We start from the raw sequence: 57,671 nt of genomic DNA, 5'->3' as shown, positions 1-57,671 counted from the left end.
GAAACCGAAGGCAGCGGAAGTGAAAAGAAATTCGATCATCTCTGCTCGGGTCGGGTTTAATTTTTCTTTCACGGCAAATAATGTACCGGGAACAACGCCTGCCGAACCGGCAGTCGGAGTGGCACAAATCATTCCCATTGCTGCATTCACTTCGTTCGTCGCAACAGCTTTACTGACGGCATCCAATAATAAATTGCCTGCAAGCGCCTTGCCCGACTTGATATAATTTTGCAAAAGAACGGCATCCCCGCCCGTTAGGCCTGTAACGGATTGCACACCTTTCAGACCTCTCTCCACCGCTTGTTCCATTACTGTCAAATTCCTGTCCATCTTTTCAATGATCTGTTCTCTCGACAGGCTTGAGAACTCCATTTCTTGTAAAATCATGATTTCCGAGATTTTTACATTTTTACTTTCAGCAAGTTCAACCAACTCTGCTACATTTCGGAACATGTTTTTACCTCCATATCTATGCCAACACTTTTACTGATTATCATTCAACCATCCTTATGACTTGCGACACGTTTTCCAATCCTTCAATTCCCTTCATGACATCGCTCTTGATTTTCTGATCGACTTCAATCACCATGAGGGCCATTTGACCTTTTTCTTTCCGTGAAACTTCCATATGTCCAATGTTAATTTCATGATTCGCCAATACTGTCGAAACGGAAGATATGATTCCAAACACATCGTTATGCACGACTAAAATGGCTGGGTTTTCACCCGACAATTTAAGCTTGAACGTATTCAATTCCGTTATTTCTATCGTTCCGCCGCCAATCGAGATCCCAACAAGTTCCAATTCTTTATCTTCGTCGAACAGTCTGATCTTGACTGTATTAGGATGATCCATCACAGTATCCTCGATTGTAAAGGTAACTTCCATGCCGGCTTCTTCCGCTATCGTTAAAGAGGCAGGGATTCGTTCATCATCCGTATCGAAATCCAATATCCCGCCTACCACAGCGACATCTGTACCGTGTCCCCTGAATGTTTTTGCAAAAGAACCATATAAAGAAATAATGGCTTTCTTCGGTTGCTTTCCGAATAATGTCCGTGCTACTCTGCCAATTCTGGCAGCTCCTGCTGTATGTGAGCTTGAAGGTCCAATCATGACGGGACCGATTATATCGAATGCAGATCTGTATTTCATCGTGATATGCCCCTTTTCTGGGAAAAGATTTGTTTAACCGTCTTCATTATGCCGCTTTTTGTTCTTCTTTCGCCCTTATTCGTGAAAGAGCCTAATCTTTTAATTTTGAACACGATTAAGCCAAGGAAACCTACCGAATCTCTCACAACTTGCACATAACTCAGCTGTGATAAGTCACCTTTACAGGATCATTGAAATCGTACAAAACTCCATACACTGCGATTGGTGTGGCCGTCCCGGTTACATTACGGGTCAGAAGCAGGGAAAAAGCTTTACAAGACGAGAACGGCCGTTGAGTGCGTCAATGCTTAAAAAAGAGTTTATTCAACTAATAATAATTTCAGTTATCGAACAGGCGAAAAAGGTAAAGTACATTTCGAACTTACAATGCTTGTTTATATTTATAATCCTCCGAAATTAGCAGTGAATCGGCTCAATCAACAAATGTACAAAATGAATCAAGCTGTTATTCGTTTAGGTAAACGAAGGCAAACCCTTTTATGGAATTAATTCAATTATAATAGAGATTGAAATGTGGCATTAATATAGGAATAAATAGTAATGATGTCCCTTTTGAGATATGACAAAATACTCATAAGGTCGAGGATTTTGTCTGCTCTAATAGAATTAGTAGAGAAAAATCTCTAAAAATAGTGTAAAGTTTATCTCCTATCTTTGAAGCATCATAATATTGTATTCACTCAAACACGATTGTTTTATTACCATGAATAATAACTCTATCTTCAATATGCCAAGAAACAGCTTGGGCAAGAACCTGTCTTTCCACATGACTTCCGGTAACCTTTAATTCTTCGATTGTATGTCTATGATTAACCCGCTTTACATCTTGCTGAATAATGGGTCCTTCATCAAGATCATTCGTAACATAATGAGCAGTTGCCCCAATTAACTTTACACCACGGTTATAGGCCCTCGCATAAGGGTTTGCACCGACAAACGCCGGTAAGAAAGAATGATGAATGTTAATAATTTGATTTGGGAACTCCGATACAAAGGTTGGGGAAAGAATTTGCATATATCTAGCCAAGGCAATAAAGTCTACTTTCCCTTTCAATAGATCTATTGCTTTCTGTTCTGCTTGTTGCTTCGTTTCATGAGCTAAAGGAATATGATAATAAGGTATGCCATAACTTTCTACTATTTTTTTTAAATCAGGATGATTACTGATCACCATCGGAATTTCCACTGGAAGTTCATTCGATTTCCAACGCCATATAAGCTCCATAAGACAGTGATCCATTTTGGATACAAAGATGGCCATTCGTTTTCTTTTATTATTGCCGCTTAAGCTCCATTCCATCGCATAAGCCTGGGCCAGCACATGTAAGTCCTCTTCAAGTTTTGCATAGGAAGCATCAAAGTCGTTTAAATCAAATTCGATTCTCATAAAAAACATACCAGCTTGTGGATCCGTCGTATGTTGGTCAAAATGAACAACATTTGCTCTGTTTTCTAATAAAAGGTTAGATACGGCCGAGATAATACCTGGTTTCTCTGGACAAGATATTAATAATTTAGCACGATTAACATTCACTACTTGATACAATGGACTCTCACCATCCTTTAAATTTGTAATAAAAATATGTAAAAACTTTCGAATTCAGAATGATGGCTAAACTCAACCGCTATAGGTGTCCGAACAATACCGTTACTACAATTTCATTTCTAGCAATCTTGAACTACGGTGAGGGAGGGCGATGGACCTTAAAATTTTTTTACTGACTGACGCTTTTCCTTCCATGATTTCACATCACCAGTTTTTATAGTGATACTACTTGATACCTTGCTTCTCCCACCTATCAAATGGTTCGCCTTCCCCCATGAAGGAAGAAGTATTCAACTCTTCTTTTACTATCCTTTATATCTATGAGTGTATTTCCTTACCATATACAGCTAGGGCAGCTTCCCCAATTGCTTCCGCTAATGTAGGGTGAGGGTGTATCGTATGCGCAATATCCATAGCTGTTGCATTTAATACTCGTGCAAGACCAGCTTCCGAAATCATATCGGTTACATGTGGCCCAACCATATGCGCTCCTAACAACTTACTAGATTCTTCTTCAACAACGAGTTTGACAAAACCGTCTGATTCACCAAAAACAAGAGCCTTTCCAATCGCACGGAAGGAGAACTTCCCTGTTTTTACTTGATACCCTTTCTCCTTCGCATCTTCTTCTGTTAACCCAACACTAGCTACCTCCGGGTTACTATATATGCATTTGGAAACAAGAGATTGATCAAGTGGCACTGGTTTTTCTCCTGCCATATGTTCAATGGCGATGATCCCTTCATGTGAAGCAACATGGGCAAGCTGTAATCCTCCAATCACATCTCCAATTGCATAAATGCTAGGCTCATTCGTTTGATAAAACTCATTTGTTTGAATCACACGTTCGACTTCAACTTTGGTATTTTCAAGGTGAATGCCTTCTATGTTTGCTAATCTTCCGACAGATACTAATAATTTTTCTGCTGAAAATGACGTGTCTTTTCCTTTATATTCCGCCTTTATAGAGACACCGTCACCTTTTTCTAACGATTCTGGAAGCACCTTTGCCCCTGTTACGATTTTCACACCTTTTTTCTTCATTAGTCGCTGTACTTCCTTTGAAATATCTTTATCTTCCGTCGGTAAAATGCGCTCGGCATACTCAATCACAGTCACTTCTAATCCAAAGTCAATAAGCATCGAAGCCCATTCTATTCCAATAACACCGCCGCCGACAATAATGATGGAATTTGGGAGCTCTTTCATTTGTAGCGCTTCATCCGATGTCATCACATATTCGCCATCTGCTTCTAGGCCGGGTAATGTCCTTGGACGAGATCCTGTAGCTATTAAAATATTTCGAGAGCTTAATATTGTTTCCCGTTCATCATTATTAAATCTCACTAAAACATCTCTTGACTGTAAAATACTCCCTTTCCCTTCAAACACATCTATTTTCCCTTTTTTCATTAAATGTTGTACACCTTTAAATAAGCGTTCAGTAATTTCTTCTTTCCTGGCCTGTACTTTTGAGAAGTCCAGTCCAACTTCCGGTGCAATAACACCATATTTATCTGCATTTTTTGCATTCGAATATATCTCTGCACTTCTTAATAATGCTTTACTTGGAATACAACCTGCATGAAGGCATGTTCCACCAAGTTTACCTTGTTCAACTACCGCCGTTTTTAATCCTAATTGAGACGCACGAATGGCCGCAACATATCCACCGGTGCCCCCACCGATGATAACAACGTCATATTTTTGATTCACCTAATACTACCCCCTTTTGTTTTCATAACCATAGAGATATATCGATAGTCTAAGATAACAACTAACTTATTAAACACGATCTATTCTATTAATAGGTAAACGATCATGATACTTTAAATTATTTCAATGGCACATGCATTGGATGCAAAGCTTTCTCCAACAATAAAGCCACTATCTTCTATATAATCAATTTGTGTTTCTTCATCTAAATAACGTTTTGTAAAATGATCTAATCTAAGCTGAACTCCCTCATATTCAATAATTACATCGTTTCTGCGGGGCTCGTCCAATAAGAGGGAGAACTTCACCGACACCCCGCAGCCGCCGGCAATATCAGCGTCAATGCGAGGAACTTGCGCACCCTTACATGTCATTTCCTGCAGTTTATTCATAGCTGCCTCTGTTATCTTTATTTTGACTATCATCTGATTCTCCCCTTTCTTAATGGATTATTGAAAAATGATTACGCATTAGCCTTAGTTGCACGGACTTGTTCATCTGCATGATAGGAGGAGCGAACAAGCGGACCGGCTTCGCAATGACTAAACCCTTTTGACATGGCAATGTTTTTCAGTTCTTCAAACTCTTCTGGACTCCAATATTTTTCGACCTTCAAATGTCGTTTAGTCGGCTGCAAATATTGACCAATAGTCATGATGTCTACATCGTTAGCACGAAGATCATCCATTGTTTCCATAATTTCTTCTTTTGTTTCTCCTAGACCAATCATAATGCTTGATTTCGTAGGGATAGTGGAATTCATTTGCTTTGCCCGCCTTAAAAACTCTAATGAACGTTCGTATGTTGCACGTGCACGAACTTTTTGGGATAAGCGTTTTACTGTTTCAATGTTGTGATTCAAAATGTCTGGCCTTGTATCCATTAATGTTTTTAAGCTGTCATATTCCCCATTCAGATCTGAGGGGAGAACTTCAATGCTGCAAAATGGATTTTGCCGCCTCACTGCCTTTACAGTTTCTGCAAATACCTTTGCTCCGCCGTCTTTTAAATCATCACGAGCAACAGCGGTAATCACCACATGTTTTAGGTTCATTTGCTTTACTGATTCTGCGACACGTTCGGGCTCTTCCCAATCAAGTTCTGATGGTAGCCCTGTTTGAACTGCACAGAACCTGCAAGCTCGGGTACAAACACTTCCTAAAATCATGAAAGTTGCCGTTTTTCGTACCGCCCAGCATTCATGAATATTAGGACATCTTGCTTCTTCACAAACAGTATGAAGTTTTTTTTCACGCATCATTTTCTTTAAGCCTGTATATTGTTCATTCGTATTTAATTTAATTTTAAGCCATTCTGGTTTACGAAGATTACTGATGGACATTTTATTTCTCACTCCTATGAGCAGATGTAATTTTAGCTTTAAAGAGGTTGTTCAATAGTCCTATAAAAAGACTGATTGAGTTTCTCCGCTCCTCTGACTTTTTGGTTCTCAAGGCTATTTCTCCTTGCACTTCTTGGCTCTTTTTGTCATCCTTTTTACACGCGCTTATATGAAACCACCATGAATGAAATAATGAGATTCTTCTCTTTATTTTCATCCTTGGTGGTCATGTTCAAGCATTTATTTATGACTTTACCGTTTCTTCCTCTACTACTTCCTCTTTGGAATAACGCAAGATTGGTTGTCTAGCTGCTTGGACCTCATCCAATCGCCCAATCACTGTAGTATGTGGTGCTTCTAAAACAACCCCTGGGTTTTCTTCCACTTCTTTGGCAATTGTAATCATTACCTCCGCAAATGCATCGAGTGTTTCTTTCGACTCTGTTTCTGTCGGTTCAATCATCAAACATTCCTCAACATTTAACGGGAAATAGATGGTCGGCGGATGGTAGCCGAAATCTAGCAGGCGTTTTGCTATATCAAGCGTTCTTACACCTAGCTTTTTCTGTCTGGATCCGGATAGGACAAATTCATGCTTGCAAATTTGTAAATATGGCGCTTCAAAGTATGGCTCCAATCTTTTACGAAGGTAATTAGCATGAAGCACAGCACTTTCTGATACTTGGCGAAGCCCAACAGGCCCCATCGTGCGAATATAAGTATACGCCCGCAGGAGAATTCCGAAGTTTCCATAATACCCTTTTACCCTTCCGATAGAGTGCGGATAATTAGCGTTCAGCACATATTTATCACCTTCTTTTTCTATGCGCGGCACTGGCAAGTAAGGAGTAAGTTTCTCTTTCACACCGACAGGGCCTGCCCCTGGACCGCCACCTCCATGAGGCGTCGTAAATGTTTTGTGAAGATTTAAGTGCACGATGTCAAAGCCCATTTGACCTGGTGTTGTTTTACCTAAAATGGCATTGGCATTCGCTCCGTCATAATATAATAGGCCCCCTGCTTCATGGACAACCTGGGCGATTTCCACAATTTCTTTTTCAAAAAGTCCAAGGGTATTCGGATTCGTCAACATTAGCGCAGCTGTATCAGGTCCCACATGTTTCTTTAATTCTTCTAGATCAACTAATCCATTTTTATCGGATGGGATCGTGATCGTTTGAAAACCAGCAACACTTGCACTTGCAGGATTTGTACCGTGCGCGGAGTCTGGAACAAGTACTTTCGTTCTGGTTTCACCTTTTTGAGAATGATACGCCTTAACCATCATTAAACCTGTCCATTCCCCTTGAGCCCCTGCAGATGGCTGTAAAGTTACAGCATCCATTCCTGTAATGACAGCTAGCTCTTCTTGTAATTCATATAAAACTTCTAATGCACCCTGTACTGTTTCAACGGGCTGATATGGATGAATGCGGCTAAAGCCTTCCAGACGTGCCACATCTTCATTTATTTTCGGATTGTACTTCATCGTACAAGAACCCAGTGGATAGAATCCATTATCGATCCCATGGTTTTTATTAGAAAGCGCTGTGTAATGGCGGACAAGCTGCAACTCTGATACTTCTGGGAGCTCCGCCGGTTCGTCACGAATTAAATGCTTTGGAAATTTGTCATTTATATCAACATAGTCAACGTCACTATCCGGAATACTTGAACCTACACGTCCTGGACGACTTATTTCAAAAATCAACTCATTATATTCAACCATTTACAATCGCCTCCAAAGCATCAACAAATTGGTCAATTTCTTCTTTTGTTCGCTGCTCAGTCACAGCTAGCAGCATTTGATTTCCAAAGCCGTAATCACTTTCTAAATCAAATCCACCGATAATACCCGCCTTAAGAAGTTTTGCATTGACTTCCTTTACCGGTCGAGGAAGCCCGACTATAAACTCATTGAAGAATGGTGCTTCATTGATTATGGTAAAGCCCTTCTGTTCTAAAGTTTTCGCCATGTAATCAGCTTTCTCAATGTTTAGCTGTGCCATTTGACGAATCCCTTGCTTTCCAAGTGATGTCATACAAATAGAGGAGGCAAGAGCATTTAATGCCTGGTTGGAACAAATATTAGATGAGGCTTTATCACGGCGAATATGCTGTTCACGTGCTTGCAGTGTTAACACAAACCCACGTTGTCCTTTTTCATCTGCTGTTTGCCCTACAATACGTCCTGGGATTTTGCGCATGAGTTTCTTACTTACCGCAAAATAGCCGCAGTGTGGACCACCAAAGGACATCGGGATTCCTAATGGCTGCATATCACCGATCACAATATCTGCCCCAAGTTTCCCAGGAGCCTGCAAGAGTGCTAGTGCAAGAGGATTGGCGCTTACGATTAAAAGGGCACCTTTTTCTTCCGCAATTTTCTTAATTGCTTTTAAATCCTCAATGGAACCGAAGAAATTTGGATATTGAACAATTACCGCAGCAGTGTCCTTATCGATTTGTTCTTGCAGCTTCCCTAAATCTGTAACCTCATCAGCAAGATTTACTTCCTCAGCTGTGTATCCCGGACCGCCAGCTACTGTATGTAAAATAGCACGGGATTCAGGATGTACCGCTTTGGATACAAGTACTTTTGAACGTCTTGTAGATGCAACGGCTAGTGATGCAGCTTCTGCAAGCGCTGTAAAACCATCGTACATGGAAGAGTTAGCCACATCCATTCCTGTCAACTCACAAACCATCGTTTGAAATTCAAAAATCGCTTGTAATTCACCTTGACTGATTTCCGGTTGGTAGGGTGTATAAGCTGTGTAAAATTCGGAACGTGAAATCATATGATTTACCACACTTGGAATATAGTGATCATATGTACCCGCACCTAGGAAAGTTGGGTAATGATTTGCATTTTTGTTTTTTGTAGCAAGCTGGTTCATTTTTTTCAAAAGAAGCGGTTCAGGAACCGCCTCTGGAATGTATAGCTCATCCTGCAGGCTAATTTCAGCTGGAATATCTTCAAATAACTCATCTATAGAAGAAATATTTAAAAATTTGAGCATTTCCTCTTGGTCCTGTTTCGTATCAGGAAGGTATCTATAAGTGGCTGTCATATTATTCCTCTCCTTCATTAGTAAATGCTTGATATTCATCTTCGTTTAGAAGTGAATCTAATTCTTCTGGATTGGACATTTCTACTTCGACTAACCACCCTGCTTCAAATGGATGCTCGTTAATCGTCTCTGGAGCGCCTTCTAACTCTTCGTTTACAGTAACTACCGTACCTGAAACAGGTGAGTAAAGTTCGGAAACGGCTTTAACTGACTCGATCGTTCCCATCGATTCATTGACAGTTACTTCATCATCAATCGCTGGATTTTCAACAAAGACGATATCACCTAACGCCTTTTGTGCATAATCAGAGATTCCAATACGTACACGATTTCCTTCTAATTGTTGCACCCACTCATGTTCTTTGCTATATCGTAAACTTGATAATAATTTCGTCATTGTATTTTCCCCTTTTCTTTTCTTTTTTTATTTTTCAACTATTCCCATAATTCAGAATGTAATTAGGTGATTTTGCTCTTAGGTAGTCGATTTTAGGCTGCATGCAAGGTAACGGATATCGACTCATGAAAACTACACGATAACTCTATTAAAATATTTCCGCTTACCTTTTGTAGAATGGTGCATTAACAATAACGGCTTCAATCTGTTTATTTCGGATTTCCACTTTTATCGGTGTCCCCACTTCAGCTTGATCGGCTGATACCAAGGCAAGACCTAAGCTTTTCTTCAAAGATGGTGATTGTGTTCCTGATGTAACAATACCTATTTCCTCTCCATCTTTAGAAATTACCTTGTAACCATGACGCGGAATCCCCCGGCCTGTTACTTCAATCCCTACTAATTTTCGTTTTAATCCCGTTTCTTTTTGTTCTGTAAGAGCAGATTTTCCGATAAAGTCACTTTCTTTGTTCGTCTTTACGACAAAGCCGATTCCTGCTTCAAGCGGGCTGATATCGTTACTTAGTTCTTGGCCATAGAGTGCAAGACGTGCTTCCAGCCGAAGCGTGTCCCGTGCACCAAGTCCGCATGGTTTTAATCCACTCGTGGCTCCTGTTTCTAAGATCTTTTCCCAAAGTGCTACTGCTTTGTCTGCAGATAAATAAAGCTCATATCCATTTTCTCCTGTGTAACCTGTACGGGATACAAGTACGTCGGAAATCCCCGAGATGTTGACATGTTGGGCAAATTTAAAAGAGCCAATTTCTGATAAATCTATTTCCGTTAACTTTTGCAAAATGCTTTCTGCCTTTGGACCTTGGATGGCAAGCTGAGCGATGTCTTCCGAAATATTTTGGAGCTCCATCTCTCCTTTTACATGCTGCTTCATCCATTCGTAATCTTTCTCAATGTTTGCAGCATTAATGACAAGTAAATATTTTTCATTTCCTAATTTATAAACTAATAAATCATCGACCGTTCCACCGTCTGGATAACACATTGCGGTATACTGTGCTTGATTGATGCCAAGCTTTGTTACATCGTTTGTAACAAGGTAATTAATATAACTCTCGGCATCTTTCCCTTCCACAAGTACTTCTCCCATATGAGAAACATCAAAAAGTCCTGCTTCAGTTCGAACAGCTTCATGCTCTTCTAAAATGCTAGTAAATTGAACTGGCAGAGCCCAGCCACCAAAATCAATAACTTTTGCTCCGTATTTTTTATATACTTCAAAAAGCGGTGTTTGCTTTAATGCTGTTTCAGTACCCATGATTTACCCCCAATTATGATTTTTTGCAAAATAGTTCAACTGTTACAGGTTTCTTTATTGCTAGTAGTATCTCGCTGCCATGGCAGTTGCTCAGGTTTCTGCAAAGGAATAATTCCATTGAGCTACCCCTTTCTTACACAGTAATGGGCTGTTGAAATAACGGATAACCATCACAAATCCCTTTGGTTGTTTCTCTTGCTTTCTGAAGAACGTCTTTATTCCCTTTACTCTTTAGAACAGTTGCAATCACTTCACCAATTTTCACCATTTCTTCTTTCTTCATGCCTCGAGTCGTTAAAGCTGCTGTTCCCATTCGGATACCGCTCGTAACAAATGGCTTTTCTGGATCATAGGGAATCGTATTTTTATTAACGGTAATGCCCGCTTCTTCTAATAGTTTCTCTGCTTCTTTCCCTGTTAAATTCCAAGGACGCAAATCTAAAAGGACAATATGATTATCTGTTCCACCAGAAACAAGGGCTGCACCCTCATTTTTTAATGTTTCGCCAAGTGTTGCAGCATTTTCAATGACTTGTTTCGCATAATCCTTAAAGCTTGGTTGTAAAGCCTCGTTGAAAGCAACCGCTTTTGCTGCAATGATATGCATGAGTGGGCCGCCTTGAATTCCTGGGAACACAGATTTATTAATCGCTTTGATAATTTCTTCATCGTTCGTTAAAATGATCCCCCCCCGCGGACCTCTCAATGTTTTATGAGTTGTACTTGTCACAACATCTGCATATGGGATTGGGGATGGGTGAAGACCAGTTGCTACCAGCCCGGCTATATGAGCCATATCCACCATAAGTTTTGCACCAACTTGATCGGCAATTTCTCTAAATCGTGCAAAATTAATCGTTCTTGGATAGGCACTTGTCCCAGCAATAATCAATTTAGGTTTTTCTTTCTTTGCGATAGCTTCCAACTCATCATAATCAATTAACTGAGTATCTTCTCTAACTCCATAAGACACAACTTCAAACCATTTTCCTGAAACGCTGACTGGACTTCCATGAGTTAAGTGGCCACCATGTGAAAGGTTCATTCCCATCACTTTATCACCAGGCTGCAGCAGTGCGAAAAAAACTGCGAAATTGGCTTGTGCACCTGAGTGAGGCTGAACATTTGCATATTTTGCACCAAAAAGCTTTGTTAAGCGCTCAATAGCTGCTTGTTCTGCCACATCGACAAATTCACATCCACCATAATAGCGCTTTCCTGGATAACCTTCTGCATATTTATTTGTCATCACGCTTCCCATTGCCTCTAATACATCTGGGCTAACGAAGTTTTCTGATGCAATTAATTCCAGGGTTTGATGTTGACGTTGTCCTTCCTTCTCAATCGCTGCAAAAATGGTTAAATCATTTTGTTTTAAACTCATTTTATTTTCCTCCTAGACATTTTTTAATTATTCTGAATTTTAATGTGGTTCGAGACACTAAAATCTCTTTCCCGCTACAGCTACTTTTCTATGAAGACTGTTAAAAACAGTGTGATTTACTACCTTTTTTGCACGCAAAAAAGGACAGAAAAGGGTAACGTAGCGTTCACGTTCTCTACCCTTCTCTGTCCTTTTACCTGAGAGTTTAGCTCCATTTTTTAATAGAGCCTTTCCCCTTTGGTGGCGTACATGTTTATACGCGCTCTCCAGAGGTGCGTCCAGTTGTGGTTCCATCTACCTGAGAGATTTATTCCAAGGGTCTTTTTGGAACTTGCTCCTTCGGTGGCTTGTGTCGCATTGCACTCTCCCACAACTGTCATCCGCTTATTCAATTTGGTACATTTAGAATAGTAGTTGCGATTAATTATGTCAAGCATTTTTGAAAGCGCTAACAATACTATTCTAAAATATTTATTTCGAATTATCATAGAATCAACCAGATATCTTTGGCTTTTTAAAACGGGCAGATTTTTTACTCACCGAGTTGGAAAAAATGGAGCGGCAACTATCTGGACAAACACAGCAAATAGAATCAAAGGATTTCTTGCCTCTTAATTCCCCGCTACCTCTCTCTGATTCTCCTGATCCACCTTCGTTATGCGCATCTTATAAATCGCAATCAGCATAATGAACCAAACAGGAGTAACGAATAAGGCAACACGAGTGTCGTCCGCAAGTGCAAGAACAACAAGGACGAACGCTAGGAAAACAAGGATCAAGTAATTGGAAATTGGATAAAGTGGTAATTTAAATTTGTTCTTTTTCACTAGATCTGGTCTTGTTTTACGGTATTTCAAATGACTGATGACTGTAATTCCCCAAATAAAGATGAAACATACGGTAGAAATACTTGTAATCAAGGTAAATACTCCTTCAGGCATTAAATAATTCAAAACAACAGAAATTAAAATGACAACAGTTGAAAAGAACAATGCATTGGAAGGTACTTTACGGTCATTAAGTTTTGCAAACGGTACAGGTGCATTTTTATCTTTGGCAAGTGAGTATACCATCCGGCTTGTACTGAAGATTGCGCTGTTACATGCCGAAGCAGCCGATGTTAGGACTACAAAATTAACGATACCAGCAGCTCCAGCAATACCTACAGCCACAAATACTTGAACGAATGGGCTTTCCGTTGGGATGATTGCGTTCCACGGATAAACACTCATAATGACAATAAGTGCGCCAATGTAGAAAATTATAATCCGAATAGGAATATTATTGATCGCCTTGGGGATAACTTTTTCTGGATCTTCTGTTTCACCTGCTGTAAGTCCTACAAGTTCAATGCCCACAAACGCAAACACTACCATCTGGAATGAGAGGACAAAACCATTTATTCCATTTGGGAACATACCTTCGTGACTCCACAGATTCGTGAAACTTGCTGCGCCTGAATCAGTGGAAAAGCCTTTAATAATCATGAAAATACCGATAACAATTAATGCTAGAATAGCTATGACCTTAATTAATGCGAACCAGAATTCCATTTCGCCAAAAAGTTTTACGGTTGCAAGATTCATAAATAGCAGAATGACTAGTGCAATTAATCCAGGCATCCACTGCGGTACGGAGGGAAACCAATACTGAGTATAAAGTCCAACTGCTGTTAAGTCGGCCATTGCGATTGAAATCCAGCAGAACCAGTATGTCCAGCCGGTTACAAATGCTGCCATATTACCTAAATAGTCTCTTACAAAGTCAACAAAGGAATGATAGTTCAAATTAGATAAGAGTAGTTCTCCAAGTGCGCGCATGATTAAAAAACAAATGATGCCTGTAATCATGTAAGCAAATAGAATTGATGGCCCAGCTAAATGAATAGATTTTCCTGCCCCAAGAAATAATCCCGTTCCGATTGCACCACCAATAGCTATGAGTTGTACGTGCCTGTTTTTTAACCCTCTATCCAACTTTTGTTCCTGCATACGATTCCCCACTTTCTACTTTTATAGGCTACTTGGAATTTTTTCCTTATAAAGGTTCAGTCCTTCAATGAGTGTGAATTATTAGCATACTGGGAGACTGACCTATCACTGTAAGCGCTTTCTTGGTGGGTACTAGATATAGTTTTTTGAAATAGATCTACCAACCTTTTTTGAAAATATACCATTAGTTGCACAAATCAAAGGATAGACTCATTTATCTACATATCTCCATGCACTCTCCTCTCTTTTTATCTTTCCAAGTACAAAAAAAGGCAGAGGAAAGATAGGGATTTTCCTAACTTCCTCTGTCCTTTTACCTGAGAGTTTAGCTCCTTCGGTGGCCTATGGCTCTCTTCAGAGACGCGTCCAATTGTAGTCCTTTTACCTGAGAGATTAGTCCCCTGCTTTTTAGGGTTTGCTCCTTCGGTGCTAAACAATGTTTAGTCTCTCCCACAATCTTCATCCGCTGATATAGAGTTGTACTACTAGTTGTATATTATCGGGTTTTAATGGATATTTCAATTATTATCTGAAAAAGCTCTATTTTCTGATAATTAAATATGGACAAGTTTGAACTTTATGAACAGTGTATAATTTGAAGTTATTAGCTACGAAAAAACAAGCTTATAGCAGCTTTTCTATGTCGCAAGGAATCCCAAACAAGCTTATGTATAAGCGAAACATTTTTACATTTTTCCGATTGACAATACGGGTAAATTTTAAAGTTGGGAAAGGGCATAGAGTCTATAGTTTTAACATAATTAATGTATGGAAAAAGAGAAAATTCGAGACTCGCGAAAATCCTTGCAGCAGTAAAGATTGTCTAGGAGCTTCCTCCCTAAGTTCAGCAGTATCAGAAGCCTTCTCTTCTTTATCAACTTCCTCTTCAGCCCCACTACCTGCTATATTAGCAATGATGACTATTGCTAGAACCCATACCCACCACTTCTTTGGCTTCTTTAGCTTGATTTTTTTTTCCTTAACCATTAAGCCTTATACCCCCTTTACAGTTTTTCAGACGGACTGTTGTAAACAAAAATAGAATAACATAATTTGGATCAATAAGGTTTATATTTATCATCAAGCATTCATTTTCACAATGCTTGACGTGTTAACGAAACCATCTCCCATTTCACTTTACCAGCGTCAAACCAGGCCTCTAATTTGGTTAGCCTCTTCTTTTAAAACATATCCATAAAGTATGATCAATTCTATACCTTACCTTGATAAAATGACATATTTTAAGGGCGTGTTTAGGATGATCCAAACACACCCTTATAAAAATTCAATTGATTCATTCTATAAAAAGGGTTGATTTATTTGCATTCCCTATTTACAGATAGGTGAAAATTCGAAGTTATCGTTGCCTTTTCCATAGTAATAGGGTGGTTAGATTTTTTATTTATAGAATCAATCAGCCCCTACCTCGCACCGTGCATGAAAGTTTCCCTTCACACGGAGAATCCGTCTATCAGGTACTGCCATTAGCCTTTCTCCGCAATCGTTTTACTTTTTACTAATAAAAATATCTAATTCAGCAAATCCTGTGGTAATCTGAACCACACCTTACAAATGATTCTAATCTTTTCCTTAATCTAACTCATAATAACCACAAACAACATACCCTACTGCTTTTGCTGCCACGAGAAGGGCATCTTCATCGATATCAAATTTAGGATTATGATTAAAATAAGGTTTTTCTACTCCTTTAGGTGTACAAGCAATGTAAAAGAAACAGGAAGGGATTTTTTCAGCATAGTAAGCAAAGTCTTCAGATGGCGGCATTGCTGGAAATTCCATTACTTCTTTAATATCTTTATCCTTTGCATTCTTAAGAAACTCAGCAACTTTTCCTGTTAGTTCGGGATCATTATATAAAGGTGGATAGTCATTCGTATATGTAAGATCACATGTTACACCAAACTCTTCTTCATGTCCTTTTACAAGGCGTTTAACTTCCTTTTCAATTTTTTCTTTTGTTTCAACAGTCATATAACGGATATCGCCTTCAAGCTCTACGCTGTCTTTAATTATATTAAATGTTCCTTTTCCATCAAAAGATCCAATAGTAATCACACCAATATCAAATGGACTTAATCGACGGCTAATAATCGTTTGAGCAGCTGTAACAAAATGAGCACCAGCCACAATGGCATCATTTGCTAGATGTGGTGAGGAACCATGTCCACCTCTGCCTTGAATTTTTAATTTCAAATAAGCCCTGCCGTTAAAGGAATATCCAGCATGATAACCAACAACTCCTGCTGAATCCATTGGCAGCAGATGGATGCCAAATATATTATCTAAATCGTCAAGTACCCCGGATTCTACAATACTCTTTGCCCCGCCTGGCGGAACTTCTTCCGCATGCTGATGAATAATTTTGATTGTACCGGGAATTTCATCTTTTAATTGAATGAGGCAATCCGCTAAGACTAACAAGTAGGCTGTATGGCCATCATGACCACACGCATGCATAACGCCTTCATTTTTTGATTTAAAGGGTATATCCGTTTCTTCAACAATTGGAAGCGCATCAAAATCAGCTCGAAGACCGATGTTTTTTCCAGGCTTTCCACCTTTAATGGTCACGATAATTCCGTATCCATTACCTACATTAGATTGAACTTCTACGTCCTTTTCTTTATAAAAATCGATAATATATTGAGCTGTCTTTTCTTCTTTAAAAGAAAGCTCAGGATTTTCATGTAGGTATCTACGAATTTCAATCATTTCATCCGTACGGGATTGTAGCATTTCCATTAATTCACTTCTCATAATCTCTTCATCCCTTCATTATTTTTCGAAAACGCCGTTAAATGTGGCATTTTACATTTCCAACAGCTAATTATTCTGCAATAGGGTTCCGGTTGCTACCAGCCGGTGATTTTTTAGGAGCATTAGATGTTTTAGCGGTATCTTTTGCACCAAAAAGATAATAGATGATATTGAAAGCACAGCGAATATAACGTTTACGAAAATCCCTATTGAAGCCGCTGTTTCAAGCTTTCAATTTGCTGCTATTCCACCGTAAACAGCAGCTGAAGAAATCGCGGCGCCGAATGCACTGCCAAGTGAACTTGCCACCTGTATATGGCTTATTTTGAAATACAGCAAAGTCAATCAGAACGATATCTTTGCTATTTTCAACGATTAAATAATAATGCCTATGATTGTGGCAACGAGTAGGACGATTGAAATCGGACTTGTCCATCCTAATCTGCTCCGTAATTAATAAATACATTCAAGGCAATCATTATAATGGTAAAAATGATCAAGCCAGTGTAATCGAATTTATAGGCACCGTTTCCTTTCTGGTTTATCTTTCAGCAGAAACATACCAATTATTGCAAAGAATGAAAATCCACCTCCGCCACATGGAAGTTGCGATTGCACCTTCGCAAAAGATATTACGTCTTTTCCCATTTACCTTTCTCCTGCTTCTTCATAGCCATCTAACTGATTCCTCTAAATTAATTATAAGAATACTATTCAAATATAATGAATCATTATTGCGTATATTGCCTACAGGGACACTGTTGGATAGTTCTTATCGTCATCCAGGTGTTCATAAAGGCAGCGAAATTCATAATCATGAACTATTACGCCTGCAGCTCTGGATTTATGCTAATGAGCTTTCCTTTTTCGTATATCGTGTAAAAATATTTTCATATTGACTTCGAAAATAAAAACCCATATCCAGAAATAGAAGTGCTTGTTGGGGAAATAGCACCAGACCCATTAAACTAAAAAAGACGGAGCTTTTTGCTCCGCCTTAATGCTAGAATATTTTTTTCTCATTCAACTCGAGAGCTAATTCTTTAAAGAACTGTAGCGATTCTGGATTTCCCATGGAGTCTGCATTCACTACCTTATCAAACTCGAACCCTAATAACACTTTACGAATCGGGACTTCCATTTTCTTTCCGTTCAATGTTTTTGGAATTTGTTCAACGACATGGATTTGGTCAGGAATAAAGCGAGGGGACACATGCCCTCTGATTTGTTCCTTGATTTTTGCCGTCAATGAAGTATCCAGGGCTTTACCGGGCTTAAGAACAACGAACAGTAACAGTGAGGAACCCCGGCCAAGCACTTCCCTATCAATGACAAGGCTTTCCATCACCTCGTCTATCGCTTCGACGACCCGGTAGATATCGCTAGTTCCCATCCGTACACCAGAACGGTTGATGGTCGAGTCGGAACGTCCATAAATGATACAGCTGCCCTTGTCGTCGATTTTTATCCAATCACCATGTTTCCATATGCCAGGATACGTATCGAAATAACTCTCGTAGTATCTTGACCCGTTTTGATCATTCCAGAAGTATAGCGGCATGGACGGCATCGGTTTGGTAATGACCAATTCACCGACTTCATTAATCAATGTTTGACCATGCTCATCAAAGGCTTCCGCACAAACCCCTAATGCCCTTCCTTGTATTTCTCCGATTCTCACGGGCAATGTTGGGACACCGCCAACAAAACCGGCACAAACATCGGTTCCGCCACTGGATGAACTGAGCCAGATATCCTTCTTGACATTCTCATACACCCATTTATAACCGTCGCCAGACAATGGAGCTCCAGTGGAAAAAAGAGCCTTCAATTTGGATAAATCATATTTTCCCATGGGTTTATTTCCCAACTTCATGGAATTGGTAAGGAAAGGTGCACTTGTTCCAAAGAAAGTCATGCCTGTATCTTCCGCCAATTCCCAAAGGGCATTCATATTCGGAAAAGAAGGACTGCCGTCATAAAGGACGATGGTCCCTTCATTAAGTAGACCGCCCATAAGGAGATTCCACATCATCCAGCCTGTCGTCGTAAACCAGAATACAGTATCCTCGGAAGCCATGCCTTGATGGATTCTTGTTGATTTAAAATGCTCCAATAATATACCGCCATGCCCTTGTACAATTGGTTTTGGCATCCCGGTTGTACCTGATGAATAAAGAATCCATAGCGGATGATCGAACGGAACACTTTCAAAAGATAATTCTGTCTTTTCTTTTAAAAGGTCATCCCAAGGAATCACATCTGCCAGATTCACTTCCAAATTCTTTTTTTCTATGTAAGGAACTAACACGGTATGCTTGAGAGTGACCAATTCCTGTATAAGCTGTGAGACGACTGATGTTTTATCATATACATTTCCATTGTACTGATACCCATCAACCGCCAGTAATACAACCGGTTCAACCTGTTTGAAACGATCTATGACACTTCTTGCCCCAAAGTCAGGTGAGCAACTGGACCAGATGGCACCTATGCTTGCTGTTGCCAAGAAAGCTATGACCGCTTCAGGAATATTCGGCATATAGGCAACAACACGGTCACCGGATTTCACACCAAGTTTCCTTAATGAATGGGCGACAGAAGCTACTTTTTCTTTCAGCTCTTTCCAGCTAACCTCTTGCTGCCTGATATGTTCGGAACGAAAAAAAATCGCCGTTTTTTCTTCTTGATCATTCATTAATGCATTTTCAGCATAATTTAGCCTTGCCCCCTCGAACCATTTCGCACCTGGCATTGTTTGCTCCGCTAAAACCCTATCATATTTCCTGGCTGCTTTTACATCACAATATTCCCAAATGGAAGCCCAAAATTCCTCCAGTTCATCTACCGACCATTTCCATAATTCATGATAATCATGAAATGTTAAACCTTTCTTTTCTTTTAACCATTTCACATATTGAGTCAATACCGTTTGCTCGATTTGTTCCTTTGTCGGTTCCCAAATGATTTGTCCATCTGTAAGCGATTTCATTTCATCATCTCCCTTAGGTATCAAATGCGTTATTGAATCATTTCATAATATTGGTAGTTTACTTAAATTGTAATCTATGAGTTTAAAACCGTCAATTTACACTAAACTTAAATCAGCTCGTTTCTATGTATAGGCAGGTTAATAGAGAAACATGTCCCTTTCCCTTGTACACTTGATACATGTACCGTTCCATCCATGCTTTTGATAACGCTATATGAAACCATCATTCCTAATCCCGTCCCTTTATTTTTTGTCGTGAAGTAAGGCTCACCTAAACGGTATATTTGTTCCTGTGTCATCCCAATTCCCTGATCTTGAATCTTAATTTGGATGGTGGTGGCAGCACGAATTAACTGTATGTATATTTCACCATCATGGTGCATCGATTCTACGCCATTCTTTAAGATATTGAACAAGCACTGCTGGAATTTCTTCCTTTCCCCCATGACATAATAAGCTCCATCTTCGATTAGGGATAGCTTCAATTCCGTTCGATTATTGTTAGCCAATGGTTTTATGTTGTTCACGACATGCTGAATTTCCTCGGATACCCTTAATCGCTCTGTGTTTTCAGGGCTTATGGCAGCAAACGTCAAATAATCATTAATGACATCTGTGGCCCGATCTAATTCCTTCAATGCAATATTTGCATAATTGACCTTCGTGTGGGAAGACACGTCTTCGCTTAACATTTGAATATATCCCCTGGTAACTGTAAGGGGATTTCTGACTTCATGAGATATGCTTGCAGCCAGATGACTTACGAGCTGCAACTTTTCCGCTTTCACTAATTTTTCGAGAACCTGAAAATTAGTGAGGATGACTTCCCATAATATGATCACAACAACGATTCCTATGACTTGAATCGTGAAGTATTGTTTCCATAGACTTATACCGATAGTAAGTTCAAATACTACTGTTGAAATAAACTGTGTGAGACTATGAACAATGAATATTAATGATATACCAATGCAGATTTTTTTACTGACAGACATTTTTAGATAGTATTTAGATATAAAAAACAAGGAAACACCCATGAGTGGAAAAGTGATGCATGAGATATAAAATCCATTTTCCCCCCCTGATAAATAGCGAATAAGAAGAGTGATGACTATCAATATGATTCCTAGCCGGTAGCCTCCATATAAACCGCCTAAAAGAAAAGGGATCCATCTAAGATCCCAAACAAAATCCTCTTCTATAACAACGGGAAACAGCATGCATAGAACAAGTGAAAGAATAGGGAAAATCGATAGGAAGGATCCTTTTAATGCATCTAAACGGTATACGTACTTCACTAGATAGCTCATTTGCAATAAAAAGATCGGAAAAAGGATAATTAAAAAGTTAATCAGTAAATCTTTTGTCATAAGATTCATTATTACACCGAACTTTCGATATTTTTCGAAGATTTAGACAGGTATATCAATCATAACAAGATAGAGAATGATAAGCTAGTGAAATTTTCATGCTGGACTAAAAAAAGATGCAGCTAGAGGGACCCAACAAAGAAAGCGGATGATTCAAGGCTAAAAAAAACACTGAAACGACGAAGTCATTTCAGTGCCATCAAAATAATATCCGAATACGAACTTAATAAAGAGCTGACTTTGCGAGCGTGGTGATTGTCGCATCATCCATCGGAGGATTATGAAGTCCTGCTCGTACATCCCTATAGTAACGTTGCAGGGGATTATTTCGTTGTAAGCTTTTGGCACCGACGACTCTCATCGCTTTATCGACGATGGAAATCGATTTGTTGACGACCGATAACTTAACAGCACCCAATTGCTTCGATAATTCATCATGACTTTCAGGGTGCCGCACCCATTTTTCTGCGACAGAGTAGAGGAAATGGTGTGCTTCGCCCAATTCCAGTTCCATCTCCCCGATTGTCCGTTGAACATTCGGAAGGTCCCTGATTGTTCCTGGTAAACTATTGGGAGAATAGGTTTTCGCAAATTCGACTGCGTAATTTCTGGCAGCCACTGCGATACCCAAGTAGCAAGCCGGTATATGTAATAGCCACGCTTCAGGCTTTCTTTTTTCACCAGGATTGCTTTTCATCACATAATACTTTTCAGGCAGGCTGACATCATTTAATACCAAATCGTGACTTCCTGTCCCCTGCATGGAAATCATATCCCAAGTTTCTTCTATACTTACCCCCATTACATCACGATGAATTAAAAATGTGCCTAGCTGCTCATCCTCGGGAACCCATGCCGTTACTAGAAAAATATCAAGGACGGGTGAGAGTGTAGTGAAAGTCTTTCTGCCATTCAAATTCCATTGTTGACCCTTTTTGATAGCGATCGTTTCCGGTCGGCCTCCGCGCGTCGGGCTTCCTGTTCCAGCCTCAGATGCTGCCGTGTTGATGAGAGCGCCTTTAGACACTTCATCAAACAATTCATTCATGACTCCTTTTTCCCATGGTCTCTTCTCCGTTAAGGATAGGACCGTTCCGACATGCCACCCTATTCCTAAGGCTGTCGGGCCGCAATATTGGGCTATTTTTTCTTGGCATAGGAGAAAATCATATAACGAACCGCCATATCCGCCATCTTCTTTTGCTAAAGTTAATTGGGGATATCCGAATTCCTTTAACTCCTGAATGTTTTCAAAAGGAAATCCCTTTGAATCATCAAGCGCTTCAGATCGGCCGGAAAAGGACTGAATCGCATCCTCTAATTTTTGTATATATTCTTTTTGCTTCTGTGAATGAAAAAACGACATGAAGATCATCCCTTCTGTAGTAAACAAAATCCTGAACCATTTTGCAGCAGAAACAGAACTGCGAACTCCACTTTATCATATCACCTTAGTGTAGTTTATGGTTTGAATCTGCCCATTAAGAGTCAATATCTTCATTTTTATATTCTTTGTTCGCGTTCTTGTAAGCTTCCTTCGCCTGATCAATATCTTTGTTTTCGAGAAAGTAAGCTATCGCTGCTTGCCCGATTCCATATGTGACCGCGCCCGCTACCGCACCTGAAACCGCTAGACCAGCTCCTGGGATGAATCGGACTGCAGCCCTGACACCTTCCCTCACAAGGAGACCGATTCCAACATTGATCCCTAATGCCGCAATGAATTCACTTGCAGTTTTTGTATTGATTTCTTTATCCGCGATAAAACCAATCACCACAATCATCAAACCTTGAATGCCGGTCAAAATGGGAAAATCAGCGAAAGGTATCGGCTCTGCACCTATTAAACCAGCTATTGCCGTAAACGTTCCCACTATCGTCCGCGCGAATTTCTTCTTAACGAATTGGCTCTGCATCGCTTTGGCGGTCTTCAGCTTCGCTTCACTGGGTAAGGCCTCGATCAAGTAATCAGAAAGCAAATCTATGTTCCAACGCATATCATATTCAATATTTCCATTTTCATCAAAATCAATATACGAACAAATAGGAATGATATTCAATAGTGGTATTTCACTCTCTTTAAATCGTTTTGACATCAAAGCGATGGCTTCATCAATATTCTGTTTTTTCTTAGGATTGGCATCAAAAGGTGCTTGTTTATAATGGGGCGGATCTAATTCATCCACTTGGGTGACCACACAGATTACGGGTACATCATAATGGTGATTCTCTTTAACGATTTTGCGCAGCTTCTTCAACTCTTTTAGATCTTCTTCAACCCTTGAATCTGTTTCTTTTGCTTTAATCAAAAAAAGAAACACATCAGGCTGTTCTTCGGTTACCGCTTTTATCAATTCATCCATTGGTGTTTCTTCTTCGAACTCTTCCGTAGGAGCTTCACTCTCACCCAGTCCCCGGGAGTCCAGCAAACGGATTTTGGGCTCGGCATCACTCGGGTACCAAAGCCATTTTCCCTTACCCGTTCCAGATTTAACGGAACTGACATATTGCCGTTCCTGTCCAAACATCGCATTGATCAGTGATGATTTTCCGGACCCCCGCCTTCCTACAAGAGCAATTCGCGGTTCCCTTGCATCAACTGTCATCGTTTTAAGCTTTAGGAGCTGGTCGAGCATTTTGTTCTTTTTCGATTGTGAAATGGGCAGTTTATCTACCTGGCCTTTAATGAAACTGAATATGCTTCCCATTTCTTCGTGTTTTTCCACCATCAGTCATTCCCCCTTGTTAAGAAGTTTTTTAAGTAACATTTACCCTTGAACGATTCAATTTAAGCATGTAACTTCAATCTCCTTGCAAAATTAAGGGGCTCCATTTCTTATTTCATTTAACTCTTTTCTTTTAAGAACATAACGACACTGGTCATGTATTTTTGGATTTCCTGGACTTGAAAGGCTGCAGAATCCGCAATCTGTTTGTAATGATGCTGTCCTTCATCGGTGATTCGTAAATACCGTTTAGTTCGTTTTTCACTTTCCCACCTGCCGACAAGAAGGCCGTTCTCTTCCATTTCATGAGATAAATCGTATAAATAGCCGTTTGAAGCGATCCAACCGAACTGATTTTTAAGGAGATCGCCAATTTCCCCCATGTAAATGGGCTTCTTAGTGAAAGCGGCTTTTAAAGTTACATAACGGACAAGGTCTTTCACCGATATTATTTTCGAGAAATACGACCTGTATTCTTCTGGAAGTTCATTAATAACTGGTGGGTTTTCACCAGAACCCCTTAAATCGAACATGAAGCGATCAATGACCTTTTTCACTTCGGAAAACCGTTCCAGGAAATTTTCTTGATACCATATGTAAAGCTCTTTGCCTTTTTCAGTTATTTGATAATAATTTCTTCCCTTATTCGTATATACTGATAAATGATTGGATTCGACTAGCGTATTGGATATTTTACATAGATAGTCATAGCTATGCACTTTTCCAGTGAACGTATTTTTTAGGTCCTGATGAATCGCCCTTGGATAATTCGCTTTTATTCTCAAAGAGTGTAGTAAAAAAATCGTTAAAAATTCCCGCTGGCTCAACCCAACCGTTTCAACCGTTGCAGACAGTTTCTCCCCTTTCTTCACAGTCATTACCCCCTTTATATAGTGTTTATATAACATATTATTAATTATTTCTTCCTTCCCCTTATTATCCTGTGCTCCCACATAATAGTAAAGTTTTTAATGCCTAACTGCCTAGTACTAATTTTTCGAATTTGATCTATTGTGGGTAAAGGGTATTCAGAATATTCTGCCGAGGTTTATTGTGAAATATTTCAATAAAACAAAAAGAAGAAACGGCACATGATTAGGCCGTTTCTTCTTTTTGTTTACTGTTCCGTTAAAATGATCGGATCTTCTTTTGTAATGACGAGGGTATGTTCATATTGGGCGGAGAGTTTTCCATCTGCCGTTCTTGCCGTCCAGCCGTCTTGGTCCATTTTCATATGCCATGTTCCTGCATTCAACATTGGCTCGATCGTGATGACCATTCCCTCTTTTAAACGGGCACCTTTACCTGGCTTACCATAATGTAGGACTGTTGGGTCCTCGTGCATGGTTTTACCGATTCCGTGCCCTGTAAAATCGCGAACAACAGAAAACTTTTCACCTTCTGCATATGACTGGATTGCATGCCCGATGTCCCCAAGACGATTTCCTGCCCGTGCAACTTCGATGCCTCTATATAAAGCATTCTTGGTTACATCCATTAAACGCTGAGTTTCATCGGAAACTTCTCCGACTGCATATGTCCAAGCTGAATCCGCCAAACCTCCGTTAAGGTTCACTACCATATCAATCGTAACGATGTCTCCCTCTTTTAAGGCTTTCTTTTGCGGAAAGCCGTGGCAGATTACATCATTCACTGATGCACACGTTGCATATTTGTAGCCGTTATAGCCCTTTTGTTCAGGAGTGGCACCATGCTCTGCCAAGTACTTATCGACAAATTCTTCGATTTCCCAAGTCGTGATGCCCGGTTTTATCATTTTTGCAATTTCTCTATGCGTCGCAGCAAGAAGTTTGCCCGCTTCATGCATCAAATTTATTTCTCGTTCACTTTTAATGGTTATCATTTAAAATCCTCTTTCGTTTTATAACTTTTCTGATTGAGACTCCCTATTTATCATATGCCTTTTTTTATATAAAAAGCAACCAAAAACCCGGTAAAAATCACCGGGTTAATTAATTCATGACCTTTTCCGTACCTGTAATACCGAGAAAAATAAGCTTTTGAATTACAAAAGTGTAAAAAATACGTTTTCCTTTACCCAATTGCTCTATGATTATTTTTTCGGGGGTGAATTACCTACAGCATTATAATCACTATTGACTTAATGGTCTCAAAAATTCTAAATGGGCCCATGAGCATTAATTGGGTATAAATTCCCATTAAACGCGAATGAAACTCTTCCTGTTTCCTCTGATACTACCAATACAAGGGCATCACTTCGTTCAGATAAACCTAAAGCAGAGCGATGGCGTGTTCCAAGTTTTTTTCCCCCTGTTGGTCTGTCTGAAAGCGGAAGGACATTTGCTGCGGAAACAATCTGATTTTGACTAACCAATACGGCACCATCATGTAGTGGATTTCCAGGGAAAAAAATTGATTCCAATAAAGAATGGGTTAACTCCGCTCCTATTGAAATACCTGGTTGGATCAAAGAATCAAGAGAATCTCCCCGTTGAATAACAATCAACCCGCCATGTCTCAAGTTCGACAAATTTTGTACACAAATTGATAATTCGGGATATTTGTCCGTAAATGGTGACAAATAACAGTTCAAATAAAATGTTGCTGCTTTCATATCGATGTATACGAATTTATCCTTTATTTTCTCGAAATTTCCAAGAAGACAATAATTTTCATCACCCATTGCTTCTAAGTTATCCTGTAATGCCGATATTACTTGACGAATTTCCTCTTTTAACATTTGTTTCATTGGTGAAAAATCACAATTGCCATTAGTCACAGGCATGCACCTCCCTTTTATTATTTCACTCTCTTTTATTCAATAAATCTTAATTATCTCTCTAAATGAACATTCTTATTTTCCCTAGCTCTGTTTATGCTTTGTTAAATTTATTATTATGAATGTACTTAAAGTTTGTCTTCAAGATAATTAATTATTCATCTTAACTAGCAATCAGTAATGACTTCACATTTTTTTATGTCATATGGACAAGGTAAGAGAATAGATATGTTAATGACCTGTTGAAAGATATTTTATAATAAGAGGTGGTATTAGATGCCTTACGTAACAGTATTTGACCAAGGAACGTTTGAAGTTGAGAATGGAAAAAAGTTAGTATTAGCATTGGAGGATAATGGTATTAATATTCTTCACCGATGCGGCGGGAAGGCTAAATGTACAACTTGCAGAGTGGAAATATTGGCAGGTGATTTTTTGGAGGTCACACAAAAAGAAAAAAAGGTCTTTGAAGACAAAGGAATGGAAGATCATTTGCGTTTATCTTGTCAAATTTACGTGAATGGAGACATAACCGTTCGGCCGATCAAGACGGTTGAGAACTCAGGACTTCCTGCTGGGACAAGGCCTGCAGACTAAATAGTAGTATCAAAAACATCAAAATGACTAAAAAATAGTTTTTCTAGTCGTTTTGATGTTCTTTTATCTTTAATGATTTACTTCTTTTCCATGACCGCAAAGTAATTATCTTCATTATCAGCAAAATTGAAGACTCTTCCAGATGGCATATTCACAAGTTCCCCAACTTTGATATTCTTCTCCGAAAAGTCTTTATATAATTCATCAAGATTATCCGAGTAAAACATTAATGAAGGTGTATTAAGATTTAATTCCGGCTGCATTTTAGCAATGAATTCCTTATTATGCAGGATGATACTCGTTTGTGCTTCCTTTGTTGGGGCTATTTCAATCCATCTTAGCCCTTGGCCGTTATCTTCTTCAGAAATTACACTAAAACCGAATTTTTCCGTCCAAAATTTCAATGACTCGTCTTGGTTATTTACATATAACATGATTTGACCGACTTTATTAATCATTTGCTTCTCTCCTTTTCTGCTGGCTCCGTTATTAATGATATCCATTACGTATAAGCATATTGTTGGTTGGAAATATATAACCAATTGAATCGTATAATAAATACAAGATTTAATCAATATTTACCATGTGCGAATTCCTTCCAGATATTAAGTTACCACAGTTAATGGTACTTTAACTCTAACTCTCTTGGAGTAAAAACCGTCTATGTGTTAATGCAAAAGAAAAATGATATTTTTAGGAAGCTTCCCCTGGTAGTTAAAAAAAGCTGTGTAAACTTTACAAACAGAAATTCACAGGAGTTGCAGGACTTTTCAATTTTCTCCAGAACTTCTATACAGAGTATTTCTCAAAGGAGGGTGAAATGGTGGTTCTATCGAAAGAGGGTTTGTTAAATATATTGGAAGGCAACAGGAGATTAACAATGCGGGTGGTTGAAGCCTTTCCTGAAGAGGAATTATTTCACTATACCCCGGCAGGGAAGCTTCGCCCTTTCGCAGAGATGGTTAAAGAAATCATGAACATTGAGACTGGATATATGCGTGGTATTGCACTTAGTGTTTGGGAGTATCCAGATTCGTTTGCTGGAATTTCCACCAAAGAGGAACTAGTTTCAGCATGCGAAGCAGTAAGGGATGATACTAGGAAACTGTGGGAGGAAATGACCGAGGAAACGCTTGCAATGGTGGAAAAGGATCCCTTTTTCGGTCCCTCACAAAGCCACTTTGACAGACTTCAATATGCCTTGGAAAATGAGATCCATCATAGGGGACAAGGTTATATCTATCTTAGAACGCTCGGAATTGAACCACCTGAGTTTTTCGTCAGGTAATAATGCAACATGATGTCAATAAACTTGTAGCAACGAATAAAAATAAAAAAATTGGAGTGAGATAGATGTCAGTTGATGCATATCTTAATTTTAATGGGAATTGTCGAGAAGCAGTAGAGTTTTACGCAGAGGTTTTTGGAACGGAGCAACCAAATATCATGACCTTTGGTGAAACACCGCCTAATCCGGAATTTGCCCTTCCAGAAGAAGCGAAGAATTTAGTCATGCATACAAGGCTAAATATTAATGGAAGCAATGTCATGTTTTCCGATACTTTTCCTGGTATGCCCTTTGTTGAAGGCAACAATATCAGCCTGGCATATGTCGGTAGTGACTTGGATGAAATTAAATCGATTTTTAACAAACTAAGTGTAGGCGGCACGGTTGGTCTAGAGCTCCAAGAAACATTCTGGAGTAAAATTTACGGTCAGTTAACCGATAAATTCGGAATCAAATGGCAATTCAACTTCGAGAGCTGAGAAATGAACATGACCCTTTATTGATTATTCTTCAATTTGGATATAGGTCTTTTCACTGGTGAAAAGTTTCTATATCCTTTTTTATTTCCATCACACTAGGGGCAAAGATACCGTAACTAGCATAAGGAAATAATTTTTCGTTAACCCTTAGGGGATGCTATATAAAGGTAATTAGTTAAATGATTGGCTAGTAAAAATTGAATTCTCAAACGGTTTTTAACTTCACCCTAACCCTTACATAATTTTCTAGGTTCCTGATAAATGGTGTATAGTAATAGGGTATTTCAATACTCGAAAAATAAATTTCACTTATAACCCAAATAACTGAAGGGTTTAGTTATCAAAGACTTACTAAATATGTAACCGAAAAGGAGAAATTATGAAAAATAAAATTCAAAAAATCACAACCAACTTGTGGTTTGATAATCAAGCTGAAGAGGCGGCAAAGTTCTACACATCCATCTTCGAAAATTCTAAGATCGGTAGGATCACTCGCTATGGAAATGAAGGAAATCAAATCCACGGGAAGCAAGAGGGGTCAGTGATGACCGTGGAATTTGAATTGGAAGGACAAGCATTCGTAGCATTGAATGGCGGCCCTCAATTCAAATTCACAGAGGCAATATCATTTATCATCAATTGCGACGATCAAGAAGATGTGGATTATTATTGGGAAAAACTTTCCGAAGGCGGAGACGAAAAAGCGCAAGTGTGCGGTTGGCTGAAAGATCGATTTGGTGTGTCATGGCAAATTGTCCCTGCGGAACTAACCGAGATGGTAAACGACTCCAATCCTGAAAAATCGGAAAGAGTTATGAAAGCGCTGCTCCAAATGAAGAAAATTGACATTAAAACTTTAAAGCAGGCGTATATAGGATAGGTTCCAAGAAACAACTATCTTGTAAGTTGTGTTTATTCCAGAAGTGTACGATTTTGAAGTAAATAAAGCCTAGTTTCTCGTTATTGTAGGTGTGAAATTAGGTTTTAATATTTGAATTTCCATAAAGCTGTTAATCCCCCATTTCCCTGGCGATCCCCCTATTAGAAAAGAAAAACCTTATTAAGTATAATGAAATAAATGATCTAGATAGTTTTTAAGGGAGAAATAGAAACGATGGACAATATATTTACACCAGCACTACAGCGTGGCGATGAAATAATAGAAAGAAAAATCCGCTATGACTCCTTAGTTGTGGAATATATCTGTTTGCTGTTAAAAGCAAAAAATCAACATGTCGTGCTTTTTCATAAAATCATGGATTCGTTCACGATGAAAGCGGGTCCTATAAAACTAACCATTCCTATAGGCAGTTATACGATTGCTCATTATTGGAAAGACCGTCCTTATAATTTATACATTTGGAGAGATAACCAAGGGAATTATTTAGGATCCTATTTTAATATTGTAAGGAATACATATATGGAGGATAAGTTGGTTTCCTTTGAGGATTTGATCATTGATATCTTGGTGCTTCCGGGTGGGGCACATTTTATCTTAGACGAGGAAGAGTTACCTGTGCCATTAGAGCACTATGAGAGTGGTTCTGTTAAACAAGCCCTAAACTCTTTACTAGATTCCATTGATATTCTTCTTTCACAAACCATTTCAGAATCCAAGAAACTCTATAAACATAAAGACCTCCTTCCATGGTTGAACAACAAATGACATTGGTTTTGATACTTTGAACTCCACAACAGTGAAACCTTTTGCATGAACAAAAAGCCTACTTCATTCAGCAGGCTTTTTTGTTCTTCCTCACTCACCATCAGCTTGAGCCGATATACTGTCGGCAAGCTCCTCAATGTTCTTAGATACCTTCGCACTGTATGAGTAATCACCGTAGCAATATGGGTATCGAAAATTCTCTTTGTCTCCGCCGCAATCATAAAGGGTAGGGTTTTTTTCGACCTGAAGCATGGAAAACTTCTTCGCAAGCTCCTCAGTATGCTTGCCCCCTTTATTCGCAACGAAATCAATATAACCAATTCCCATGTTATATGCTTGAATGATCGTGGCAAAATCCACGTCCTTTTCATTGCCATATTCATTGATTCTCTTAAAATGTTTCACTCCATACTTAATGCTTTCCGTTGGTTCTGTGATTGTATTTGGATCAAGACCCGCTGACTCAGATGCCTGCATTGGGTCACCGCCCCGTCCTCGGCTTTCCTGCTGCATCAAAGCAATCAATGTCGAAGTATGCTCCTCAAGCCCGTATTTAGCCAACTCGTCTCTGAGAAGTGAACTATACTTTGTCACGTTCGCAAAAGAATCAAGCGTATTTACTGATGTGGAAACATTTTCGGAATTTGGGGTTCGCATGATCTCCTTTATTAGCAAAAATGCAAAGATGAGGATAAAAATGACAAAAACATTCTTTGATTTCTTACGTTTCTTCTTCACAATCTCTCTCCGTTATCTCTAAGTTATATATTTATATCTTAACAAATAGTAAGAGTAATAACTATTTAGAATATCAATTAAATGTTCTTGAAAATGAGATTACTAGCATTGAATTAGTATTTTATCTTTAACTCTTAACTTAAACGAAAGAAAACTTAAAAATACCTAGTCACTCAGCGTATGTTTTTTCGGATAATGAGACACCCTATTGTGTGGAGGTGATAGGTATGGATAGGAAGAATGATAATGAAGAAATCCTTGATGATAAAAAGAAAAAAAATAGAACTGAGTTTGGGGCAGATCCTGATGAACAAGAAATGAATGGTCTGTATGGTATGTTGGAAACTGAATATGAAGATAAGCTTCATGATAAAGAAAAATAACGATTGATTTCTTGAAATTTTGTTAAGCGCCTTGTATGGCGTTTTTTTAATGAGTTCATCTGTTTTGTGCTTCTTGAATCTATTCTAAAGGTTCGCATATAGGCTATAAACTGATTTTTTACATAAGCAAAAAAAACGAAAACCCAGAAAGTCTTCGTTTTTATTAAATCCAAGTTTTGGTCTCTACCCAAAAAGGATACGATTAAAAAGGGAGTGACCAAATACTGGCACTCCCTTTACTTAATTAGTATTGTGATGATTGTCCGCCATCAATCGGAATGACTACCCCGTTGATGAACTCTGATTCCCCTGATAATAAGAAAGCGACTAAACGGCCGACTTCTTCAGGTTTACCAAAGCGTTTCTTAGGATTCACACTGACGAAATCCGCCATTGCTTCTTCCCAATTCTCCCCGCCTATTTGCCTGAATGAACCTTCTACCATCGCTGTTAAGATTACTCCTGGTGCAATGGCATTTATGCTGATTCCGTATTGACCATATTCTATGGCAGCTGTTTTTGTTAATCCTGCTACAGCATGTTTACTTGCAACGTACGCAGCTTGGTTAAGCACAGCACGAATTCCGCCTACAGAAGCAACGTTCACCACTGCCCCTGATCCTTGTTCTTTCATGATTGGCAGGATGTATTTCATGCCATAAAATACACCATTAATATTGATGTCCGTTACTTTGTTGAAAACGTTGCTATCGTATTCAGCCATTGGTGCCTGTTTACCTTCGATACCCGCATTATTATAAAAACCATCGACTCTACCATATTTGCTGACTGTTTGTTCTACATAGTTCTTTACTGCTTCTTCATTCGAAACATCTGCAGTGATCAGAAGCACATCTGAATTTGGTGCAATTTCAAAGATTAATTTTTTTGTTGCTTCCAAAGATGCATCGTTTAAATCAACTAATGAAAGTTTAGCTCCTTCTTTAGCCATTTCCAATGCGGCTGCTTGTCCTAAACCTGATCCTGCACCTGTAATGATTACTACTTTGCCATCGAATCGTTTGCTCATTGACAAAACTCCCTTTTTAAGTTATCTGAAAAATCCATTTATAATTTACCCCTTAAAGCTTAAGAATCCATCATCAACAGGAATGACTTGTCCATTAATGGCATCCGCTTTTTCAGAGAACAAGAACGTTACAACTTCAGCAACTTTTTCTGGCTGAATCAATTTTTTCCTCATATGAAGTTGTGCCAAACTGTCCAGGAACTCTTGATCATCACCAATGATCGGCGTTTCGATAAAACCTGGTGCCACACCGACAACACGAATCCCATATTGCGCAAGTTCAATTGCTCCTGATTTAGTCATGGCGATGACTGCAGCTTTTGCAGCATGGTAATTAAAGCTGCCAATTGAAACCATCGTCCCATATATTGAAGCTGTATTAACAATCGTTGCGCCTGTTACCCCAAGCTCCACCATCTTCCTTGCTGCATAATACATGCCATAATAAACGCCGTGTTGGTCAACATCAACGACTCTGTGGTAAGACTCTGGATCCATCTCTAAAAATGGTTTTACTAGTCCAATTCCAGCGTTGTTGAAAATTCCGTCGATGGTGCCATGATTGGCAACTGCAGCTTCTACCATCGCTTCCACTTCTTCCGCTTTAGCTACATCCACTTTCACAAAAGAAGCCGTGCCTCCCTTTTGTTGAATAGATTCAGCCGTTTCTTTAGCAGCAACATCATTGTAATCAGCCGCTACGACAATAGCTCCCTGTTCAGACAATTTAAATGCCGTTTCCTTTCCAATTCCGCTGCCTGCTCCTGTAATTACTATGACTTTTCTTTTTAAACTCATGTATTCGTCCCCCTATAATAATGTTTATTGCTTATCAGATTAATATGGCCCCGCCGTCGATTACAAGTTCTTGACCCGTAATGTGACTGGAAAGATCTGATACTAAGTACATCATTAGATTTGCAATTTCCTGCGGCTCAGCATACCGACCATCCGGAGTCGTTGCTTCCAACTGTTTTCTAGCCGTTTCAGCTGCCGCGGAATCACCTTGACCAAATCCGCTTTCAATCGACCGCATCATAGCCGTGTTGACGACACCTGGGCAGACTGCATTCACCCGTACACCATGGGGAGCAACTTCGACACCAGCAGTTTTCGTCATTCCAAGAACCGCATGTTTACTTGCACCATACGCCACCATGTTTGGCGTTGCGAGTAAGCCAGCTCCAGAAGCTGTATTCACGACCGCCCCGCTTTTTTGTTCAATCATATATGACAATACATGTTTCAAACCCAAGAAAACGCCGCGTACATTTATTGACATTAATTGATCGAAAACTTCAGTAGGATAATCGACAAGTGGCATGATTTTGCCTTCCCACCCTGCATTATTCAGGAAAATATCGATTTTCCCATAAGAATCTATCGTTTTTTGAACATAATTTTTTATCTCGTCTTCATTTGTAACATCGGCTTTAACGAACTTCGCTTCTCCGCCTTTTTCTTTGATTTCATTAACCGTTAACATGCCAGCCTCTTCAGAAAGGTCTACAACAACCACTTTGGCTCCATACTCTGAAAGTGTAATAGAAGCTGCCCGGCCGATACCCCCGCCGCCGCCGGTAACAATTGCTACTTTTTCTGTAAAATCAAATGCTTGCATAATATTCTCCCTTTCTCCCTTTGATCTTGGTGATGATATTCTTGTTTGTATACGATTACATCATAACACTAATTTTGTCGATTGTCGACAATTTGGTTTTAGAGTCAAAGACTCTACATCACTCCACGATTCAGAGCTTCATGAATTTCATTTTTTGCCTTAACGAAATCGTCTTCGATAATGGCCTCAATGGACATTTTTAATCTGAAATGGAAACTTTCCATCGTTTCCGTATTCCATTGACTTTGGGCAAAAACCATTAGGATATGACTGGCTTCTTCAAAAAATCTTGATAATGCTTTGTTATTAGCGACTGAAAAAATATATCGAAATATCTGTGTTGCCCTTTTTTGATACTCGATTACATTACTTTTTTCACACTCATCGGTTGCACTTTCCAAATGCTTTCGTAATGATTGCTTATTTTCTGCGTGCCACTTCCCTTGGGAAAATTCAATGCACATCTGGATCAGCCCGATTGTAACATCATTATATTCAATGATTTCCTTTTGTGAAAATGGCTTTACGATCGTTCCCCGCCTCGGCATTCTCTCAACAATACCGTCAACCTGTAATAGATAAAGGGCTTCGCGTACTGGTGCACGGCTCGTATTCAATTCTTTGGAAATGTCCTCTTCGACGATTTTCTCTCCAGCTTCTATTTCACCTTCAATGATTTTTTTTAAAATGTGTTTAGCGATTTGTTGTGGTAACGATTCTCCAAAATAAATGCCATCTGTCAAATTGGAAGTATTTCCAAACATCTTTCAGCACTCCTATACTTCTATAATTGATTTTAGTTCTTTTAGTATAACATAAGGATAGGAATTAACTTCCTTAAAAATTACACTCCGTAATGTTAACCAACCGAGAAAAACGTATTAAACTATACGAGGCTAAGAAAGACAAGATGACCGAACGCTTCTTTGAAGAGTTAAATATCCTACTGAGTTTGAAGGTAAATTCAACAGATTTGAGCCCCTTATATAGAAAGGGCTCTATGGTTCACTTTTTTATTCCACTAGCCTAGGTTTCGCTGGATCGCAGTTTGGCTTTTCTGTGTCTGTCGATTCAGCGAGTTTCGTTAAATAATAACATTCTTCACGCCACATATGATCTGCCATTAATGGTGAAAACGTTCCAAGAGCCTGCGCACTGAGGTCAAGCTCCTCCAATTCAAGCAGAAAGTGCTGAAAGAATTTAATTTCCAATGTAACGTCCTGATTCATTTTTTCCAATGCTGGGAATGTTGACAGATTGGTTCGTAAATATCCAGCCATTTCAACAGCTTTTAAATAAAAATCATTAAAATGTTTTTTATATTGATCACTTTTCTCCTTTAATCTTTTTTCAACATCATCCATATTGGATGAAATTGCACTTGCATGCCCTGCTGCATCTAAAAGCCAAATCAAATGATGATGAAGTTCATGGAAAACAGGCGGCATTTGATTTGAATTGAAGTATTTCAATAATATTAAATATTCTTCTAATTCGTTCACCATATGATTAATGAATGAAGGTGAAAGATGTATTTTTATTTTACCTACCAGATGTTCTTTAAGTAGGCATAGTTTAAACTCTCGAAACCTTAATGCCTCTTCTTCCGCCATGGCAGTTAGTTGCGAAATCTCTTCTGAATTGGCTTTACCAAGGAGAGTATCAAAAATTCGAATGAATTCTGAGGCAATTTCAATGTTTTCCACTTCAACCGGAGCTAAAGACTCATGGATGAACCTGCCATGGTCTCCTAAGATTTGCAGCCAAAACCGATGCTCGAATCTTGCTGTTTTTTCCAAAAACTCGTTCATTCGCTCTCCCCCCATAATTTAATGTATCGAAACTCACTTATAATTTGTATTCCAAAACCTACAAACTTATTAATATTAATTAAATGGGGGTCATGAAGCTTAAGCTTGCTCCCTTCCCCGCTCGATAGTTCATGCACCAAGAAAAATTAATGTGTCCCAATCATAATTGCATTACATAATAACATCTACTCCGCATACCCTCTTCAAAAACGGTGGTTTTTGTACTTATTTGAATCTATATTTGTATTGATTTAACAGTTCTGATTGTGGTAAGATTTGTAAAATTCTGATCATTTGGAGGAAGGTAGATTGTCAAAGGAAATAACGAGTTACATTTACTGTCCAATGGTGAAAATTCCAGGGGGAGAAATAGAATTAAGGGACGACAGAATTAAAAGCAAATGGAAAGCTGAAATAAGACCATTCCTTCTTGCCCGTTATCCTGTTACTAGGGATTTCTACTATGATATTACAAATAAATCGCCTAATTCTTTTGATCGAGATTTAAAACCTGTTGTGAATATTTCTTGGAATGATGCAATTTCTTTTTGTAATCTACTTTCACGGAAAGCTGGACTGGGAGAGTGTTATTCTAAAAATGGTGAAAACATAGTTTGTGATTGGGAATCAAGCGGTTTTCGACTTCCTTCAGAAGCAGAGTGGCAATATGCATGTAAAGCTGGGACTGCTGGTTATAGATATGGTGATCTGAATAAGATTGCCTGGTATAACGAAAATTCAGGGGGCATAATCCATGAAGTAGGAACAAAGGAACCGAATCCATGGGGTTTGCATGATATGTTAGGGAATGTTTGGGAGTGGTGCTGGGATTTATATGATGAACAAGTGTACGGCACCTACCGTATTTTTCGAGGTGGTAGCTGGGCTGAGGATGCCAGGGGTTGTGGAGCTTCATGTCGTCGGCGCAGCCATCCGACATTTTGCATAGACGACCTAGGATTCCGTCTTGCCCGGTCTTTTTAACTTCAGCAATCAAGCCAACTTAATTCAAGGTTTTACAGTTTTACCAACGGATAACAGGAGTGAAAACAGAAAGATCAGCTGTATGTATTTTTGTTGAACCCCCAAAAAGAAGAAGGTTCAACAAAAAGGATCGATTAGAGATTAAATCCAGAAAAAAGAACCGTCTTACATGTATCTTAGCCGTACTGCTATTCATATTTCTTTCCAGTTTTTTTGGTTGGATTCCGATTGTGAACAAAATAAAAAACCTGATAATTTTTCAGGTTTTTTAATATTTTCATCATTCGATTACCAGAGAAATGCGAGAAAAACTAAAGATGCAATTGCCCCAAAGGCAAATCCATTTGCAGCACCCCATCCAAATCCTGCATTAAAACCTCCATAACCAAACCCACCAAGGTTTCCGCCACCGTCAAATGGACGAATATATACACGGTTCGGTGTAACCCGGTGTATGATTCCCCGATGAACGGTTCCTCTACTTGTACGAATTTCAACCGGCCTTCCAACACCTTGCCTGCATTTATGATAATAATTATGATAACCCATTTTACACTCCCCTTGTCCGTCGATTATACATCGTATGTATTCGGGGACTAGCCTGCATGAATTAAATACCCACCAAACCTTTAAAAGTCTTTCCCATATTCCGAGTCAATGGTTAAACACTCTTTGAAACCAAAGCATAAAATACATTTATACATGTACCAAAGGAGATTATGCCATGAACCACTCATACCAAGACGCACTAGCCATAATTGGAATTGAAGGGGCACACCCTGGTGGATTTGAACTGACTAAGCAGCTGTTGAAAAATGAAGAAATCGATCATACGTCAATAATCCTTGATGCCGGATGCGGGACTGGGCAAACCTCATCTTACTTGGCAAAAACGTTTCTTTGCCAAGTATCCGCGCTTGATAATCACCCAGAGATGGTGAAACATGCAAAAAAAAGATTCCAACAAACTAACTTAAGCATTGACCTATATAAGTCTTCAATAGAAGAACTGCCTTTTGACAATCATTCTTTTGACTTTATCATAGCCGAATCAACGACTGCATTCACGGATATACAAAAATCGCTCCGTGAATTTTTCAGGGTCCTTAAACTAGAAGGAACTTTGTTATCCATTGATATGACAGCAGAAACCAGCCTTGATTCTGCCTCAAAAAAAGAAATCATGGACTTTTATAATTTAAGAGAATTATTGACGCAATCCGAATGGTTAAAGGCCTTCCAACAAAACGGATTTACAGATTTAAAAATCTTGAGATCGAGTACCGTCTTAGAGGAATTAATGAATTCTTCAGCATCAAATAGCCTCGTTCAGCCATTGAATGAATCCTTGGAACGAGTCATGGACGAACATTACCGCCTCATTCTATCTTATGGAAACAGCCTCGGATATAGAGTATACAAAGCAAGTAAAAAGTAGGGCATTTATTATGCATTATGCAGTTCAATATTGTCAGGAATTTTGAACACAATAAAAAAACCTAGAACAAGTTCAAGGTTTAATGGGATGGTTCTGTTATCTTAGGCGATGATCTTTACACAATTTCGTCCATTCTTCTTTGCGGCATATAAGGCTTGGTCGGCCCGTGGCATCAATGTTTTGATGGATTGGCTTCGGTCACCAGCTTTAATTAAGACATGAGTCACCCCGAAACTGCAGGTAACGGAAATCTTCTCTTCATTAACAACTGTAATGCTTTCAGATACCTTTTTCCTTATAATATCGGCCAACTCATATGCAGTGGCTAAAGCGGTGTCCGGCAAACATATGATAAATTCTTCACCGCCATAACGCCCCAATAAATCTCCTTCCCGAATGTGTTCCTTTGCAGTATTTGCAACAAGCGTTATGACCGCATCCCCTGCTTCATGTCCAAAAGTATCATTTACATCTTTGAAATGATCGATATCGAACATGATGACTGAAACACTGCCGCCTTCCATGCTTAGAGCATCGAATAACATTTCCGATTTATTAATGAAAAATGTTCTATTCAATATTTGAGTTAATCCGTCCAAGCTGGCCAGTTGTTTCAACTTTTCCAGCATAAGAACTCTTTCAGTTACGTTCGCGAAGGTGATGATCTGTCCAATAGGCAGGTTACTTTTGTTGAGCACGGGTGAAAAACCAATATGGTAATGAACCAATTTACCATTTAGGCTGCAATTAAAATCACTGTCTTTCTTAAGTTCGATTATTTCGCTAAGATGATGATTCCCATTTAGCACACTTGTAATCGATTTACCTATGGAATGTTCATCCAACATGGGTATGACTTTGCGCATTCCATGGTTATAGTCAACAATCAAACCCTGTTGATTTAAAACGATGACTCCCTCTTTCATACTTTCAAAGACAGTTTCCCGAGCGATCGGGGCTACATTGAACATTTGAAAAGTCAAAAGTGCCGCACCATGAAAGATAAACGTGATACTCATGGATACAGGACCAAGATCGATACCATATGAGCTTAATCCATTAATATAATAGTAATTTGCCATTATAGGAATAAGAAGACCTGCCACCATCATTGATATTTGCATCCTGAATCTGAATGAGGATTTTTTCACCTGCTTTAGCAATATGATTATACTTATCATGACACATAAAAAAAGAAATAGGGATTGGACGTAAAACCAAGGGCCCCCCACCAATTTTATAATTGGAAAGGGACTATCGCTTCTCAATACCATTGATTTGTAATACAAGTGATGAAGGTCATTTGTATAATGCAAGAAGATGGTGATGAATGGAATGATGAAGAGCGCATATTGCCAAACCTTCTTAATTCTCTGCCCTATATATTCAATGCACATCAACAAAAGGAATACTGGGATGAATGGTAAGGCCAAGTACTCGACCCTTAACCAGAATATGATTTGTTCCAAAGATGTACTGGAAAGTTCGAAAGCATAGGAAAAAGTAAAAATGGAAGACAATAATGTCACGAGAATATAGGGTTTTGCTCCAGGTGCATCCTTGATCCTTAACTGTGCAAATAAACACAGGAACAAGCTTAAAACACCTGCCATTATAACTACGAGTATGTATAACAATAATTCCCGTGGCAATGCGATCAACTCCGTTTAACAAAAAATATTTTTCCGTATATTATATAGCACTTTATGACTAGATGACCAGAGTTTATTCAGGGAATTCTGAATTTTTATTGTCAGGTTTTTTTTAAACACGCCAAATTGGGAAGCTATTTATTAACTCCCCAAACCGCCGAACCTAAAATAACATCCAGTTTTCAAACATAAAAACCCTGCTTCATCGCTTTGAACGTGAGTGGCAGGGTTTCCAATTAAATGAAATTAAACGAATTTTCAGATGCGGATTATACCTTCTCTGTTATTGCTGTGAATCGCTTTAAGAATGTGAGTATTTTTTGATAGACGGCAATTTCATTTTCTTTTTTGGAAAATCCATGTCCTTCATCTTCCAGAAGCATATAATCGACATCTCTTCCTTTATCCTTCAACGCTCGAACGATTTGATCTGATTCTGCTTTGACGACACGGGGATCGTTTGCTCCTTGAATAACAAGCATTGGCTTTATCATGGATTCTAAATAGGTGATAGGCGAAAACTCGATTAGTTTTTCTTTATCTTTTTCCGGATTTCCTACCCACTGATCCATGACTGGCTTCCAGTCTTCTGGAACGGAATTGATAAATGAGAAGAGGTTGGATGGTCCGAAAATATCGACAACCGCTTTAAAATAATCCGCATGACGACCGTGTAGCAGAAGTGCCATATACCCTCCGAAACTTCCCCCCATCAATAGAATGTTACCTTTTTGTGCATGCCCTTGGTTAATGAGCCAATCAAGGCCGGCTACATTATCAAGTCTTGGTCCATTTCCCCAATCTCCCTCAACCATTTTCGTGAATTCCAAACCATATCCAGTAGAACCGCGGAAGTTTGGCGCAAAAATACTGTAACCGTGATTTAGGAAAAATTGAAATGATGCCCTAAAGGACTTCCGTTCTGCCGCTTGAGGACCTCCATGTGGCCAAAAAATGACTTCACCATTGTCGTTTTCCCTTTTTGCCCTAAAAAATAACGATTCGATCTCCAGGCCATCAAAGGAAGGGTATGTAATGATGTCCGGTTCAACCAATTCATTGGAATCGACGCCAGGAACAGTATATTTAGTTAATGATACCCACTCATCACCTGTTTTTTTATAGATATTATGAGGCTTTGTTGCGCTCATGCCAAATAAGTAAAGCGTGCCAGATGAAGCAACCTCAAGTTTATTAATGACGCTGCACGGGACGGGAATATTTCTCCAGCCTTCATTTTGCAGATTGAATTCATATAATTGATCCTCTACACCCTTTTGACTGGTTATATATAATAGTTGGTTCTCTTTACTATATTTAATGGCAGTAAAACTCTCATTCTCCAATTCTTTAACTTTACTGAATTTGTTTGTTTCAAGATTGTATGAAGCCAAATAGGTAAAGTCCGAATCATAATCAGTCAATAAATATATCATCGAATCCGAAACAAAAACACCATCATTCACTGTGTGTTGTTTCTCAGAGGGCGGAGTGAGCAGGATATCTTCGTTCCCTTTTTTTGCATAGAGAAGGGTATATGTATTAGCAAAGTGTTTATAGTAAAGTAAGGTTTCTTCATCTGGGCTGAAGCCAAATAAATAGGTCGCTGCGCCTTTCCCCTCCAGTACCAGCCTCTCCTGTCCTGATTCTAAATCTAAACAATAGGAATTCAGAAAGGAAGGATTTCCTCTGGATGTCGTGTAATAGAGCTTTTTACTGTCATTCGATAATTTTGGCATGAAATTACGTGTATTTTCATGATGGACGATTTCCTTCATTGTCCCGCCATTCAAAGGAACCCCGTAAAACTGGGTATTTTCATTGCCGTCTTGATCGAAACCAGCAATTATAAACCGGCTCTTCTTATCATATATCAGCTCTTGGCAGCTCTGATCAATGGATGTAAGCGGATATGGAAAAGAGTTTGGTAAATTCATTCCCCATAAATTATACTTGCCGCTCAAATTGGTACTGAAAACCAGATGTTTTTCATCTGGACTTACAGCAAAATCAGCAATGGAAAAGGTTCGTAAAAATTGCTCAACATCAGGTTTAGGAAAAGTGATCATTTTTGGCAACCCCTTACATTTATAATATAAAGAAAAATCCGTAATTAATTATACCATATTTTCCCTTCCAACAGGTAAAATGAAATCTGGAAATTCACGATCGCCACTTCTTAAAAAATTACTGCCCTGATATAAGAATTAATCAGCTACGATCAAAACATCAAGATGTCTAGCTTCTCTTAGAAGACGAGCAACAATGGATCCACCCATAATTTCTTGCCATCTCGTTCTTGCTGATTGCCCTAAAATGACTTGTGTTGCTTTTTTAGTGAGTAATTGTTTCTTGATCTCCTTGACCACAGATTGCCTATCCCTCGTTGTATATAATTTAAAAACGCCTCCTAAGCGATGTGTAAGGCTTAGCAGTTTATCAAGTATCAATTTTTCATCAGTTCGCAGTTCATTTTGATGTTTGACGAAAATAACATACCAATTCGCTTTAAGTCGATAGGCTATACGAAACCCCCTTCTAATTAAACGCTCAGAATTCGCTCTAAGATTGACACAGACAAAAATCACTTCATCTTTTCTCCAAGGACCTCTTACTCCTTCCTTCCGTTTCATGGATTCTAATCTGTCATCCACATCATCCGCCAATTCTCGGAGCGCAAGTTCTCTCAACGCTATAAGGTTCTGTGTCTTGAAGAAATGGCTAAGGGACTGTTCGACTTTATCCATGGCATAAATATTACCTTCCTCCATCCTTTTTCTGAGAGCATTTGGTGAGATATCGATCATCTCAAGTTCATCTGATAAGTGGAGAATGCTGTCAGGTACTGTTTCTCTTACGAAAACACCAGTAATTTGCTTCACACTATCTTTCAAGCTTTCTATATGTTGAATATTCATCGTGGAAATAACCGAAATTCCAGCTTCCAAAATGTTCATTGCATCTTGATATCTTTTTTGATTCTTGCTTCCCGGTACGTTCGTATGTGCTAATTCATCTATTAAGACCACTTCAGGATTCCGAATGATAATCGCATCTAGATCCATTTCCTCCAACATTACGTTTTTATATGGAATGAGTTTTTTTGGCAAGATTTCTAAATTTCCCACTTGGGCAGCTGTCTCTTTTCGCCCGTGTGTCTCCAATAATCCAATCACTACATCTATTTCATTTTCCTTCAATTGATTCGCTTCCCTAAGCATTGTATAGGTTTTTCCAACACCTGGAGCAGCTCCGAGATAAATCTTAAATGTCCCTCTTTTCACCCCTTCGACTTTTTCATGCAATTCATCAGGTGTGAGTCTGTGATATGGATTTCCACTACTTTTTTCCGTCTTTATTGCAGGGATGATTCTCTCACCAAATGCTTTAACCCTTTCTGCTACAATAAATACATCAATGTTCTTCGATTTTCTCAATATTTTATTGATAATGGAACCGTTGATCATCTCCTCCCAAGCTGACTTTTTGGATTGGCCTAGGATAATTCGAGTTATATGATGACTCATGGAGAATCCAACTATTTCTTCTGCTATTTCGTCACCATTCATTGTAATCTCGATAAAACTCCCATTTAATTTATTGATCAGTTTTTGCATGGAGCTTTTAAAGGTTTCTTCCTCTTCTGATAGTTTTTTGGATAGTGGGATAAAGCTGGCGATTATAAGCTCTCCTCCCAACCGTTTGGCAATTTGCTCTCCTCTTCTTATTAATATGGAGCCATTCCAATGATATTGTACACAGACCAATATTCGTTCCGTGGCACCTGAAGGTCCCATTAACCCTTCTAGTTCCCTGTGTTCAGTTAGGTCATCTTCCACTTCTTCCGCTAAAAACCGAAGTGACAATTCCCTAAGGGTGGCAAGATTTCCGTTGTTGTAAAACTGTAACGTCCCTTCGTTTTTTTTACCGATTTCCCCATTTTGCAGACGTTTTAAAATGGCTTCTGGAGTGACGTCCAATAAACGTACTTCATCAGCCTTTGTCAAAGTATCTTCTGGAAGCGTAACCTCTACGTGAAGCGGCAGATTCAGCAATTGCTCTGCGACTTTCTTCACTCCTTTCAACTCATAAATATTTATCGTCGTAATGACACTGATTTCATTCTTAATTAATTCCATAACGTCTTCCAATCGGGTGGCGTTTTTTGAATTTATATGATTTTCATGAGCCAATCGATCAACTAAAACAACCTCCGGATTCCGTTTGTAAATCTTATCTAAATCAAGATCCTGTTCTACGTGTCCATTTCGCTCCCATTCTATAATCGGGATAAGTTCTAGACTGCCTAATTGCTTAAGTGTCTCAGGACTGCAGGACTTATTGACGACCCCGACAACTACATCAATCCCACGTTTCTTCATTTCATTTCCTTCAAGAAGCAATTGATAAGTCTTGCCTGAACCGGTTACAGCTCCAAGTATGATTTTCAGCCGTCCCCTTTTGATATTGGAAATCGACTCGTTAATTTCATTTGGTGTTTTCCTTCGAAACTGTTCCGACATATAACCACCTCCAATTATTGTTCTATATCAAAAGTTGAGTCTACTAAACTCTCCAAATCTTCATTATTTCAATTTGTCCAATGCCATATTCAACTCCAAAACATTAATTCGCGGTTCACCAAAAATTCCAAGCGATCGGCTGCTCGTATGTTTTTCCACAAGAAGATATACCTTTTTTTCAGATAATCCCCTTTCATGAGCAATACGGGAAACCTGAACCTTCGCGCCATTAGGGGAAATATTGGGATCAAGCCCTGAACCCGAATTCGTCATTAAGTCAGATGGTATATCTGCCTTTTCGACAGTAGGGTTTTCTTTTAAAAATATAGAAATATCTTCTTTTGTCCGAATTATTAACTCCTCATTTGAAGAAGAAAAGTTCGGCATACCTGAACCAGCCGCATCATATCCAATAGAAGAAACACGGCCATGAAAATACCCAGGCTCTTTAAAGGATTGACCGATCATTTTCGAACCGATCAATTCACCCGAATCATTTTTAATTAAACTGCCTTCTGCTTTTTCGGTCATCATCAACTGTGCTAATCCTGTCATCAGTAACGGATATGCCATTCCGCAAATGATAAGAAGCACCAAAACCAAACGTATATTTTTTAACATGGATTTCCTCCCACCCTCAATATATATTTTCAAGCCACTTTAAAGGCAACAAGAAGCAAATCAATTAATTTAATTCCCAAGAAGGGAATTAACACTCCTCCTAATCCATAAAAGAACAAATTCCTGGTCAATAATCTTGTAGCACTCATAGGAACATATTTAACCCCTTTCATTGCCAACGGTATAAGCAATGGAATGATGATGGCGTTAAATATTAAAGCTGATAATATAGCGCTTTGGGGTGTCGCCAATCCCATAATGTTGAGGGCTTTCATTTGAGGTATCGCCAGCATGAACATGGCTGGGATTATCGCAAAATATTTAGCTACATCATTAGCGATGCTAAAGGTTGTCAATGCCCCCCGGGTCATGAGCAGCTGTTTGCCAATGGCTACCACTTCAATGATTTTTGTCGGATCCGAATCTAAATCCACCATATTGGCGGCTTCCTTCGCCGCGTTAGTCCCTGTATTCATCGCCAATCCCACATCTGCCTGTGCCAATGCTGGCGCATCGTTCGTACCGTCTCCAGTCATGGCCACAAGCTTGCCATCCGCTTGTTCCCGCTTGATGACTGAGATTTTATCTTCTGGCTTAGCCTCGGCGATAAAATCATCGACCCCTGCTTCTTTCGCGATTGTTTCTGCTGTTAAGGGATTATCCCCGGTACACATTATGGTTTTAATACCCATTTTCCTTAATTCATCAAAACGTTCCTTCATGCCTGGTTTCACTGTATCTTTCAAATATATAGTGCCAAGTATACGGCTTCCCTCTGTGACAACCAAAGGAGTACCGCCTTTTTTTGCCACTTCTTCACAAGTGTCTTTTAATCCGATAGGCACATTCCCTCCCTGATGCACTATATATTCCATTATTGTATCAACTGCACCCTTTCTGACCCTTTTCCCATCAGGAAAGTCCGTTCCGCTCATTCTGGTTTCTGCGGTAAATTCAATCCCTTCCGTACCGTTTTTATTCAGCAAGTTTTCAGGTAATCCATTTTTTTTGGCGAATTCCAAAACAGACCGGCCCTCAGGGGTTTCATCATGTAAAGATGCGTATACAGCATATTGGTTAAGCTCTTCCTGACTTATACCGGTAGCTGGTATTAAGGCAGAGGCCATACGGTTACCATGTGTTATGGTTCCTGTTTTATCAAGGATTATCGTATTAATATCACCTGCGGCTTCCACCGATTTCCCCGACTTCGCAATTACATTGAATTGTGTTACCCTATCCATACCTGCTATTCCTATGGCTGAGAGTAATCCCCCGATTGTGGTGGGGATCAGGCAAACCAGCAAAGCTACCAAGGTAGCAATCGGAAGGGTAACATGAATATATGACGCAATCGGAACCAGCGTGGTACATACAAGTAAAAAGATGATGGTTAAGCTAACCAGGAGTGTACCTAGTGCGATTTCATTCGGTGTTTTTTGCCTTTTAGCTCCTTCGACCAAATTAATCATCCGATCAAGGAAGGATTCACCTGGGTCTGCACTGACTTTAACTTTGATAAAATCACTGATGACTTTTGTACCTCCTGTTACAGAACTGAAATCCCCACCAGGTTCTTTTATTACGGAAGCTGATTCACCCGTAATCGCTGATTCATCTATAGCGGCCACTCCTTCAACGATTTCTCCATCCGTCGGTATTAAATCGTTTGCCTTTACTAAAACCAGATCGCCTTTACGTAATTGCAAAGCATCAACTTCTTTTATGGACCCATCTTTCTGGATTAACCTTGCTTTAGTTTCCTGCTTTGTCTTTTTGAGGCTATTTGCTTGTGCCTTTCCGCGTCCCTCTGCAAGAGCTTCGGCAAAATTAGAAAAAATGATCGTTAAGAATAAAATGATGGATACTGCAATGTTAAACCCCTTATCAGCCACTCCGCCAAATAGCGCAGGAAATATAGACAGAAGAAGCGTAATGGCAAACCCCACTTCAACTACAAACATGACTGGATTGCGAGCCATAACTTTTGGATTCAATTTTTTGAGTGCTTCTTTAACTGCCTCATAAACAATGTTCTTATTTAAATTTGCTATTCGCTCTATGCTCATTTGAAATGCCCCTTTTCAACATTTATCTAATCGTAAGCCACTCCGCAACAGGTCCAAGTGCAATTATAGGAAAGAAAGTCAAAGCGCCAATAATTAAAACCGAAGCTAAAAGAATGACAAGGAACGTACAATTATCCGTTTTGAACGTTCCGATAGTCTCTGGAACACCTTTCTTTTCCAGTAATGATCCTGCGACGGCAATCATGGCGATCATTGAAAAATAACGTCCGAATAACATGACTAAACCAGTGGAAACATTCCAAAAAGGGGTATTGTCTCCTAAACCTTCAAAACCCGAACCATTATTAGCTGCAGAAGAGGTAAACTCATAAACTACTTGAGTAATACCATGAAATCCCGGGTTTGAGATAGATGCTGAACCCATTTGTGTCACTAAAGCAATGGCCGATGGAACTAATATGATCAATGGGTGGAGAAGAATCGCTATAGCTATCAACTTCATCTCCTGGCCTTCAATTTTCTTACCTAAAAACTCAGGTGTACGTCCTACCATAAGTCCGGCAAGAAATACAGCCAATATGGAATACATGAGAATATTGACCGTCCCCACACCATCTCCGCCAAATACACAATTCACCATCATCATTGCAAGTGGTGCTATACTTCCCAGAGGTGTTAGGGTATCATGCATATTATTTACCGACCCCGTAGTTGCAGCTGTAGTTATGCTAGTGAATAAAGCACTCTGAGCCACCCCGAAACGAACCTCTTTCCCTTCCATACTCCCATCCTCTTGTGAAAGGCCTATTTGCTCCAATGCTGGATTGCCATTTTTCTCATTAAAATAAGCAATGCTTAAGAAGAGAAGTAACATGAATGCCATCGCTGAAAATAGGATCCAGCCCTGCTTCTTATTCCTCGCCATATATCCAAACGTCAGCGGAAGGGCTGCGGGAAGAAGAAGCATGGATAACATTTCCAATACATTAGTAAAAGCATTAGGATTTTCAAATGGATGGGCTGAGTTGACCCCAAAGAACCCTCCTCCGTTTGTACCAATGTGCTTAATGGATTCCAGTGCCGCTACGGGTCCCCTTGCTATATTTTGGGTTGCTCCTTCTAATGTTGTCGCAACTGCCGTAGGGCTAAATGTTTGCGGAACTCCTTGCGACACTAGGACTAAACCAATTAAAATCGATAATGGAAACAGCACTCGAGTAATCGTACGGATTAAATCCACATAGAAGTTTCCTAGACTCCGCTGACCTGTCAACCCTCTAAAAAAAGCTATACATAAAGCAATGCCGGTAGCTGGGGTCGTGAACATCAAGAATACGATTACTGCCATTTGGGATAAATATGAAAGTCCTGATTCTCCACTGTAATGTTGTAAATTTGTATTCGTAAGAAAGCTTGCAGCTGTATTCAATGCCAACAATGGTTCCATGTTGACTATCTTATTGGGATTTCCCGGTAATTCCCCTTGGAAGCGAATGATAATATAAGAGACAATGAACATCACTAAATTACTCATCAGCAGTGCTTTGGCGTACTGCTGCCATTTCATATCCTCCGTCTTAATGCCGGAAAGCTTAAAGATAAACCTTTCCATCCTCCCAAACACGCGATCTTGTTTCGTTAAATCAAGGGAATAAACATCCGTTAAGTATTTAGCCATTGGTATGGCCAATATAACCGCAATTGCCAGTACCACAACGATTTGCAATAGATCCATTTACTTCTCCTCCGTTAGTCACCCCTAGTATTTTTCCGGATATATGAGGGCATGTATTAAATACAACGTTACCGCTCCGACAATTATCATTAAGAACATTTCCTTACTCTCCCTTTGAAATGACATTATTACAAAAATGAATGAATCCTAAAAAGAGGATAAACGTTGTAACCATTATTGAAATTACTATACTTTCCATTTCTCTCTCTCCTCCCGCATTAATAAATGCCTATATTCTCCTTCACCTCCTTAAAGATACGAATGGTCTTTTACTCAGACAGACGTCGTTAAGGCATAAAAAAATAGACCAATGTTACTTTTCCCCTTGTTTGCAGCGCTGCACAAATACAGTCTCCGTCCTACAGCGTCATGATCCACGACGCATCAGAAAAAGAAAGATATACAGAAACAAACATTTTGTTGGAGAAAAAGTAATCATTGGTCTACTTAACGCCCAGCAAGCGATAGAGCTTACTCCACGATCCGTCTCCCAAGAAACCTTTTCAATTATAGGCATAATAAAAAGACCTACGGAAATGTCAGGTTGCAATTTTGCTATAACATAACAAAAAAGCCTCCTGAATCAAGGTGGTCTTATGACCTCCTTCGCTTTAGCCGACGAAGTTAGCTGACGGGTAGGATGGCGAAAGAGTGTCTCATCCCTTCTGCAAATGCAGAATTAACCCCATAAAAAGTGGGTCCTCCGTTCTCAATCACTTGAGATTTGGCCGGTATCTAATTGTTTTTCATGTGAATTATTGTACGCTCCTAATTAAAGGTTTGTAAACTCATATAAACCTTTAAAAACCCTCATTTTTGATTATTTAAGACGATATTTACCCAATTAAACAACAGTATTGTTATTTCTCTTTAATTTACTAACTTTTTCACATTTTTCTAAAGTTTTACAAACTTTTATTGACAGGAACTTGACGTCGCATTATGATAAATCCCATAAATTCGTCTGATGAACTGGAGGCATTATGATAAATACAAAAAAAAGGATCGAGGCTGAAATAAGCGAAGCATTCATTAAATTCCAGCGTGAATTGATAGGAAGAGGACCTCAGGAAACTAAAACTTATATAATCAATGATATGTTGATAACCCGTTTTAAGGGTGTCCTTACTGTAGAGGAAAAGCACCTTGTGAGTCACAATTCCGGCAAAAAACTTGTGAAAAAAATGCGTTCACTACTACGTGAAATGTACACTAAGGATTATGAAAAAATAGTTGAAGATCATACGGGTTGTAAGGTTCTTTCATCACACAGTGATATAAGCACTAAAACAGGTGAAAGAATTGAAGTTTTCATTATGGATAAGGATTTAGAACGTCTTTTTGAAACTATCAAATAGGTAGGCGATAAAGTTACAATTCTCCCACTCGTATATTATAGAAAAATAATTAAAAAAACATCGGTTAGGTGACAATAATTATTGCCACCCCACTGATGATTTTTATGGTTAATTTTTCTTTTATCAGATTATCAAATCAAACCACCTGCTAGAAAACATAAAAGAACAGTTGAATAATCTGGATTTATATAAAACTTCAGAAATTACTATACCAATATAAAGTCCATATAGAATAAAAAGATATGCCTTATATCTAAATTTAATAATTCAGCATAAAGTATCATTCCTTTATTTATAGTCATTATTATATATCACATATTATTTTTCTGAACATTTTAAACATACCGTTAATTTACATTTGAAATTTAACAGGAAACAGGGTCATGTCCCTACCAAAGGTAAAATCGCCAAAATAAAAAAGCACGAATGACGTTTTAACAACATTCATGCTTTTTAAGTGGAGAATAAAAATAGTAATAAATTTTTAAAATATTCCTGCACCTCAGTTGAGCTGCTCCACGAGCCTTTAATTAATACTACGCCACTTGGACCACTAGTGATGCATCTTGTAAGCCAACCATTCTCTTGTTCATTGACTTCAATAGTGAATTTTTCGATTTTATTCTCCCATCATTTTTACTATCAAAATAATAATCTATTTTGATAACCTACCAGAACCCATTTTTTTTACTGGGGTTTGTGTATCCCTAAGCATCAATCGATATATCTTCTTGCTCCGGCATATTCCTCTCCGTATCCGGATGTTTTAATTTCATCTATCCTTACATGTGTTGAGCTGTTAGGCGAATGGATCATTTTGCCGTCACCAATAAATATTCCGACATGATGGACCTTTCCTTTCCCTTTATCATGGGCAAAAAATAGTAGATCACCTGGCTGAAGATTTTCTTGTTCCACCTTTTTGCCATATTGCGCCTGAATGGAAGAGTCCCTTGGGATAGTTATTCCATTAGCATGGTACATTGTATAGGTAAATCCAGAACAGTCAAATCCAAATCCGGACATTCCAGCCCAGAGGTAAGGAAGCCCTAAAAATACCTTTCCTGTTTCAACGATGTCCTTACCGGTTGGAGCTGGTATTTGATTTTCATTTTGATAGACGGAAACATCCTGCTTTTCTATCCATTTTGCTCCATTACTTGGTGTCATCACCTTTACTTTATCCTTTTTAACCTGCAATAGCGGGAGGCGGGTATCGAAGCTGACCTCCATGAATTTGGACCGAAGTTTCGAATCCGAATAAAGCCAAGTCTTCGGGGCATTTACAAGGGCAAATCCTCGTTTAAATTGCTTCTCAATAGAATTTCCGTCTTTTAATTGTGCCTTTGGCATCCATCCTGGATAACCAATATCATTTCGGGGCGTCGGTTGATTGGCAACGGCTACTTTCACCCATTCACCCCTTTCTTCTAAAATCGTCACTTTTGAACCATATAAAGCTTGTGTTTCCAGGTTCCCCACAAGCCACAGCTTGTCTTCATAATTCATCGAGCCGATCCAGGCATTCAAATCAACGGGATTCGATGCAGAAGGAGTATCGATTTCCCTTAATAATCCCGGCTCCGTCCAAAGAGTGGCCACGGCTACATCCACATAGGCAATTCTCTCCTTCTCTCTTGAACTAGCTTCATTGGGACTGAATACTAAAATACTAAGAGCAAATAAAGATAGCACTACAACGGTTAACCTTTGCAAAATAATCACCCTTTCGAAATAGTTTTTTCAACAGATTATTTCAGCCCTTGATAAGGCTCATATTTTGCATACATATCTTTTCGGCGATTACGATCCTTGAAAGTGGTCGCCGCACCATTCTTTCGATTCTCATATAGTTCGTCCATATCGACCGTACCGGTAATGATTGTATGTTCATTCATTACCGCCTCGGCTACTATTCCATTTGCTGGCCAAGCGCTGTCACAGGGGCTAAGTATACTGGAGCGGCCGTATCCGTTCGGCAGCGGTGTCCCTGGTTCACCAACAGTGGGGCAATGAACAAAATATACCTGATTCTCGATTGCACGTGCATGTGCGCAATGGCGTACCCGCCAAAAACCAGCCTCAGTAAATGTGTATGATGGGCAAAAAATGATGTCGGCCCCATTCACAGATAATATCCTTGAAATTTCAGGTATCTCCGCTTCATAACATACCGCTATTCCTATCTTAACCGGACCTACGGAGTAAACTTCCAGATCATCACCTTCAGAAGTATGCCAATTCGCTTCAGCAGGAAAGATATGAGTTTTTTTATGCTCAACGACCGATCCATCTTTATCAAAAATGTATGCGATATTGAAGTATTCATTTTCGCGGCGTTCCATATGCGTGCCCGCAATGATGACCTGCTTTCTTTTTCTGGAAAGTGAACAAAAAAGTTCTTTGTATTGATTGGTATATTCATCAATCCTGATAACGGACGAAGCATCTTGTTCTCCAAAGGCCGCTGATAACCCGATGGTTAACAGTTCAGGAAAAATGATATAATCCGAGTTTTCGGGAACTTGGGTGATTAAGTCTTCTACTTGTTTCTGAAATTCATTGAAATTTGACACTTTTTCTACTCGAAATTGACAAGCCGTTATTTTAATTTTCACAAAATCCCTCCCAAATCATGCTTTTTATTCCATTAGCCTTGTTAAAAGAAATTAGGATATCTTGTCCAGATCATTCATTTCGGTCTGTTGCATAGAGATATGTTTAGTCAGTGCACTTACAATGAATGTTACTAGAATATTAAACAACAAAGCTATGACGCCTGTACTGATATCATTAATTACATGTGGGATATCCGGCAGGAATGTAGCAACCTTCACATCTGCAATTGTCGCATATAAAACAATCAGGACGCCTGCCAATATCCCTGCCATTGCACCATACTTATTGATTATATTGGTTTTTGGTAAACTGCAAAACAACGAAGGTGCCAGTTGTGTAATTAAACTGTATGACATGATATTCAAGATGGCCAAAGCCTCGCCGCCTGTTACCGTTACAATTAAAGCAATGATTGAGATACCGATGATGATGATCCTGGAGACAATCAATTGATGTGTTTCAGTCGCAGCAGGGACGAGAACTTTGTAAAAGCTATTTGTCAGACCTACTGATGCAGCCATTAGCATGACTGAAGCAGGTACTAGGGCCGTCAATAACCCTGCAGCTCCGATAACCCCTATCACCCATGGATCGAATGTTTGAATCGCCAGCCTTAAAAGTGAGAGATCCCCATCAGCCCCTTGCAAACCCGGGATTTCCAAGATGGCTGTAAATCCGATGAAAAAAACGAATAGCAGTAACAATGTGTATAAGGGTAAAGCAATCGCATTTTTGCGAAGGGTCCTTTCCCCATTGGACGATAAAACGACCATGAATGTTTGTGGCAGCAAATAAAATCCTAGTGCATTCAGCAAAACGGTGGACACAAACCAGGACTGACTCAATCCCTGATCTGCCAAAACCAACATTTCCGGTTTAGCAGCTTGGACGGTCTCGAACATTGGCTGTATGCCTCCGAAGTAATGAAATGGAATGTAAATCCCTAAAAAGATAACGACCACCAAGATCATGAAATCTTTCAGTATGGCTGTCCATGCTGATCCATGAATGCCCGAAATCATTACATAGGTAGTTACGACAACAGCACCGATGACACTTGCAGCAACTGGAGAAATTGCTCCGTAAGATGCTTCGGAAACAATGATACCTAATCCTTTGAGCTGTATGACTATGTACGGCACGAGGGCTAAGCTTCCCAATACAGCTACGATCATCCCCATTGTCCTGCTCTTATATTTAGATGCAAAATACTCTGGCTGAGAGATAATGGAATGGCGTTTTGAATATCTCCATATTTTAGGGACGAGCCAATATGATAGGACGTAGGCTAAGAAAATATAGGCGGGAACATAATAAGCAGCGGCACCTTTTGAGTAAGCCCACCCACTTCCGCCCAGGAATGTAAAAGTTGTATAAATTTCACCTGCTATCAAGAGAAAAATGAAGAATGTACCGAAGCCCCTGCCCCCTACGGCAAATTGCTCCATGTCCATATCCTTCCCTTTTCTTGCTTTTATCCCTAAATAAAGTGCCAGAACCAAGAAGATGGAAATGATGAGTAATGATATATTCATTCAGAATCACTCCCTTTATTATCAGGATCGAACTTATAGACAATCATTAAGATGATCGATGCCATGACCATCCAAAATGCAACCCAAAATAACAAAAAAGGCATACCCAATATGTACGGTTCTATTTTATTTGCATAGGGCAATAAACCTAAGAACCCTATAAATGGAACAAAAAGCAATAGCTTAATAGCATCCAAATTATACCCTCCCCTAATTAGGTTCCGAACATGGATGTATCACCATCAGTCAAGCCTAGTTTCAAACTGAACTGATGGTTTGATAGCATCCGTGGCTTACTGTCATTAGCTGCTTTCAACCAACCGTATATGCGTCTTAAGTAGTTTGGATGGCAAGGACCGTTTCCAATATTACATTGACGCCTTTTTCACAATCTTCCCAAGTAGTAAGTTCCTCTTCACAATGACTTTTACCGTTGATGCTTGGAACGAAAACCATGGCAGTCGGTATATAACTGGCTATAAACTGTGCATCATGTCCTGCACCGCTTACCATTCTCTTATAGGGTAGACCTAATGTATTGCTCGATTGCTCAAGCAAATTGCAAATGGATTTTTCGAACCAAACGGTATCCCTGTCCCATAATTTTTTCACTTGGATGTCGCAGCTGCCTTCTAAACCTGTTGTTGTAAGGCTTTCAATGACTTCCTCCACCTTTTCGATGACATTGGAATCCTTATGTCTCGCTTCTAGCGAAAAAACCACTTTATTAGGGATAACCGTATGGATATTAGGAAACACATTTACCCTTCCCATCGTAAAAACCAAATCGTCATCAAGCATGCCCAGCTTCTGACGAGCCTCCATAATCAAGCTATTCGCAGTGAAGAAAGCATCTTTTCTCATTTTCATCGGGGTGGTTCCGGCATGATCGGATTCTCCTGTAACTTCTATCTCATAGCACACCATACCAAGGACACATTCAACGACACCGATCGTTAGTGATTCACGTTCAAGAATCGGCCCTTGTTCAATATGCAATTCTAGAAATGCAGTCGCTTCTTTTAAACGATTCTCTTTATCCCCTGCATATCCAATGGCATTCAAAGCACTTTCGAAAGTCGTTCCGTCACTATCTGTCTTTTGCAGCATGATGGATTTTTCGAATTTACCTGAAAGAACTCCCGAAGACATCATGGAAGGTTCGAATCTGGCTCCCTCTTCGTTCGTAAAATTGACGATCATTACCGGAATTTTAGGTTGGATATTATTTTCCACCAGAGTTCTCACGACTTCCAAGCCTGCAGCAACACCCAAGATACCATCAAACCGCCCGCCCTTTTTTACGGTATCCATATGTGATCCCATCACAATAGGCGGTTTGTTTTCAAGTCCCGCCAAAGTAGCGTAAATATTCCCCATATCATCAAGCTTTATGGTCATACCCAATTCTTTACAGCAAGCACAAAAGTAATCACGGACTAATCGATCTTCTTCGGAAAGGGATAGCCGTGTGACTCCATTGTTTTCTGTCCTTCCAAAATCAGCAAATTTCTCGAGCGTATGACTCAGCCTCTCACCATTAATTAATAATTTTTGCTTTTTCATAGCGAATATCCCCCTTTTAAATTCTACATGCGTTCGCTTAAGCCAAAAATGAAAGTGAAGGTATTGTTGTTTTAGAATAGTTACGCTAGATTTATATTTCTACTAATGTTCCCCTATGATAAAGAATCTCCCCATTCAGAATCGTTGACTCAACATTCAAATCCTTGATATTTTGGGAATCCACTTTCAATATACTATCATTCAATACTACTAGATCGGCCAGCTTGCCTGCCTCCAGGCTGCCTTTGACATCTTCATCGAAACTCGCAAACGCGCCATTCCATGTGTATAGTTTTATGGCTTCCAATACGCTAATAGATTGAACCGGACCTATTTTCGTACCAGACCTGCTTGTTCTATTAACAGCAACGTGTATGCCTAATAAAGGGTCGTGATCAGTAACGGGTGCATCGGAACCGCCTGCGGCCAAGATGCCATTATCAATGTAATCACGGGCGGCGTACATGTGATTGACCCTATTGCCGTAGTGTTCAATATATATATCGCCGAATTCATAAGGAAAGGGGGGGTTGGGGATTGGGATGACTCCAAGTTCTTTCATCCTCATTTGTAAATCAGGCGAAGATATTCCAGCATGCTCGATTCTATGTCTATGATCTTTTCTGGGCGATTCATTCAATGCCTTTTCCACGCAATTCAAATACATCTCAATCGCTTTGTCGCCTTGGGCATGGACTGTGATCTGATAGCCTTTTTTATGTGCCTGACCTAATACTTGATAGATCTCCTCTTCTTTATAATAAAGAATGCCAAAATTGCCAGGATCACTCGAATAAGGCTCACGGGTAGCGATTGTCGGACCGGTACTGCTGCCATCCGTAAACAATTTAGCTGGTCCGATTTTGAATCTTTCGTCCCCAGTTCCGGTTATGACTCCCGAATCGACCATTTTATTTACAAATTCATGAGAATTATTCAATGAACCGACCATCGCATAGATACGGACACGAATATCGTTATTTTTTATGGCCTGCTGCATTAAACGGAAACTTTCAGGACCATGAGCACCAGCTTCATGAATGCTTGTTATGCCTGCTGCGATGAAATGTTCCGAGGCTATTTTCACTGCTTTCAACAGTTCACTTTCTGAATAACTTGCTCTGTCGGCCATTATCATATTTGCTGTTTCAATGAGTTTGCCTGTAATCCTCCCAGCCCTATCCTTCTCAATGATCCCTCCAGTTGGATTCTCTGAGTTCTCATCAATTCGGGCAATCGCTAACGCCCTGCTATTCACTACGCTTATATGGCTGCATGTACGGGTTACCATGATGGGATGGTCTTTTGAAATAGCATCCAACTCCGCTATTGTTGGATAACGTTTTTCTTTCACAGCGGTCTCATTAAAGCCCCAGGCGCGAATCCATTCACCTTTAGGGATCGTCGAAGCTTTCTTCTTGAGATCGATCAATAAATCTTCTACAGATTTGATATGTTCAGCTTTACAAC

At 39.3% G+C, this 57,671-nt stretch carries 51 protein-coding genes and 4 riboswitches (2 of these 55 running past the window's edge); of the genes, 10 read left to right on the top strand and 41 right to left on the bottom strand.

Features of this window, described 5'->3' with window-relative positions; genetic code table 11:
• From sdaAA to AC3ISB_RS13010, 14 genes are all read right to left on the bottom strand, one after another.
• Positions 1-453 carry the 5' portion of an L-serine ammonia-lyase, iron-sulfur-dependent, subunit alpha gene (gene sdaAA, locus AC3ISB_RS13075; RefSeq protein ID WP_489276698.1) on the bottom strand. Its footprint begins 423 nt before the window's first position, so the window shows 453 of its 876 coding nt (coding positions 1-453); the start codon lies at positions 451-453; its stop codon lies beyond the left edge, outside the window.
• Between the two features lie 40 nt (positions 454-493).
• Complete coding sequence (gene sdaAB / locus AC3ISB_RS13070) at positions 494-1,156, bottom strand: L-serine ammonia-lyase, iron-sulfur-dependent subunit beta (RefSeq protein ID WP_489276696.1); 663 nt, start codon at positions 1,154-1,156, stop codon at positions 494-496.
• A 697-nt stretch (positions 1,157-1,853) separates the two neighbouring features.
• Entirely contained in the window at positions 1,854-2,723 is an 870-nt protein-coding gene (gene purU / locus AC3ISB_RS13065; RefSeq protein ID WP_098372273.1) for a formyltetrahydrofolate deformylase, read from the bottom strand.
• A gap of 318 nt (positions 2,724-3,041) precedes the next feature.
• Positions 3,042-4,439, bottom strand: coding sequence for a dihydrolipoyl dehydrogenase (gene lpdA / locus AC3ISB_RS13060; RefSeq protein WP_489276694.1), 1,398 nt, complete (start codon positions 4,437-4,439; stop codon positions 3,042-3,044).
• Positions 4,440-4,552: 113 nt separating this feature from the next.
• Positions 4,553-4,864, bottom strand: a complete 312-nt coding sequence (locus AC3ISB_RS13055; protein ID WP_430098229.1) for an iron-sulfur cluster biosynthesis family protein — start codon at positions 4,862-4,864, stop codon at positions 4,553-4,555.
• A 38-nt stretch (positions 4,865-4,902) separates the two neighbouring features.
• Positions 4,903-5,781: a lipoyl synthase gene (gene lipA / locus AC3ISB_RS13050; RefSeq protein WP_489276692.1), complete on the bottom strand. Its 879-nt coding sequence runs from the start codon at positions 5,779-5,781 to the stop codon at positions 4,903-4,905.
• Between the two features lie 244 nt (positions 5,782-6,025).
• Entirely contained in the window at positions 6,026-7,510 is a 1,485-nt protein-coding gene (gcvPB, locus tag AC3ISB_RS13045; protein WP_489276690.1) for an aminomethyl-transferring glycine dehydrogenase subunit GcvPB, read from the bottom strand.
• The gene (gene gcvPA / locus AC3ISB_RS13040) at positions 7,503-8,855 is read right to left on the bottom strand and encodes an aminomethyl-transferring glycine dehydrogenase subunit GcvPA (RefSeq protein ID WP_489276688.1); all 1,353 of its coding nucleotides are present in this window, start codon (positions 8,853-8,855) and stop codon (positions 7,503-7,505) included. The genes gcvPB and gcvPA overlap by 8 nt, the downstream gene beginning before the upstream one ends.
• Before the next feature lies 1 nt (position 8,856).
• Positions 8,857-9,252 (bottom strand): glycine cleavage system protein GcvH, encoded by a 396-nt coding sequence (gene gcvH, locus AC3ISB_RS13035; protein ID WP_489276686.1) that lies wholly within the window; start codon positions 9,250-9,252, stop codon positions 8,857-8,859.
• A gap of 163 nt (positions 9,253-9,415) precedes the next feature.
• Entirely contained in the window at positions 9,416-10,525 is a 1,110-nt protein-coding gene (gcvT, locus tag AC3ISB_RS13030) for a glycine cleavage system aminomethyltransferase GcvT (protein ID WP_489276685.1), read from the bottom strand.
• Between the two features lie 133 nt (positions 10,526-10,658).
• A complete protein-coding gene (gene glyA / locus AC3ISB_RS13025; protein ID WP_489276683.1) occupies positions 10,659-11,909 on the bottom strand; it encodes a serine hydroxymethyltransferase in 1,251 nt (416 codons plus the stop codon).
• Between the two features lie 175 nt (positions 11,910-12,084).
• A riboswitch (glycine riboswitch) is annotated at positions 12,085-12,189 on the bottom strand.
• A 331-nt stretch (positions 12,190-12,520) separates the two neighbouring features.
• Complete coding sequence (locus AC3ISB_RS13020) at positions 12,521-13,900, bottom strand: amino acid permease (protein ID WP_489276681.1); 1,380 nt, start codon at positions 13,898-13,900, stop codon at positions 12,521-12,523.
• Between the two features lie 303 nt (positions 13,901-14,203).
• Positions 14,204-14,260, bottom strand: a riboswitch (glycine riboswitch).
• 3 nt (positions 14,261-14,263) lie between these two features.
• A riboswitch (glycine riboswitch) is annotated at positions 14,264-14,363 on the bottom strand.
• Between the two features lie 281 nt (positions 14,364-14,644).
• Complete coding sequence (locus AC3ISB_RS13015) at positions 14,645-14,887, bottom strand: hypothetical protein (RefSeq protein ID WP_489276679.1); 243 nt, start codon at positions 14,885-14,887, stop codon at positions 14,645-14,647.
• Between the two features lie 603 nt (positions 14,888-15,490).
• Complete coding sequence (locus AC3ISB_RS13010; protein WP_489276677.1) at positions 15,491-16,678, bottom strand: amidohydrolase; 1,188 nt, start codon at positions 16,676-16,678, stop codon at positions 15,491-15,493.
• A 416-nt stretch (positions 16,679-17,094) separates the two neighbouring features.
• Between AC3ISB_RS13010 and AC3ISB_RS13005 the strand changes: the two genes are divergently transcribed.
• Positions 17,095-17,577 carry a hypothetical protein gene (locus AC3ISB_RS13005; RefSeq protein ID WP_489276675.1) on the top strand — a complete coding sequence of 161 codons (483 nt, stop codon included), beginning with the start codon at positions 17,095-17,097 and terminating at the stop codon, positions 17,575-17,577.
• A 104-nt stretch (positions 17,578-17,681) separates the two neighbouring features.
• Here the strand turns inward: AC3ISB_RS13005 and AC3ISB_RS13000 are convergent, their stop codons facing one another.
• The 7 genes from AC3ISB_RS13000 to cdaS form a co-directional block, all read right to left on the bottom strand.
• Positions 17,682-19,670, bottom strand: coding sequence for an acetoacetate--CoA ligase (locus tag AC3ISB_RS13000; RefSeq protein ID WP_489276674.1), 1,989 nt, complete (start codon positions 19,668-19,670; stop codon positions 17,682-17,684).
• A 107-nt stretch (positions 19,671-19,777) separates the two neighbouring features.
• Positions 19,778-21,049 carry an ATP-binding protein gene (locus tag AC3ISB_RS12995; protein WP_489276672.1) on the bottom strand — a complete coding sequence of 424 codons (1,272 nt, stop codon included), beginning with the start codon at positions 21,047-21,049 and terminating at the stop codon, positions 19,778-19,780.
• A 214-nt stretch (positions 21,050-21,263) separates the two neighbouring features.
• The gene (locus tag AC3ISB_RS12990) at positions 21,264-22,406 is read right to left on the bottom strand and encodes an acyl-CoA dehydrogenase family protein (protein WP_489276670.1); all 1,143 of its coding nucleotides are present in this window, start codon (positions 22,404-22,406) and stop codon (positions 21,264-21,266) included.
• 115 nt (positions 22,407-22,521) lie between these two features.
• Positions 22,522-23,769, bottom strand: a complete 1,248-nt coding sequence (locus tag AC3ISB_RS12985; protein ID WP_141994894.1) for a GTPase family protein — start codon at positions 23,767-23,769, stop codon at positions 22,522-22,524.
• A 116-nt stretch (positions 23,770-23,885) separates the two neighbouring features.
• Positions 23,886-24,638 carry a PadR family transcriptional regulator gene (locus AC3ISB_RS12980; RefSeq protein WP_489276668.1) on the bottom strand — a complete coding sequence of 251 codons (753 nt, stop codon included), beginning with the start codon at positions 24,636-24,638 and terminating at the stop codon, positions 23,886-23,888.
• A gap of 245 nt (positions 24,639-24,883) precedes the next feature.
• Entirely contained in the window at positions 24,884-25,630 is a 747-nt protein-coding gene (gene map, locus AC3ISB_RS12975; RefSeq protein ID WP_098372255.1) for a type I methionyl aminopeptidase, read from the bottom strand.
• Positions 25,631-25,906: 276 nt separating this feature from the next.
• Positions 25,907-26,533 (bottom strand): sporulation-specific diadenylate cyclase CdaS, encoded by a 627-nt coding sequence (gene cdaS / locus AC3ISB_RS12970; RefSeq protein WP_141994897.1) that lies wholly within the window; start codon positions 26,531-26,533, stop codon positions 25,907-25,909.
• Between the two features lie 270 nt (positions 26,534-26,803).
• Here cdaS and AC3ISB_RS12965 point away from each other — a divergent pair, with 270 nt between their 5' ends.
• Positions 26,804-27,124, top strand: a complete 321-nt coding sequence (locus AC3ISB_RS12965) for a 2Fe-2S iron-sulfur cluster-binding protein (RefSeq protein WP_098372254.1) — start codon at positions 26,804-26,806, stop codon at positions 27,122-27,124.
• A gap of 77 nt (positions 27,125-27,201) precedes the next feature.
• On the opposite strand, the gene AC3ISB_RS12960 is transcribed toward AC3ISB_RS12965, so the two are convergent.
• Positions 27,202-27,582 (bottom strand): VOC family protein, encoded by a 381-nt coding sequence (locus AC3ISB_RS12960; RefSeq protein WP_063233829.1) that lies wholly within the window; start codon positions 27,580-27,582, stop codon positions 27,202-27,204.
• Positions 27,583-27,944: 362 nt separating this feature from the next.
• On the opposite strand from AC3ISB_RS12960, the gene AC3ISB_RS12955 reads away from it, so the two are divergent.
• From AC3ISB_RS12955 to AC3ISB_RS12940, 4 genes are all read left to right on the top strand, one after another.
• Positions 27,945-28,412, top strand: a complete 468-nt coding sequence (locus tag AC3ISB_RS12955; protein WP_141994898.1) for a DinB family protein — start codon at positions 27,945-27,947, stop codon at positions 28,410-28,412.
• Positions 28,413-28,477: 65 nt separating this feature from the next.
• Complete coding sequence (locus tag AC3ISB_RS12950; protein ID WP_141994899.1) at positions 28,478-28,891, top strand: VOC family protein; 414 nt, start codon at positions 28,478-28,480, stop codon at positions 28,889-28,891.
• Positions 28,892-29,270: 379 nt separating this feature from the next.
• On the top strand, positions 29,271-29,771 hold the full coding sequence (locus AC3ISB_RS12945) for a VOC family protein (RefSeq protein WP_339202154.1): 501 nt from the start codon (positions 29,271-29,273) through the stop codon (positions 29,769-29,771).
• A gap of 234 nt (positions 29,772-30,005) precedes the next feature.
• Positions 30,006-30,557: a DUF402 domain-containing protein gene (locus AC3ISB_RS12940; protein ID WP_489276664.1), complete on the top strand. Its 552-nt coding sequence runs from the start codon at positions 30,006-30,008 to the stop codon at positions 30,555-30,557.
• A 90-nt stretch (positions 30,558-30,647) separates the two neighbouring features.
• Here the strand turns inward: AC3ISB_RS12940 and AC3ISB_RS12935 are convergent, their stop codons facing one another.
• On the bottom strand, positions 30,648-31,295 hold the full coding sequence (locus tag AC3ISB_RS12935) for a lysozyme family protein (protein ID WP_489276662.1): 648 nt from the start codon (positions 31,293-31,295) through the stop codon (positions 30,648-30,650).
• A 227-nt stretch (positions 31,296-31,522) separates the two neighbouring features.
• On the opposite strand from AC3ISB_RS12935, the gene AC3ISB_RS12930 reads away from it, so the two are divergent.
• A complete protein-coding gene (locus AC3ISB_RS12930) occupies positions 31,523-31,678 on the top strand; it encodes a DUF4021 domain-containing protein (protein ID WP_377401442.1) in 156 nt (51 codons plus the stop codon).
• 244 nt (positions 31,679-31,922) lie between these two features.
• On the opposite strand, the gene AC3ISB_RS12925 is transcribed toward AC3ISB_RS12930, so the two are convergent.
• The 5 genes from AC3ISB_RS12925 to AC3ISB_RS12905 all read right to left on the bottom strand — a co-directional run bounded on the left by AC3ISB_RS12925 (position 31,923) and on the right by AC3ISB_RS12905 (position 36,140).
• Complete coding sequence (locus tag AC3ISB_RS12925; protein WP_489276660.1) at positions 31,923-32,708, bottom strand: glucose 1-dehydrogenase; 786 nt, start codon at positions 32,706-32,708, stop codon at positions 31,923-31,925.
• 45 nt (positions 32,709-32,753) lie between these two features.
• On the bottom strand, positions 32,754-33,506 hold the full coding sequence (locus tag AC3ISB_RS12920; RefSeq protein ID WP_480339039.1) for an SDR family NAD(P)-dependent oxidoreductase: 753 nt from the start codon (positions 33,504-33,506) through the stop codon (positions 32,754-32,756).
• Between the two features lie 34 nt (positions 33,507-33,540).
• On the bottom strand, positions 33,541-34,329 hold the full coding sequence (locus tag AC3ISB_RS12915; protein ID WP_489276658.1) for an SDR family NAD(P)-dependent oxidoreductase: 789 nt from the start codon (positions 34,327-34,329) through the stop codon (positions 33,541-33,543).
• A 113-nt stretch (positions 34,330-34,442) separates the two neighbouring features.
• On the bottom strand, positions 34,443-35,093 hold the full coding sequence (locus AC3ISB_RS12910; protein WP_141994904.1) for a GntR family transcriptional regulator: 651 nt from the start codon (positions 35,091-35,093) through the stop codon (positions 34,443-34,445).
• 249 nt (positions 35,094-35,342) lie between these two features.
• A complete protein-coding gene (locus tag AC3ISB_RS12905; RefSeq protein ID WP_489276656.1) occupies positions 35,343-36,140 on the bottom strand; it encodes a DUF2935 domain-containing protein in 798 nt (265 codons plus the stop codon).
• A 345-nt stretch (positions 36,141-36,485) separates the two neighbouring features.
• On the opposite strand from AC3ISB_RS12905, the gene AC3ISB_RS12900 reads away from it, so the two are divergent.
• Entirely contained in the window at positions 36,486-37,124 is a 639-nt protein-coding gene (locus AC3ISB_RS12900) for a formylglycine-generating enzyme family protein (protein WP_339202376.1), read from the top strand.
• 288 nt (positions 37,125-37,412) lie between these two features.
• Here AC3ISB_RS12900 and AC3ISB_RS12895 read toward each other — a convergent pair whose 3' ends face one another.
• Positions 37,413-37,673: a hypothetical protein gene (locus AC3ISB_RS12895; protein WP_098372242.1), complete on the bottom strand. Its 261-nt coding sequence runs from the start codon at positions 37,671-37,673 to the stop codon at positions 37,413-37,415.
• 175 nt (positions 37,674-37,848) lie between these two features.
• Here AC3ISB_RS12895 and AC3ISB_RS12890 point away from each other — a divergent pair, with 175 nt between their 5' ends.
• Complete coding sequence (locus tag AC3ISB_RS12890) at positions 37,849-38,562, top strand: class I SAM-dependent methyltransferase (protein WP_489276654.1); 714 nt, start codon at positions 37,849-37,851, stop codon at positions 38,560-38,562.
• A gap of 101 nt (positions 38,563-38,663) precedes the next feature.
• Here AC3ISB_RS12890 and AC3ISB_RS12885 read toward each other — a convergent pair whose 3' ends face one another.
• The 6 genes from AC3ISB_RS12885 to kdpA form a co-directional block, all read right to left on the bottom strand.
• Positions 38,664-40,214, bottom strand: a complete 1,551-nt coding sequence (locus tag AC3ISB_RS12885) for a histidine kinase N-terminal 7TM domain-containing diguanylate cyclase (protein ID WP_489276652.1) — start codon at positions 40,212-40,214, stop codon at positions 38,664-38,666.
• A 269-nt stretch (positions 40,215-40,483) separates the two neighbouring features.
• Positions 40,484-42,283 (bottom strand): S9 family peptidase, encoded by a 1,800-nt coding sequence (locus AC3ISB_RS12880; protein ID WP_489276650.1) that lies wholly within the window; start codon positions 42,281-42,283, stop codon positions 40,484-40,486.
• A gap of 138 nt (positions 42,284-42,421) precedes the next feature.
• A complete protein-coding gene (locus AC3ISB_RS12875; protein WP_489276649.1) occupies positions 42,422-44,737 on the bottom strand; it encodes a histidine kinase in 2,316 nt (771 codons plus the stop codon).
• A 63-nt stretch (positions 44,738-44,800) separates the two neighbouring features.
• Positions 44,801-45,358: a potassium-transporting ATPase subunit KdpC gene (kdpC, locus tag AC3ISB_RS12870; protein WP_430098255.1), complete on the bottom strand. Its 558-nt coding sequence runs from the start codon at positions 45,356-45,358 to the stop codon at positions 44,801-44,803.
• 29 nt (positions 45,359-45,387) lie between these two features.
• On the bottom strand, positions 45,388-47,427 hold the full coding sequence (gene kdpB / locus AC3ISB_RS12865; RefSeq protein WP_489276646.1) for a potassium-transporting ATPase subunit KdpB: 2,040 nt from the start codon (positions 47,425-47,427) through the stop codon (positions 45,388-45,390).
• Between the two features lie 22 nt (positions 47,428-47,449).
• Positions 47,450-49,123, bottom strand: coding sequence for a potassium-transporting ATPase subunit KdpA (gene kdpA / locus AC3ISB_RS12860; protein WP_489276645.1), 1,674 nt, complete (start codon positions 49,121-49,123; stop codon positions 47,450-47,452).
• Positions 49,124-49,721: 598 nt separating this feature from the next.
• Positions 49,722-49,863: riboswitch (cyclic di-AMP (ydaO/yuaA leader) on the bottom strand.
• Between the two features lie 240 nt (positions 49,864-50,103).
• Between kdpA and AC3ISB_RS12855 the strand changes: the two genes are divergently transcribed.
• Positions 50,104-50,481 carry a Na-translocating system protein MpsC family protein gene (locus tag AC3ISB_RS12855; RefSeq protein ID WP_377411724.1) on the top strand — a complete coding sequence of 126 codons (378 nt, stop codon included), beginning with the start codon at positions 50,104-50,106 and terminating at the stop codon, positions 50,479-50,481.
• Between the two features lie 714 nt (positions 50,482-51,195).
• Here the strand turns inward: AC3ISB_RS12855 and AC3ISB_RS12850 are convergent.
• From AC3ISB_RS12850 to AC3ISB_RS12825, 6 genes are all read right to left on the bottom strand, one after another.
• A complete protein-coding gene (locus tag AC3ISB_RS12850; protein WP_489276643.1) occupies positions 51,196-52,197 on the bottom strand; it encodes a C40 family peptidase in 1,002 nt (333 codons plus the stop codon).
• Between the two features lie 35 nt (positions 52,198-52,232).
• Positions 52,233-53,099 (bottom strand): nitrilase-related carbon-nitrogen hydrolase, encoded by an 867-nt coding sequence (locus tag AC3ISB_RS12845; RefSeq protein WP_489276641.1) that lies wholly within the window; start codon positions 53,097-53,099, stop codon positions 52,233-52,235.
• A gap of 51 nt (positions 53,100-53,150) precedes the next feature.
• Positions 53,151-54,635 (bottom strand): sodium:solute symporter family protein, encoded by a 1,485-nt coding sequence (locus AC3ISB_RS12840; protein ID WP_098372231.1) that lies wholly within the window; start codon positions 54,633-54,635, stop codon positions 53,151-53,153.
• Positions 54,632-54,832: a DUF3311 domain-containing protein gene (locus AC3ISB_RS12835; protein WP_095393819.1), complete on the bottom strand. Its 201-nt coding sequence runs from the start codon at positions 54,830-54,832 to the stop codon at positions 54,632-54,634. The genes AC3ISB_RS12840 and AC3ISB_RS12835 overlap by 4 nt, the downstream gene beginning before the upstream one ends.
• 136 nt (positions 54,833-54,968) lie before the next feature.
• Positions 54,969-56,201 carry a Zn-dependent hydrolase gene (locus AC3ISB_RS12830; RefSeq protein ID WP_489276639.1) on the bottom strand — a complete coding sequence of 411 codons (1,233 nt, stop codon included), beginning with the start codon at positions 56,199-56,201 and terminating at the stop codon, positions 54,969-54,971.
• A gap of 91 nt (positions 56,202-56,292) precedes the next feature.
• Positions 56,293-57,671: the 3' portion of an amidohydrolase gene (locus AC3ISB_RS12825; protein WP_489276638.1), read on the bottom strand. Its footprint extends 241 nt past the window's final position; only the last 1,379 of its 1,620 coding nucleotides appear in the window; its start codon lies off the right edge, out of view; it ends in the stop codon at positions 56,293-56,295.

It is taken from the genome of Peribacillus sp. GL_122 (assembly GCF_057835005.1).
This window is presented reverse-complemented; position numbering and strand designations above follow the sequence as displayed.

Excerpts from the sequence above, each read along its gene's own strand:
- gcvT (WP_489276685.1), bottom strand. The coding sequence starts at position 10,525 with ATGGGTACTGAAACAGCATTAAAGCAAACACCGCTTTTTGAAGTATAT.
- AC3ISB_RS12920 (WP_480339039.1), bottom strand. The coding sequence starts at position 33,506 with ATGAGTTTAAAAAGAAAAGTCATAGTAATTACAGGAGCAGGCAGCGGA.
- AC3ISB_RS12990 (WP_489276670.1), bottom strand. The coding sequence starts at position 22,406 with ATGTCGTTTTTTCATTCACAGAAGCAAAAAGAATATATACAAAAATTA.
- AC3ISB_RS12840 (WP_098372231.1), bottom strand. The coding sequence starts at position 54,635 with ATGAATATATCATTACTCATCATTTCCATCTTCTTGGTTCTGGCACTT.
- AC3ISB_RS12955 (WP_141994898.1), top strand. The coding sequence starts at position 27,945 with ATGGTGGTTCTATCGAAAGAGGGTTTGTTAAATATATTGGAAGGCAAC.
- AC3ISB_RS13020 (WP_489276681.1), bottom strand. The coding sequence starts at position 13,900 with ATGCAGGAACAAAAGTTGGATAGAGGGTTAAAAAACAGGCACGTACAA.
- AC3ISB_RS12830 (WP_489276639.1), bottom strand. The coding sequence starts at position 56,201 with ATGAAAAAGCAAAAATTATTAATTAATGGTGAGAGGCTGAGTCATACG.
- AC3ISB_RS12925 (WP_489276660.1), bottom strand. The coding sequence starts at position 32,708 with ATGAGCAAACGATTCGATGGCAAAGTAGTAATCATTACAGGTGCAGGA.
- sdaAB (WP_489276696.1), bottom strand. The coding sequence starts at position 1,156 with ATGAAATACAGATCTGCATTCGATATAATCGGTCCCGTCATGATTGGA.
- map (WP_098372255.1), bottom strand. The coding sequence starts at position 25,630 with ATGATAACCATTAAAAGTGAACGAGAAATAAATTTGATGCATGAAGCG.
- kdpC (WP_430098255.1), bottom strand. The coding sequence starts at position 45,358 with ATGTTAAAAAATATACGTTTGGTTTTGGTGCTTCTTATCATTTGCGGA.
- AC3ISB_RS12995 (WP_489276672.1), bottom strand. The coding sequence starts at position 21,049 with ATGAATCTTATGACAAAAGATTTACTGATTAACTTTTTAATTATCCTT.
- AC3ISB_RS12900 (WP_339202376.1), top strand. The coding sequence starts at position 36,486 with ATGGTGAAAATTCCAGGGGGAGAAATAGAATTAAGGGACGACAGAATT.
- AC3ISB_RS12915 (WP_489276658.1), bottom strand. The coding sequence starts at position 34,329 with ATGCAAGCATTTGATTTTACAGAAAAAGTAGCAATTGTTACCGGCGGC.
- cdaS (WP_141994897.1), bottom strand. The coding sequence starts at position 26,533 with ATGCCTGTGACTAATGGCAATTGTGATTTTTCACCAATGAAACAAATG.
- AC3ISB_RS12985 (WP_141994894.1), bottom strand. The coding sequence starts at position 23,769 with ATGGTGGAAAAACACGAAGAAATGGGAAGCATATTCAGTTTCATTAAA.
- AC3ISB_RS12890 (WP_489276654.1), top strand. The coding sequence starts at position 37,849 with ATGAACCACTCATACCAAGACGCACTAGCCATAATTGGAATTGAAGGG.
- AC3ISB_RS12960 (WP_063233829.1), bottom strand. The coding sequence starts at position 27,582 with ATGATTAATAAAGTCGGTCAAATCATGTTATATGTAAATAACCAAGAC.
- AC3ISB_RS12945 (WP_339202154.1), top strand. The coding sequence starts at position 29,271 with ATGAAAAATAAAATTCAAAAAATCACAACCAACTTGTGGTTTGATAAT.
- AC3ISB_RS12950 (WP_141994899.1), top strand. The coding sequence starts at position 28,478 with ATGTCAGTTGATGCATATCTTAATTTTAATGGGAATTGTCGAGAAGCA.
- AC3ISB_RS13010 (WP_489276677.1), bottom strand. The coding sequence starts at position 16,678 with ATGAGAAGTGAATTAATGGAAATGCTACAATCCCGTACGGATGAAATG.
- gcvPA (WP_489276688.1), bottom strand. The coding sequence starts at position 8,855 with ATGACAGCCACTTATAGATACCTTCCTGATACGAAACAGGACCAAGAG.
- AC3ISB_RS12940 (WP_489276664.1), top strand. The coding sequence starts at position 30,006 with ATGGACAATATATTTACACCAGCACTACAGCGTGGCGATGAAATAATA.
- kdpA (WP_489276645.1), bottom strand. The coding sequence starts at position 49,123 with ATGGATCTATTGCAAATCGTTGTGGTACTGGCAATTGCGGTTATATTG.
- AC3ISB_RS13055 (WP_430098229.1), bottom strand. The coding sequence starts at position 4,864 with ATGATAGTCAAAATAAAGATAACAGAGGCAGCTATGAATAAACTGCAG.
- lipA (WP_489276692.1), bottom strand. The coding sequence starts at position 5,781 with ATGTCCATCAGTAATCTTCGTAAACCAGAATGGCTTAAAATTAAATTA.
- AC3ISB_RS12880 (WP_489276650.1), bottom strand. The coding sequence starts at position 42,283 with ATGATCACTTTTCCTAAACCTGATGTTGAGCAATTTTTACGAACCTTT.
- kdpB (WP_489276646.1), bottom strand. The coding sequence starts at position 47,427 with ATGAGCATAGAGCGAATAGCAAATTTAAATAAGAACATTGTTTATGAG.
- AC3ISB_RS12895 (WP_098372242.1), bottom strand. The coding sequence starts at position 37,673 with ATGGGTTATCATAATTATTATCATAAATGCAGGCAAGGTGTTGGAAGG.
- AC3ISB_RS13000 (WP_489276674.1), bottom strand. The coding sequence starts at position 19,670 with ATGAAATCGCTTACAGATGGACAAATCATTTGGGAACCGACAAAGGAA.
- AC3ISB_RS12875 (WP_489276649.1), bottom strand. The coding sequence starts at position 44,737 with ATGTCGGAACAGTTTCGAAGGAAAACACCAAATGAAATTAACGAGTCG.
- glyA (WP_489276683.1), bottom strand. The coding sequence starts at position 11,909 with ATGAGTTTAAAACAAAATGATTTAACCATTTTTGCAGCGATTGAGAAG.
- AC3ISB_RS12905 (WP_489276656.1), bottom strand. The coding sequence starts at position 36,140 with ATGAACGAGTTTTTGGAAAAAACAGCAAGATTCGAGCATCGGTTTTGG.
- gcvPB (WP_489276690.1), bottom strand. The coding sequence starts at position 7,510 with ATGGTTGAATATAATGAGTTGATTTTTGAAATAAGTCGTCCAGGACGT.
- gcvH (WP_489276686.1), bottom strand. The coding sequence starts at position 9,252 with ATGACGAAATTATTATCAAGTTTACGATATAGCAAAGAACATGAGTGG.
- AC3ISB_RS13015 (WP_489276679.1), bottom strand. The coding sequence starts at position 14,887 with ATGGTTAAGGAAAAAAAAATCAAGCTAAAGAAGCCAAAGAAGTGGTGG.
- AC3ISB_RS12965 (WP_098372254.1), top strand. The coding sequence starts at position 26,804 with ATGCCTTACGTAACAGTATTTGACCAAGGAACGTTTGAAGTTGAGAAT.
- AC3ISB_RS12910 (WP_141994904.1), bottom strand. The coding sequence starts at position 35,093 with ATGTTTGGAAATACTTCCAATTTGACAGATGGCATTTATTTTGGAGAA.
- AC3ISB_RS12930 (WP_377401442.1), top strand. The coding sequence starts at position 31,523 with ATGGATAGGAAGAATGATAATGAAGAAATCCTTGATGATAAAAAGAAA.